This is a genomic window from Cupriavidus sp. FW305-26 (assembly GCF_058787975.1).
On record NZ_JBYTAH010000048.1, the window covers coordinates 1 to 55353 of the forward strand.

Annotated in this window: 51 protein-coding genes (1 of these 51 only partly in view); 29 read left to right on the forward strand and 22 right to left on the reverse strand. The window is 67.4% G+C overall.

Features of this window, described 5'->3' with window-relative positions:
- The 3 genes from AC3WQZ_RS23430 to AC3WQZ_RS23440 form a co-directional block, all read right to left on the reverse strand.
- A partial coding sequence (locus AC3WQZ_RS23430; RefSeq protein WP_492301357.1) for a GDYXXLXY domain-containing protein occupies positions 1-457 on the reverse strand: 457 nt, incomplete at its 3' end.
- The gene (locus tag AC3WQZ_RS23435) at positions 454-1569 is read right to left on the reverse strand and encodes a DUF4401 domain-containing protein (RefSeq protein WP_492301358.1); all 1116 of its coding nucleotides are present in this window, start codon (positions 1567-1569) and stop codon (positions 454-456) included. The genes AC3WQZ_RS23430 and AC3WQZ_RS23435, both read right to left, overlap by 4 nt.
- Positions 1566-2591 carry a DUF2157 domain-containing protein gene (locus AC3WQZ_RS23440; protein ID WP_492301360.1) on the reverse strand — a complete coding sequence of 342 codons (1026 nt, stop codon included), beginning with the start codon at positions 2589-2591 and terminating at the stop codon, positions 1566-1568. Before AC3WQZ_RS23440 ends, AC3WQZ_RS23435 begins: the two co-directional genes overlap by 4 nt.
- A 155-nt stretch (positions 2592-2746) precedes the next feature.
- Between AC3WQZ_RS23440 and AC3WQZ_RS23445 the strand changes: the two genes are divergently transcribed.
- Positions 2747-3547, forward strand: a complete 801-nt coding sequence (locus AC3WQZ_RS23445) for a 5'-methylthioadenosine/adenosylhomocysteine nucleosidase (RefSeq protein WP_010809884.1) — start codon at positions 2747-2749, stop codon at positions 3545-3547.
- A gap of 49 nt (positions 3548-3596) precedes the next feature.
- On the opposite strand, the gene AC3WQZ_RS23450 is transcribed toward AC3WQZ_RS23445, so the two are convergent.
- Positions 3597-3842, reverse strand: a complete 246-nt coding sequence (locus tag AC3WQZ_RS23450; protein WP_010809883.1) for a hypothetical protein — start codon at positions 3840-3842, stop codon at positions 3597-3599.
- A gap of 180 nt (positions 3843-4022) precedes the next feature.
- Between AC3WQZ_RS23450 and hemA the strand changes: the two genes are divergently transcribed.
- The 6 genes from hemA (at position 4023) to AC3WQZ_RS23480 (ending at position 9138) form a co-directional block, all read left to right on the forward strand.
- Positions 4023-5327, forward strand: coding sequence for a glutamyl-tRNA reductase (hemA, locus tag AC3WQZ_RS23455; protein WP_439668304.1), 1305 nt, complete (start codon positions 4023-4025; stop codon positions 5325-5327).
- 100 nt (positions 5328-5427) lie between these two features.
- On the forward strand, positions 5428-6510 hold the full coding sequence (prfA, locus tag AC3WQZ_RS23460; RefSeq protein ID WP_010809881.1) for a peptide chain release factor 1: 1083 nt from the start codon (positions 5428-5430) through the stop codon (positions 6508-6510).
- A gap of 190 nt (positions 6511-6700) precedes the next feature.
- Positions 6701-7030: a hypothetical protein gene (locus AC3WQZ_RS23465; RefSeq protein ID WP_010809880.1), complete on the forward strand. Its 330-nt coding sequence runs from the start codon at positions 6701-6703 to the stop codon at positions 7028-7030.
- A 144-nt stretch (positions 7031-7174) separates the two neighbouring features.
- Positions 7175-8068, forward strand: coding sequence for a peptide chain release factor N(5)-glutamine methyltransferase (prmC, locus tag AC3WQZ_RS23470; RefSeq protein WP_041687544.1), 894 nt, complete (start codon positions 7175-7177; stop codon positions 8066-8068).
- Between the two features lie 126 nt (positions 8069-8194).
- Positions 8195-8506 carry a Grx4 family monothiol glutaredoxin gene (grxD, locus tag AC3WQZ_RS23475; RefSeq protein ID WP_010809878.1) on the forward strand — a complete coding sequence of 104 codons (312 nt, stop codon included), beginning with the start codon at positions 8195-8197 and terminating at the stop codon, positions 8504-8506.
- Between the two features lie 8 nt (positions 8507-8514).
- On the forward strand, positions 8515-9138 hold the full coding sequence (locus AC3WQZ_RS23480; RefSeq protein WP_010809877.1) for a UbiX family flavin prenyltransferase: 624 nt from the start codon (positions 8515-8517) through the stop codon (positions 9136-9138).
- Positions 9139-9207: 69 nt separating this feature from the next.
- On the opposite strand, the gene AC3WQZ_RS23485 is transcribed toward AC3WQZ_RS23480, so the two are convergent.
- The 3 genes from AC3WQZ_RS23485 to AC3WQZ_RS23495 form a co-directional block, all read right to left on the reverse strand.
- Positions 9208-9420 carry a hypothetical protein gene (locus AC3WQZ_RS23485; protein WP_010809876.1) on the reverse strand — a complete coding sequence of 71 codons (213 nt, stop codon included), beginning with the start codon at positions 9418-9420 and terminating at the stop codon, positions 9208-9210.
- A 142-nt stretch (positions 9421-9562) separates the two neighbouring features.
- The gene (gene amaB / locus AC3WQZ_RS23490; protein WP_011616119.1) at positions 9563-11080 is read right to left on the reverse strand and encodes an L-piperidine-6-carboxylate dehydrogenase; all 1518 of its coding nucleotides are present in this window, start codon (positions 11078-11080) and stop codon (positions 9563-9565) included.
- Positions 11077-12258, reverse strand: a complete 1182-nt coding sequence (locus AC3WQZ_RS23495; protein WP_010809874.1) for a saccharopine dehydrogenase family protein — start codon at positions 12256-12258, stop codon at positions 11077-11079. Before AC3WQZ_RS23495 ends, amaB begins: the two co-directional genes overlap by 4 nt.
- Positions 12259-12386: 128 nt before the next feature.
- Here AC3WQZ_RS23495 and AC3WQZ_RS23500 point away from each other — a divergent pair, with 128 nt between their 5' ends.
- Both AC3WQZ_RS23500 and dapB read left to right on the forward strand, forming a co-directional pair.
- Positions 12387-12836, forward strand: coding sequence for an Lrp/AsnC family transcriptional regulator (locus AC3WQZ_RS23500; RefSeq protein WP_010809873.1), 450 nt, complete (start codon positions 12387-12389; stop codon positions 12834-12836).
- A gap of 44 nt (positions 12837-12880) precedes the next feature.
- A complete protein-coding gene (gene dapB / locus AC3WQZ_RS23505; RefSeq protein ID WP_010809872.1) occupies positions 12881-13690 on the forward strand; it encodes a 4-hydroxy-tetrahydrodipicolinate reductase in 810 nt (269 codons plus the stop codon).
- Positions 13691-13730: 40 nt separating this feature from the next.
- Here dapB and AC3WQZ_RS23510 read toward each other — a convergent pair whose 3' ends face one another.
- From AC3WQZ_RS23510 to AC3WQZ_RS23520, 3 genes are all read right to left on the reverse strand, one after another.
- Positions 13731-14465, reverse strand: a complete 735-nt coding sequence (locus AC3WQZ_RS23510; protein WP_492301362.1) for a hypothetical protein — start codon at positions 14463-14465, stop codon at positions 13731-13733.
- A gap of 153 nt (positions 14466-14618) precedes the next feature.
- Positions 14619-15617: a Bug family tripartite tricarboxylate transporter substrate binding protein gene (locus tag AC3WQZ_RS23515; RefSeq protein ID WP_010809870.1), complete on the reverse strand. Its 999-nt coding sequence runs from the start codon at positions 15615-15617 to the stop codon at positions 14619-14621.
- A 52-nt stretch (positions 15618-15669) separates the two neighbouring features.
- Complete coding sequence (locus AC3WQZ_RS23520; protein WP_010809869.1) at positions 15670-17163, reverse strand: acyl-CoA synthetase; 1494 nt, start codon at positions 17161-17163, stop codon at positions 15670-15672.
- Between the two features lie 127 nt (positions 17164-17290).
- Between AC3WQZ_RS23520 and AC3WQZ_RS23525 the strand changes: the two genes are divergently transcribed.
- The 3 genes from AC3WQZ_RS23525 to AC3WQZ_RS23535 all read left to right on the forward strand — a co-directional run bounded on the left by AC3WQZ_RS23525 (position 17291) and on the right by AC3WQZ_RS23535 (position 20209).
- Positions 17291-18205 carry a LysR family transcriptional regulator gene (locus AC3WQZ_RS23525; RefSeq protein WP_010809868.1) on the forward strand — a complete coding sequence of 305 codons (915 nt, stop codon included), beginning with the start codon at positions 17291-17293 and terminating at the stop codon, positions 18203-18205.
- Positions 18206-18342: 137 nt separating this feature from the next.
- Entirely contained in the window at positions 18343-18858 is a 516-nt protein-coding gene (locus tag AC3WQZ_RS23530; protein ID WP_010809867.1) for a winged helix-turn-helix transcriptional regulator, read from the forward strand.
- Positions 18851-20209, forward strand: a complete 1359-nt coding sequence (locus AC3WQZ_RS23535; protein WP_010809866.1) for an MATE family efflux transporter — start codon at positions 18851-18853, stop codon at positions 20207-20209. Before AC3WQZ_RS23530 ends, AC3WQZ_RS23535 begins: the two co-directional genes overlap by 8 nt.
- Before the next feature lie 143 nt (positions 20210-20352).
- Here the strand turns inward: AC3WQZ_RS23535 and AC3WQZ_RS23540 are convergent, their stop codons facing one another.
- The 4 genes from AC3WQZ_RS23540 to AC3WQZ_RS23555 all read right to left on the reverse strand — a co-directional run bounded on the left by AC3WQZ_RS23540 (position 20353) and on the right by AC3WQZ_RS23555 (position 28792).
- A complete protein-coding gene (locus tag AC3WQZ_RS23540) occupies positions 20353-21801 on the reverse strand; it encodes an efflux transporter outer membrane subunit (RefSeq protein WP_439668310.1) in 1449 nt (482 codons plus the stop codon).
- Complete coding sequence (locus AC3WQZ_RS23545; protein WP_010812265.1) at positions 21798-24956, reverse strand: efflux RND transporter permease subunit; 3159 nt, start codon at positions 24954-24956, stop codon at positions 21798-21800. The genes AC3WQZ_RS23540 and AC3WQZ_RS23545 overlap by 4 nt, the downstream gene beginning before the upstream one ends.
- Positions 24953-26188, reverse strand: a complete 1236-nt coding sequence (locus AC3WQZ_RS23550) for an efflux RND transporter periplasmic adaptor subunit (protein ID WP_011616123.1) — start codon at positions 26186-26188, stop codon at positions 24953-24955. Before AC3WQZ_RS23550 ends, AC3WQZ_RS23545 begins: the two co-directional genes overlap by 4 nt.
- Positions 26189-26395: 207 nt before the next feature.
- A complete protein-coding gene (locus AC3WQZ_RS23555; RefSeq protein ID WP_492301365.1) occupies positions 26396-28792 on the reverse strand; it encodes a carbohydrate-binding family V/XII in 2397 nt (798 codons plus the stop codon).
- Between the two features lie 372 nt (positions 28793-29164).
- Between AC3WQZ_RS23555 and AC3WQZ_RS23560 the strand changes: the two genes are divergently transcribed.
- Complete coding sequence (locus AC3WQZ_RS23560; RefSeq protein WP_010812268.1) at positions 29165-30313, forward strand: metallophosphoesterase; 1149 nt, start codon at positions 29165-29167, stop codon at positions 30311-30313.
- Between the two features lie 369 nt (positions 30314-30682).
- On the opposite strand, the gene ettA is transcribed toward AC3WQZ_RS23560, so the two are convergent.
- Positions 30683-32350 carry an energy-dependent translational throttle protein EttA gene (gene ettA / locus AC3WQZ_RS23565; RefSeq protein ID WP_010812269.1) on the reverse strand — a complete coding sequence of 556 codons (1668 nt, stop codon included), beginning with the start codon at positions 32348-32350 and terminating at the stop codon, positions 30683-30685.
- Positions 32351-32488: 138 nt separating this feature from the next.
- Here ettA and AC3WQZ_RS23570 point away from each other — a divergent pair, with 138 nt between their 5' ends.
- The gene (locus AC3WQZ_RS23570; protein WP_011616125.1) at positions 32489-32710 is read left to right on the forward strand and encodes a hypothetical protein; all 222 of its coding nucleotides are present in this window, start codon (positions 32489-32491) and stop codon (positions 32708-32710) included.
- Positions 32711-32759: 49 nt separating this feature from the next.
- Complete coding sequence (locus AC3WQZ_RS23575) at positions 32760-33284, forward strand: M48 family metallopeptidase (protein WP_011616126.1); 525 nt, start codon at positions 32760-32762, stop codon at positions 33282-33284.
- On the opposite strand, the gene AC3WQZ_RS23580 is transcribed toward AC3WQZ_RS23575, so the two are convergent.
- A complete protein-coding gene (locus AC3WQZ_RS23580; protein ID WP_010812272.1) occupies positions 33266-34165 on the reverse strand; it encodes an endo alpha-1,4 polygalactosaminidase in 900 nt (299 codons plus the stop codon). The genes AC3WQZ_RS23575 and AC3WQZ_RS23580 overlap by 19 nt on opposite strands.
- 416 nt (positions 34166-34581) lie before the next feature.
- Between AC3WQZ_RS23580 and AC3WQZ_RS23585 the strand changes: the two genes are divergently transcribed.
- From AC3WQZ_RS23585 to AC3WQZ_RS23600, 4 genes are all read left to right on the forward strand, one after another.
- Positions 34582-35484 carry an amidohydrolase family protein gene (locus AC3WQZ_RS23585; RefSeq protein WP_011616127.1) on the forward strand — a complete coding sequence of 301 codons (903 nt, stop codon included), beginning with the start codon at positions 34582-34584 and terminating at the stop codon, positions 35482-35484.
- A gap of 45 nt (positions 35485-35529) precedes the next feature.
- Entirely contained in the window at positions 35530-36444 is a 915-nt protein-coding gene (locus AC3WQZ_RS23590; RefSeq protein WP_010812274.1) for an amidohydrolase family protein, read from the forward strand.
- Between the two features lie 109 nt (positions 36445-36553).
- A complete protein-coding gene (locus AC3WQZ_RS23595) occupies positions 36554-37996 on the forward strand; it encodes a UbiD family decarboxylase (protein WP_010812275.1) in 1443 nt (480 codons plus the stop codon).
- A gap of 230 nt (positions 37997-38226) precedes the next feature.
- Complete coding sequence (locus AC3WQZ_RS23600; RefSeq protein ID WP_011616128.1) at positions 38227-39618, forward strand: nucleobase:cation symporter-2 family protein; 1392 nt, start codon at positions 38227-38229, stop codon at positions 39616-39618.
- A 5-nt stretch (positions 39619-39623) separates the two neighbouring features.
- Here the strand turns inward: AC3WQZ_RS23600 and AC3WQZ_RS23605 are convergent, their stop codons facing one another.
- On the reverse strand, positions 39624-40547 hold the full coding sequence (locus AC3WQZ_RS23605; protein WP_010812277.1) for a LysR family transcriptional regulator: 924 nt from the start codon (positions 40545-40547) through the stop codon (positions 39624-39626).
- 192 nt (positions 40548-40739) lie between these two features.
- Between AC3WQZ_RS23605 and AC3WQZ_RS23610 the strand changes: the two genes are divergently transcribed.
- The 5 genes from AC3WQZ_RS23610 to AC3WQZ_RS23630 all read left to right on the forward strand — a co-directional run bounded on the left by AC3WQZ_RS23610 (position 40740) and on the right by AC3WQZ_RS23630 (position 46138).
- On the forward strand, positions 40740-41612 hold the full coding sequence (locus AC3WQZ_RS23610; protein WP_011616130.1) for an FAD binding domain-containing protein: 873 nt from the start codon (positions 40740-40742) through the stop codon (positions 41610-41612).
- Positions 41600-42106 carry a (2Fe-2S)-binding protein gene (locus AC3WQZ_RS23615; RefSeq protein WP_010812279.1) on the forward strand — a complete coding sequence of 169 codons (507 nt, stop codon included), beginning with the start codon at positions 41600-41602 and terminating at the stop codon, positions 42104-42106. Before AC3WQZ_RS23610 ends, AC3WQZ_RS23615 begins: the two co-directional genes overlap by 13 nt.
- A complete protein-coding gene (locus AC3WQZ_RS23620; protein WP_010812280.1) occupies positions 42106-44394 on the forward strand; it encodes a xanthine dehydrogenase family protein molybdopterin-binding subunit in 2289 nt (762 codons plus the stop codon). The genes AC3WQZ_RS23615 and AC3WQZ_RS23620 overlap by 1 nt, the downstream gene beginning before the upstream one ends.
- Complete coding sequence (locus AC3WQZ_RS23625) at positions 44391-44987, forward strand: UbiX family flavin prenyltransferase (protein WP_010812281.1); 597 nt, start codon at positions 44391-44393, stop codon at positions 44985-44987. The genes AC3WQZ_RS23620 and AC3WQZ_RS23625 overlap by 4 nt, the downstream gene beginning before the upstream one ends.
- A gap of 62 nt (positions 44988-45049) precedes the next feature.
- The gene (locus tag AC3WQZ_RS23630) at positions 45050-46138 is read left to right on the forward strand and encodes a CobW family GTP-binding protein (RefSeq protein WP_010812282.1); all 1089 of its coding nucleotides are present in this window, start codon (positions 45050-45052) and stop codon (positions 46136-46138) included.
- 33 nt (positions 46139-46171) lie between these two features.
- On the opposite strand, the gene AC3WQZ_RS23635 is transcribed toward AC3WQZ_RS23630, so the two are convergent.
- Positions 46172-46648, reverse strand: coding sequence for a MaoC family dehydratase (locus AC3WQZ_RS23635; protein WP_010812283.1), 477 nt, complete (start codon positions 46646-46648; stop codon positions 46172-46174).
- A 54-nt stretch (positions 46649-46702) separates the two neighbouring features.
- Complete coding sequence (locus tag AC3WQZ_RS23640) at positions 46703-47686, reverse strand: tripartite tricarboxylate transporter substrate binding protein (protein ID WP_010812284.1); 984 nt, start codon at positions 47684-47686, stop codon at positions 46703-46705.
- Between the two features lie 157 nt (positions 47687-47843).
- Here AC3WQZ_RS23640 and AC3WQZ_RS23645 point away from each other — a divergent pair, with 157 nt between their 5' ends.
- Both AC3WQZ_RS23645 and AC3WQZ_RS23650 read left to right on the forward strand, forming a co-directional pair.
- Positions 47844-48746, forward strand: coding sequence for a LysR family transcriptional regulator (locus tag AC3WQZ_RS23645; protein WP_439671031.1), 903 nt, complete (start codon positions 47844-47846; stop codon positions 48744-48746).
- Positions 48747-48876: 130 nt separating this feature from the next.
- Entirely contained in the window at positions 48877-50067 is a 1191-nt protein-coding gene (locus tag AC3WQZ_RS23650) for a CaiB/BaiF CoA transferase family protein (protein WP_492301372.1), read from the forward strand.
- A gap of 38 nt (positions 50068-50105) precedes the next feature.
- Here the strand turns inward: AC3WQZ_RS23650 and AC3WQZ_RS23655 are convergent, their stop codons facing one another.
- On the reverse strand, positions 50106-51113 hold the full coding sequence (locus tag AC3WQZ_RS23655) for an AraC family transcriptional regulator (RefSeq protein ID WP_037023832.1): 1008 nt from the start codon (positions 51111-51113) through the stop codon (positions 50106-50108).
- A gap of 345 nt (positions 51114-51458) precedes the next feature.
- Between AC3WQZ_RS23655 and AC3WQZ_RS23660 the strand changes: the two genes are divergently transcribed.
- From AC3WQZ_RS23660 to AC3WQZ_RS23670, 3 genes are all read left to right on the forward strand, one after another.
- The gene (locus AC3WQZ_RS23660) at positions 51459-52808 is read left to right on the forward strand and encodes a nucleobase:cation symporter-2 family protein (RefSeq protein ID WP_492301367.1); all 1350 of its coding nucleotides are present in this window, start codon (positions 51459-51461) and stop codon (positions 52806-52808) included.
- A gap of 3 nt (positions 52809-52811) precedes the next feature.
- Positions 52812-54218 carry an amidohydrolase family protein gene (locus AC3WQZ_RS23665; protein WP_058698054.1) on the forward strand — a complete coding sequence of 469 codons (1407 nt, stop codon included), beginning with the start codon at positions 52812-52814 and terminating at the stop codon, positions 54216-54218.
- 359 nt (positions 54219-54577) lie between these two features.
- The gene (locus AC3WQZ_RS23670; RefSeq protein ID WP_037023834.1) at positions 54578-54757 is read left to right on the forward strand and encodes a DUF1484 family protein; all 180 of its coding nucleotides are present in this window, start codon (positions 54578-54580) and stop codon (positions 54755-54757) included.
- A gap of 69 nt (positions 54758-54826) precedes the next feature.
- Here AC3WQZ_RS23670 and AC3WQZ_RS23675 read toward each other — a convergent pair whose 3' ends face one another.
- Positions 54827-55249, reverse strand: coding sequence for a type II toxin-antitoxin system VapC family toxin (locus AC3WQZ_RS23675; RefSeq protein WP_010812291.1), 423 nt, complete (start codon positions 55247-55249; stop codon positions 54827-54829).
- Positions 55246-55353, reverse strand: partial view of a type II toxin-antitoxin system Phd/YefM family antitoxin gene (locus AC3WQZ_RS23680; RefSeq protein ID WP_010812292.1) — the 3' end only. 147 nt of this gene lie beyond the right edge of the window; only the last 108 of its 255 coding nucleotides appear in the window; the start codon falls outside the window, past its right edge — the gene reads right to left on this strand; it ends in the stop codon at positions 55246-55248. Before AC3WQZ_RS23680 ends, AC3WQZ_RS23675 begins: the two co-directional genes overlap by 4 nt.

Genomic DNA, 55353 nt, shown 5'->3' on the forward strand with positions numbered 1-55353 from the left:
GCGCCTGCCCGTCCGCCCCCACGCGGAATTCCCCATACTGCGCCTGCGCAAACCGCTCGCCCTGCCCTTCCTGGAAGAAATACGCATCGGTCGACACCTGCACCTGCGTGCCGCCCCAGCGCGAGCGGGCGACCTGGTAGCGCAGCAACTGCTCCCCTGCCGCCAGCGGCTCGCCGCCGTGTACGCGCACAAAGCCGGCCACGCCCTGTTCATCGCGGCGGATCACGGCCACGCCGTCGCGGGGTGGCCGGTCGTCCTGCGTCTGAGCGGTGCGGATCTGGTTGCCGATGTCAAAGTTCAGCGCCATGTAGTCGCCCTGCATCAGCGAGCGCGGGTCGACCGGGGCGAGCTTGAGGTAGACGGTATCGCCGCGCGCCAGCAGGCGCTCCTTGCCGGCGATGCCGGCGGCGGCGAGTGCCAGCGTCAGGGCCCAGGCAATCAGGATCCAGCGTTTCATGCGGCCTCCATCTTGGTGCGGCCCAGCAGCCAGTAACGGCCTGCCAGCAGCAGTACGCCGGCCGCGGCAAGCGTGGCGGACTTGGCCAGCAGGGTCCAGTGCAGCGCGCTGTAATACCAGATAAAGCCGACAGCGATGCTGGCGATGCCCAGGCCCAGCCACGGCATCGACGCGCGGCGCAACGCCAGGCCGAGCGCGAGAACTCCTGCCACGACCGCGGGCGCGGCCGCCATCAGCGCACCGAAGGCCGCCACGCCGGCAAGGACGGCGCCCTGCAGGGCGGGGCTGAGCGCCAGCCGGCGGCATTCGGCGAGCGCGAAGCCGGCCAGCACCAGCGTGGCCAGCCCGCCCGCGACCCAGTGCGCGAGCGGGATGCGTCCGGCTTCCGGGCCGCCCAACCAGGCCAGCGGATGGCTCATGCCGGTGACGACCAGTGCGACGGCCAGCGTGAACAGCAGCGTCGCGTCAGCCAGCGGTTCCAGCAGCGTGTGGCGGCCGGCCGCGCACAGCCGTGCTTCGGCCAGCGTGAAACCCGTCACCAGTGCGCAGCCGAGCGGCACCAGCCAGCCGAGGGACCACGTCAGCAACAGCCAGTCCTTCGGCTCGCTGCCGGCCAGGACGAGATGCACGGCGCCTGCCAGCCCGATCCATGCGCCCACCGCGCACAGCAGCCGGTGCAGCCGGTTCGGGATCAGCAAGGCGAGCGCGGCCTCGAACAGCGCCAGTCCGGCCCAGAAGCCTGCGCTCTCGGTGACGCGCGTGAAGCCCAGGGCCTCGACCAGCCCGAACACGGCCATGCCCTGCCCGCTCAGGCTCACGGCCAGCGCGAATTGCCCCGCGGCAATGCCGCCGCCGCGCCAGTACAGCAGCGCGGCCAGTGCAATCATGGCCAGGCCGGTCACCGCCATGGCAATGCCGTTCTCGCGCGCGGCGACGAAGACCGTGCCGACCAGGAAGAGCTGGAAGAACAAGGCACCGAGCCAGCCCGCCGCGCCCATCAGGCAGCGCACGGCCCAGGGGGTGTGGGTATGGTCGGGCCGCTCGCCCTGTACCTCGCCGCGTGCGGCGAGGTCCTGCCAGAGCCGTTGCCCGGTCTGCAGTTCGGTCGTCATGCCTGCTCCAGTTGGCCGCGCCAGGCACGCATCAGCCAGGCGGCCGCGCCGGCGGCAAGGCCGATGGTCACCAGCCCGAGCAGCAGGAAGGCGCCGAAATCGTCCTTGCCCTCGAACAGCACCTTGGCGATGCCGGCCACCGCCAGCACGATGCCGGTCAGGCAGGCCAGGCTCAGCACCACGATGTCGAAGGCGCGCTGGCGGAACCACCAGACCAGGGCGGCCAGTACCACCAAGGCCAGCGCGAATGCAGCACCGTCGAAGTGGCTGTCCAGCAGGCTGGCCAGCCCGAGCGAGCCGGCGTGCACGCAAGCCAGCGCGGCCAGCATGCGGCTGCCGGCCTGCCCACGGAAGCCCAGCGCCGGCGCCCGGGCGCACAGCAGCTGCCACAGCACCAGTTGCAGCACCACCGCGCCCAGCAGCGCCAGCGTGGCGGTGCGCATATGGCGCGTATCGAACAAAAGCGCGAACACGCCTTCGACACCGAAGCGGATGCTGAAGTAGCGCAGCAACGCCACGTTGCCGACCACGATCACCAGCCACCAGTGCGGTGCGGCGCGCGCCGCCAGCGCCCAGGGCACTGCCAGCAATGCCCATAACGCAAACAGCTGCCAGGCGTCGGCGCCGGTCTGGTAGGTCTGCCCGATCACCGCGAGCAGCACGCCGGCGACGACCTGCGCGCCGCCCAGCGCGGCCCGGCCCGCGGTGTCGCCAGCCGGGCGCAGCCAGGCAAAGGCGGCGAGCAGCGTGAGCGCGCCGGCCAGCAGGCCGAACTTGGAAAACTTGTGGAGATCCTGCCAGTTGAAGGCGAAGAACACGATCACGCCCGCGCACAGCAGCGCGGTGCCCAGCGCCATCAGCGCCGTGTCCAGCCAGCGGCGCCAGTCGGTGGCGACGGGCTCGGTGCGCGCCCACGGCGCAGTGACGCCGGCCGCGTCCAGGCGCCCCAGTGCGCGCCAGTCGGCCAGTGCCCGGCGGATGGCGCGCCGTTCGCCGGTGGCTACGGTGGGTGTGCCTTGCATGTAAGTGTCCTTACGTGCTGAGATGACGGGGACTTTAGCAAAGCGGCGCGGGGGCCGCACCTGTTCCGTGGGAGGGGGCGGTGCGGTCGCGCTCTGATCTATGCCCGGCCTGCGCGGGCCGGTATGCTGTGGTTTTTTCGTCCTGCGCCCGCTCCATGACTCTCGGAATCCTTGCCGCCATCCATGATGAAGTCGATGGCCTGGTGGCCGCCATGCGCCATGACGACAGCCGCGCCACGGTGCGCACTATCGGCATGCGCGACTACTATGCCGGCCAGCTGCTCGGGCAGCCGTGCGTGCTGGTGCTGGCGCGCATGGGCAAGGTGGCGGCGTCGGCGACCACGGTCACGCTGATCCGCGAGTTCGGCGCGACGCAGATCGTCTTCACCGGGCTGGCCGGGGGCATTGGCGCCGGCACCAATGTCGGCGACATCGTCATCGCCGACCGCACCATCCAGCATGACCTCGACGCACGTCCGTTCTTCGGCCGCCATGAAGTGCCGCTGCTGGACCGTGCCGAGTTCCCGGCCGACCCGGCGCTGACCGCCGAGCTGGAAGCCGCCGCGCGCGAATTTCTGCAGCTGGACCTGCCTGCCGAAGTGCCGCGCGAGGTGCTGGAACGATTCGGCGTAGCCGCGCCGGCGCTGCACCACGGAATGATCGCCAGCGGCGACCAGTTCATCGGCTCACCGGCGGCGGTGACGGAGTTGCGTGAGCGGCTGCCCGGATTGCTGGCGGTGGAAATGGAAGGCGCCGCGGTGGCGCAGGTCTGCCATGAATACGGCGTGCCGTATGCCGTGATGCGGACCATTTCGGACCGGGCCGACGATAGCGCCCATGTGGACTTCGCGGCATTCCTGAAGGATGTGGCCAGTCACTATTCCAGCGGCGTGCTGCGCCGGCTGCTGGCCGGAAGAGCCAAGGCCGACACTGTTCAAACGCCGGTCCGCTTCTGATCGCGATCAAGCGGCGAGCGGATTCCCGCCGCCGCGGTCAGTTCTGTTCTTACCGCCCGCGCGGCCGCAGCGCGCCCCAGGCCCCCACCAGCAGCGCCGAGCCGGCGATCACCGCCAGCCAGCTGCTGAGCTGCCCGTCGATAAACAGGTGCAAGGCCCGGCCGCCATAGAAAGCGCCCGCCGCACCCGCCGCACCCAGCACCAGCGCGGCCGGCAGGGTCACCACGCGCCCTGCCGGATGCAGCCGGCGCGCCGCCAGCCCCACCAGCAAACCCACGATCAAGGTGCCCAGCATCCGCTTCTCCTGTGTTGTCAGCATCACAGCCGCAAGGGCTGCGGCGTAACGATACTGCAATCCGGGGCCGCTGCCATGCCCCCGCCCGGCCCCGAATGGCCCAGCGCCTGCAATTAGCGATCCCGGCGGTATAATGGCATCCGGTCCGGCCACGCGCCGGACCGTACCCGTCCCCTACAAATGCAACTGCTCGCGATCGGCATCAATCACACAACGGCACCTGTCTCGCTGCGCGAGCGGGTGGCGTTTCCGCTCGAGCAGATCAAGCCCGCGCTGGGTGCGCTGCGCTCCCACCTGTCGGGGCGCAGCGGCACCGAAGCCGCCATCCTGTCCACCTGCAACCGCACCGAGATCTACTGCGCGACCGACGTCCTGACGCCGGGCACGGATGGTTTCGAGCACACCCTGCGCTGGCTGTCGCAGCACCACAACGTGCCCGCCGGCGAACTGGCGCCGCACCTGTACGCGCTGCCGCAGTCCGAAGCCGTGCGCCATGCCTTCCGCGTGGCCAGCGGGCTGGATTCGATGGTGCTGGGCGAGACCCAGATCCTGGGCCAGCTCAAGGACGCCGTGCGCACCGCCGGCGAGGCCGGCTCGCTGGGCACGTACCTGAACCAGCTGTTCCAGCGCACCTTCGCGGTGGCCAAGGAAGTGCGCGGCCAGACCGAGATCGGCGCGCATTCGGTATCGATGGCCGCAGCCGCGGTGCGGCTGGCGCAGCGGATCTTTGAAAGCGTCTCGACCCAGCGCGTGCTGTTTATCGGCGCGGGCGAGATGATCGAACTGTGCGCCACGCACTTCGCCGCGCAGCAGCCGCGCCAGATCGTGGTGGCCAACCGCACCGTGGAACGCGGCGAAAAGCTCGCCGAGCAGCTCTCCGGCCAGGGCCTGACCGCCAACGCGATCCGCCTGACCGACCTGGGCGAGCGCCTGCATGAGTTCGATATCGTGGTGTCCTGCACCGCCAGCTCGCTGCCGATCATCGGGCTGGGCGCGGTGGAGCGCGCGGTCAAGCGCCGCAAGCACCGCCCCATCATGATGGTCGACCTGGCCGTGCCGCGCGACGTCGAGCCCGAAGTCGCGCGCCTGGACGACGTCTTCCTGTACACCGTCGACGATCTCGGCGCGATCGTGCGTGAAGGCAATGCGATGCGCCAGGCCGCGGTGGCGCAGGCCGAGGCCATCATCGAAAGCCGGGTGCAGAACTTCATGCACTGGCTGGAAACCCGCAGCGTGGTGCCGGTCATCCGCGAACTGCAGACCAACGGCGAAGCCATCCGCCAGGCCGAGCTGGAACGCGCGCGCCGCATGCTGGCACGCGGCGACGACCCCGAAGCCGTGTTGGAGGCCCTCTCCGGTGCGCTGACCCGCAAGTTCCTGCATGGCCCCACCCACGCACTGAACCACACCCAGGGCGAGGACCGCGAGGCGCTGCTGCGCCTGGTGCCGGGCCTGTTCCGCCACAGCAGCCACTCCGAGCGCTAGCCGCTCTGCCCTTGCGCCGCGCGCGCCCTGCCGCGCCGGCACGCCGCCACCCGCCCGCGGGTAGTCCCGGCCCCTGGCCCACCTCTTCCCCCCGCACCCGATGAAAGCCAGCATGCTTGCCAAGCTCGACCAACTGGCCGAGCGACTCGATGAAGTCAACGCCCTGCTCGCGCGCGAAGACGCGACCGCGAAGATCGACCAGTACCGCAAGCTCAGCCGCGAACATGCCGAGTTGTCGCCGGTGGCCGAGCAGTACGGCCAGTACCGCCAGGCGCAGGACGACCTGGCCACCGCGCAGGCGCTGCTGGACGATCCGGAGATGAAGGACTTTGCCGCCGACGAGATCGCCAGCGCGCGCGCGCGGCTGGAAGCCCTGGAAGCGAGCCTGCAGCGCCTGCTGCTGCCCAAGGACCCGAACGACGACCGCAACCTGCTGCTGGAAATCCGCGCCGGCACCGGCGGCGAGGAAAGCGCGCTGTTCGCCGGCGACCTGCTGCGCATGTACACGCGCTATGCCGAACGCCAGCGCTGGCAGGTCGAAGTGATGAGCGAATCGGAATCGGACCTTGGCGGCTACAAGGAAGTGATCGTGCGCATCGCCGGCGATGCGGCATTCTCCAGGCTGAAGTTCGAATCCGGCGGCCACCGCGTGCAGCGCGTCCCGGCGACCGAGGCACAGGGGCGCATCCACACCTCGGCCTGCACGGTCGCGGTGATGCCCGAAGCCGATGAAGTGGGCGAGGTCGAGATCAACCCGGCTGACCTGCGCATCGACACCTTCCGCGCCTCGGGCGCTGGCGGGCAGCACGTCAACAAGACCGATTCCGCGGTGCGCCTGACCCACCTGCCGACCGGCATCGTGGTCGAGTGCCAGGACGACCGCAGCCAGCACCGCAACAAGGACAAGGCGATGAAGGTGCTGGCGGCCCGCATCAAGGACATGCAGACGCGCGCCGCCCAGGCGAAGGAGGCCAGCACGCGGCGCAACCTGATCGGCTCGGGCGACCGCAGCGACCGCATCCGCACCTACAACTTCCCGCAGGGGCGCGTGACCGACCACCGCATCAACCTGACGCTGTACAAGATCGACATGATCATGGACGGCGACATGGATGAACTGCTGTCGGCACTGGCTTCGGAACACCAGGCTGATCAGCTTGCTGCACTTGGCGAAGAGTCGTAAGCACCACTAAATGTCGTGCAACCGGCCTTCCGCCCCGAACACCGCGTAAAGTCGCCGATATCTTTGTATTTCTTGTAAATGCTTGAAACAGCACTGGTAGGGGTAAGGCGGCTGTCTATAATCGATTTCGACCGGCAAACGGAGAATGGTGCCGGGTAGTCACTCCCGAGAACATACCTAGGACGAAATCATGAAAAAACTGCTCGCGCTGTTGATGATCACCGCGGCCATGGCCGCTTGCAGCAAGAAGGAAGAAGCTCCGCCTGCCGCCTCGAACGCCGAGAGCGCCATGCAAAGCGCCGCTGAATCCGCCAAGGCCGCCGCCAGCGATGCCGCCGCTGCCGCCAGCAACGCCGCAGACGCCGCCAAGGCCGCCGCCAGCGGTGCCGCAGCCGACCTCTCGGCCGCCGCCGACAAGGCCAAGGCAGAAGCCGGCAGCGCCATGGCAGACGCCAAGCAGGCCGCCAAGGATGCCGTCAACACGGGTGCCGACAAGGCCAAGGACGCCGTCAATAAGTAATCGTCCCGGCGGGGGCATTGCGCCGCCCGCCGTCGATGAGCGGTACACTGGCGGCAAGCTGGAAGTCCCGCCCCAAAGCCCCGCCAGGCCTTTGCGCCGGTGGGGTTTTTTGTAGCCGGCAAAAGAACCGTCCCCTCCCTTTCGATGTCTTCCCCAAACTCTGCCGCGCTGCCGGCGACCCCCACGCTGCGCGAAGCCCAGACCCTCGCCGCCATGGCCGGGCTGCCTGCCCTGGAAGTGCGCATGCTGCTGACGCATGTCACCGGCCTGAGCCGCACCCAGCTGATCACCCGCGACACCGACACCCTCACCATCGCCCAGCGCGACGCCTTTGCCACGCTGCTGGCGCGGCGGCTGGCGGGCGAGCCGATGGCCTACCTGATCGGCGAGCGCGAGTTCTTCGGCCGGAAGTTCCGGGTCACGCCTGACGTGCTGATCCCGCGGCCCGATACCGAAGTCGCCGCCGAAGCCTCGCTGGCGCGGCTGGCTGAGGTGCCGCAGCCGACCGTGCTGGACCTGGGCACAGGCTCGGGCATCCTGGCCGTGACGCTGGCGCGCGAGCGCCGGGATGCGCAAGTCTGGGCCACCGACATCTCGCCCGGCGCGCTGATGGTGGCGCAGGACAACGCCAGCGCGCTCGGCGCCGACCGCATCCACTTCCTGGTGTCTGACTGGTACGCGGCGCTGCCGCCAGGCCTGCGCTTTCACCTGATCGTCAGCAATCCGCCCTACATCGCCGCGGGCGACCCGCACCTGGTCGAAGGCGACCTGCGCTTCGAACCGATCGACGCGCTGACCGACCACGACGACGGCCTGTCCGACCTGCGGGCCATTGTCAGCGGTGCCGGCGCCCGGCTGCTGCCTGACGGCTGGCTGCTGATGGAGCATGGCTACGACCAGGCGCAGGCCACCCGCCAGCTGCTGGAGGACACCGGTTTCACCGAGATCTTCACCGCCCGCGACCTGGCCGGCCTGGAACGCTGCACCGGCGGGCGCTGGCAAGGCGCCCGGCCCGGCGGCACCACTGCCGGTCACTGAAGCCCGGCGGCGATTCCGGTAAAATCGCCGTCAGATCCCCGCCCCCCCGCCCGGCCAGGCCGCGTGGCGTCCCATTCTCCCCAGGCGGCGCCCGCGACACGGCATCGCCCCACTGAAAAGCAAACCATGAGCGACGTGCAGCAAAAGATCGATCAGATCGTCAAGGGCAACCCGGTAGTCCTGTTCATGAAGGGCACCGCGCAATTCCCGATGTGCGGCTTCTCGGGCCGCGCCATCCAGATTCTGAAGGCCTGTGGCGTGGACGCGCCGACCACGGTCAACGTGCTGGATGACGAAGGCATCCGCCAGGGCATCAAGGAATACGCCAACTGGCCGACCATTCCGCAGCTCTACGTGAACGGCGAGTTCATCGGCGGCTCGGACATCATGATGGAGATGTACCAGAACGGCGAACTGCAAACCCTGCTGAAGGGCTGAGTTCCTTTATGTCCGTGACTGGCGGCACACCCAAACGGCTGATCGTCGCCATCACGGGCGCCACCGGTGCCATCTACGGCGTGCGCCTGCTGCAGGTGCTGCGCGCGGCGCCCTCGGTGGAAACCCATCTGCTGATTTCGCCGGCCGGCGTGATGAACCTGCAGCACGAGCTGGACATCAGCCGTGCCGAGGTGGAGGCGCTGGCCAGCGTCGTGCACAACGTGCGCGACATCGGCGCGACCATCGCCAGCGGCTCGTTCCGCGCACAGGCGATGGTGGTCGCCCCCTGCTCCATGCGCACGCTGGCGGCGATTGCGCACGGCCTGTCCGACAACCTGATCACGCGCGCCGCCGACGTCACGCTCAAGGAGCGGCGCAAGCTGGTGCTGATGGTGCGGGAAACGCCGCTGAACCTTGCGCACCTGCGCAATATGACGGCGGTGACGGAAATGGGCGGGATCGTATTCCCGCCGGTGCCGGGCTTCTACCAGAAGCCGCAAAGCATTGCCGAACTGGTCGACCATACGGTCGGGCGCGTGCTCGACCTGGTGGATTTGCCGGAGATCGGCCAGACGCTCGCGCCCAGCTGGGGCGGGCTGAACGCCCGGGCCGGCGACGCGGCCGGCAACTGAACTGCGGCCGGCGCGCAGCCTCTCTCTACGCGCCGGCATCCTCGCGCATTGTCGTGCCAACCGCGCTCATTACCAGCGGCGGTAGCCCCGGCCATAGTAGCCATGGCCATAGTAGCCGCCATAGCCGCCGTAGTAGTACGGCCGCGGTGCCACCACCACCGGCGCGGGCGCCACGTACACCGGCGCAGGGCCGACCGCGGGGCCGGCAGGCGTGGGATAGACGGCGCAGCCGCCCAGCAGGGTGACGGATGCCGCAGCGGCAGCCAGTCCAATCGTCAGCATTCTCATCATTCGTCCTTGGGGTCGGAACGGGCATGTGCCTGCCCTGCTGACGTTATACGGGCAGAAAGCGTAATACGGCGTCAAAGGCGTGTAAGGCTTGTTACAGTTCCCTACGCGCCCTGTAACACGCCCAGGGATGCCGTCAGATCTCGAACCGTATCCCCTGCGCCAGCGGCAGCGAATCGCCATAGTTGATCGTGTTGGTGGCGCGGCGCATATAGCCCTTCCACGCATCCGATCCCGACTCGCGGCCCCCGCCGGTTGCCTTTTCCCCGCCGAAGGCGCCGCCGATCTCTGCGCCGCTGGTGCCGATGTTGACGTTGGCGATGCCGCAGTCGCTGCCTGCCGACGACAGGAAGCGCTCGGCCTCGCGCATCGATTCCGTGAAGATGCACGACGATAGCCCGTGCGGCGAGGCGTTGTTCAGCGCGATGGCCTCATCCAGCGTGGTGTATGGCATCAGGTACAGGATCGGCGCGAAGGTTTCGGTCAGCATGGTGTCGTGCTGGGCGTCGGTCATCACCAGCGCGGGCCGCACGTAACAGGCATGCGGGTAGCGGTCGGCCAGCAGCCGTTCGCCGCCGGTGACGATATTGCCCTGCGCGCGGCAGGCGGCCAGCGCATTGGCCATGGCATCGCCCGCGGCGGTGTCGATCAGCGGGCCGACCAGGGTGCCGTCAGCGAGCGGGTCGCCGACGGGCAGGCGGTCGAACACGGTGATCAGCCGGCTCGCCATGGTGTCCATCAGGTCGGCGTGGATAAAGCAGCGACGCAGCGTGGTGCAACGCTGGCCCGCGGTGCCGGCCGCGGCGAAGGTGATGGCCCGCACCGCCAGCTCGATGTCGGCCGAAGGCGCGACGATGGCGGCATTGTTGCCGCCCAGCTCCAGGATGCTGCGCTTGAAGTGCCCGGCGCAGGCAACGCCGACCTCGCGGCCCATGCGGGTCGAGCCGGTGGCGCTGACCAGCCGCACCGCCGGGTGCGACACCAGGTGGGTGCCCAGCATGCGCCCGCCCGGCAGCACCGCCGAGATGCCGGCGTGCTGCGGCGCCGCCGCGGCGAGCACGCGCTCCAGCAGGCCATGCGCGGCCAGCGCGCACAGGGTGACTTTTTCCGAGGGTTTCCAGATCACGCCGTTGCCGCACACCAGCGCCAGCGCCGCATTCCACGCCCACACCGCCACCGGAAAGTTGAAGGCCGAGATCACGCCGCACAGCCCATACGGATGCCAGGTCTCGCGCATCGCATGCTGCGGGCGCTCGGAGGCAATGGTCAGCCCGTGCAACTGGCGCGACAGCCCGACCGCGAAGTCGCAGATGTCGATCATCTCCTGCACCTCGCCCAGGCCTTCCTGCAGGATCTTGCCGGACTCGAGCGAGACCAGCCGGCCCAGCGCCGGCTTGTGTTCGCGCAGCACCTCGCCGAAGCGCCGCACGATCTCGCCGCGCGCAGGCGCAGGCAGCAGCGCCCAGGTGGTCTGCGCCGCGTGGGCGCGGGCGATCAGCGCATCGGCCTGCGCCGGCGTGCAGGCCGGGACATGGCCGATGGCCTCGCCATCGACCGGCGAGCGGACCGTCACGGCGCCGGCCGGCGTGCCCTCCCGCCACGGCCGCGGCAGGCCCAGCGAATCCCAGCAGGCAGCGAACTCTTGCGCTTTCATATGACGGTCTCCTGGAGCGGATGCTGCGTGTAATGGCGGCCGAAGCGATTGGCAAGGAAGGCGTCCAGCGGCATCGACTCCTGCCGCACGAAGCCGGATTGCGGCAGCGCGCCGGTGGCCACCATGTCCAGCGCGGTGCAGATGCCCGCGGCAGTGGTCAGCTGGATCGCGTTGACATGGCCCCCCTTGCCATCCACCCCGCCGATGCGCGCCGAGAACGAAGCCTGCGTCAGCGGCCCGCGCCCGCGTTCGCCCCCGGCCGGGTAGCCGGTGGCGGTGGCGAACACGATCACCACGTCCTGGTCGGTCACCGGGATGGCGCGATCGAAGATATCGCGCAGCCATTCGCGGCGTTCGCGCAGGCGCAGGTCGTTGAGCAGCAGTTTCATCAGCGCGCAATGGCCGGGATAGCGGATGGACTTGTAGTCGACATGGCGCGCGCGGCCGGCCAGCGTCTCGGGCAGTGTGCCCAGGCCGCCAGATGTATTAAAGGCTTCGTACTCGATGCCGTCCAGCGCAAAGCTCTCCAGCCCTTCCAGCGCCGTCAGTTCCACGCGACGGCCGTCGACGATGGCCTCGCACGGGTTGCAGTACTCGTTGATCAGTCCCTCGGTGCTCCAGGTCAGGTTGTACTTGAGCGCATTGCTGGGGTAGCGCGGCAGCGCGCCAACCCGCATCTGCAGGTCCAGCAGTTCCCCCCCGCCGCGCAGGAAGCGCTGCGCCAGGTCATGCCCGACCACGCCGATAAAGCCCGGCGCCAGCCCACACTGCGGCATCAGCACCGAGCGCGCGCTTTGCGCCAGCTGGCGGATGGCCTGGGTCGCGGCCACGTCCTCGGTCAGGTCGAAGTAATGCACGCCCAGGCGCGCCGCCACCGAAGCCACGCTGATCGCGGCGTGGAACGGCAGCGCGTTGAGCACGGCATCGGCGCCGGCCAGCAGCGCGGCGCAGGTGCCAGGCTCGGTGGGGTCGCCGGCGCGCGCCAGCACGCCGCGCGGCAGGCCGTCGAGGCGCCGTGCGTCATGGTCGACCACGCTGACGCGGTAGTCGCCACTGTCATGCAGCATGGTGGCAATGGTGCGCCCGATCTTGCCCGCGCCCAGCACCGCCACGTGCAGCGGGCGGGTCGCCTTGGGCAGGTCGCGCGGGGCCTGCCGGCCCAGGTTCGAGGCTTGCATGGTGTCTCCGTCCACAAGAAAAGGTTGTCCTGTTGACTGGAGTATGGATAGCCAGCGCGACACAATGAAGCCACAAGAACGACGAAAACCCGCCATAATCGAACGAAACGACGAACCATCCCGACGTAATGACCGAGCTCGACACCACCGACCGGCACCTGCTGTCGCTGCTGCAGGCCAATGCCCGCGAAAGCGCCGCCAACCTCGCCCGGCACCTGGGTATCGCCCGCACCACCGTGGTCGCGCGCATCGCGCGGCTGGAGCGCAGCGGGGTGATTGCCGGCTACGGCGTGCGGCTGGGGCAGCGCATGGAAGACAACGCCATCCTGGCCTATTGCGGCCTGTCGGTGCAGCCCAAGGCCGCGCCCGCGATCCTGCGCGCGCTGCAGCGCCTGCCCGAGATCGAAGAGGTCAATTCGGTCAGCGGCCCGGTCGACTACCTGGTGGCGATCCGCTGCGACACGCACGACCGCCTGGACCGGCTGCTCGACGAGATCGGCATGCTCGACGGCGTCAACCACACCACCACCTCGATCGTGCTCGCGCGCAAGCTCGACCGCCGGCGCGCTGCCGGCTGACGCGGTATGCTGCCAACCCGATCAAGCGTTTGCGGAGCAACAATATGAACAACCCGATCCGTGTCGCCGTGGGCGGCGTGACCGGCTGGGCCGGCGGCGAACTGGCGCGCGGCGTGGCCCATGCGGCCGACATGACCCTGGTGGCCGGCCTGTCGCGCGGCGCCGCCGGGCAGCCTCTGGCGCAGCTGACCGGCCATGCCGATACGCCGGGCGTGGCGGCCGCCAGCATCGAGGCCCTGGGGGAAACGCCCTACGACGTCTATGTCGAATACACCAAGCCGGGCATCGCCAAGCACAACATCCTGCAGGCGCTGGCGCACGGCGCGCACGTGGTGGTGGGCACCTCGGGGCTGACCGACGAGGACTATGCCGAGATCGACGCGGCCGCGCGCCAGGCCGACCGCGGCGTGCTCGCCTGCGGCAATTTCGCCATCACGGTGGTGCTGCTGCAGAAGTTTGCCGAGATGGCCGCGCGTCACCTGGAGCACTGGGAGATCATCGACTACGCCAAGGCCGGCAAGATCGACGTGCCCTCCGGCACCGTGCGCGAGCTGGCCTACCGGCTCGGCCAGGTCAAGGCCGCCGCGCAGGCGGTGCCGGTCGACCAGGTCAAGGGCCCGAAGGAAACCCGCGGCGCCACCATGTCGGGCACGCAGGTGCACGCGGTGCGGCTGCCGGGCTACCAGCTTGGCGTGGAAGTGATCTTCGGCGCCGACGGCCAGCGCCTGCACCTGAAGCACGAGGCCGGCGACGGCTCCACGCCCTATGTCGCCGGCGCGCTGCTGGCGATCCGCAAGGTCCACACCGTGCGCGGCGTGGTGCGGGGGCTGGACAAGGTGATGGAAGGGCTCTGAGGCCAGGTCAGCAGGCGGGCAGGCCGCCTGCTGCGGAGTGTTACCAGCTGCCAGGCTTCTCCGGCTTGGCGGCTGGCTTTGGCGCGGGCTTAGCGGCGGCTGCCTTGCCGCCCTTGGCCGCGGGCGCCGAGGCCGGATTGAGCTGCTTGTCCACCTCGGCATCCTTGTCCGCCATCAGCACGCGCGCCTGCGGCAGCAGCATTTCGATGGTGCCGGTGTTGGGGTCTTCCGGCATGGCGTAGAGCTCAACCGTCAGCGGCTTGTGCATCCAGCCGGCATGCAGCGTCTTGATGCTCTTGCCAGCCTTGTCGGGCATGTCGACCTGCTCCTGCCGGAACGGCTTGCCGTACAGCGCGCTGACGCTGTCGGCCGCGGCCTGCTGCGAGTTGGCGCCGGCGGTCGGGACCACCAGGCCGACCAGCGCGTTGCGGTCGACAAAGGCCAGCACAAAGGGGCCGTCCATGAAGGACGGGCGCTGCGCGCGCGGCACGCCGACCTGGCGCATCAGGCCATCGCCCTTCAGTTCGACACAGAATCCGGTGACATCGCGGCCATCGGGCGTGCGCTTGTCGGCGCAATCCGGCAAGGCCGGCAGCGGATTGCCGATTTCCAGCATGGCCAGCAGCGGCGACAGCGCGCTGTTCTCGGCCTTGGCCTGGGCCTTGGCCGGTGCGGGGGCTGCTTTGGCGGCAGGGGCGGAAGCGGGGGCGGCAATGGCGCCGGCAGCGGCGCCCAGCAGGCCGGCAAGCGCCAGCCCGGCAACGGGGAATTTCAAATCGGACTCCTGATGTACGGCTCCGGGTTGGAGCCCGCCCCGGCCGGGTTGTTCCTGCTGGCGCGGGCGGTGACGGGAAAGTCACCGGCGGCCTGCCGGGCCAGGGGCGAGCAGTAGCTTACCCCATGGCCCTGGCGGCTCCCGCACTTCCAGTCAGTCCAACGAAATGTTATTGGCCTTGATCACCTTGCCCCAGTGCTCGCGGTCGGCTTCGATATAGCGGTCGATCTCGGCCTGCGTGCGCGGCGCCTGCACGACCAGTCCCAGCGCGCTGAAGGTGGAACGGAACTGCGCGTCCTTGAGCACGTGGGCAGCGGCGGCCTGCAGCCTGGCCACCGCATCGGGCGGCGTCTGCGCGGGCACGGCCAGGCCGAACCAGGTGGCGGCCTGGAAGTTGGGATAGCCGCCTTCCGCCACGGTCGGCACGTCGGGCAGCACGTCCAGCCGGGTGCGGCCGGTGACCGCCAGCGCCTTGAGCTTGCCTGCCTTGATATGCGGCAGCGAGGTGCTGACCACATCCACCATCAGTTGCACGTCGTTGGCCAGCAGCGCCGACAGCGCCGGGGCGCTGCCGTTGTAGGGCACGTGGGTGACGCTGATGCCCAGCTCGGTCTTGAGCATTTCGGTGGCCAGCTGGAGCGCGTTGCCCAGGCCGACCGAGCCATAGTTGAGCTTGCCGCCCGCGGCCTTGGCGTAGGCCGCGAACTCGCGGATATTGCTGGCCGGCACCTTGCTGTTGGTCACCACCACCAGCGGCACCTCGGCGCCGATGCTGAAGATCTTGAAATCCTTGGGCGGATCGTAGTTGATCTTCTTGTACAGCATCGGGTTGAGCACCATGCTGCCGTTGGTGGCCAGCACCATGGTGTAACCGTCTGCCGGCGCACGCGCCACGCTGGTGGTGCCGATCATGGTGGCCGCGCCCGGGCGGTTTTCCACCACCACGGTCTGGCCCAGCTGGCGCGACATGCCGTCGGCCAGCGCGCGGCCGAACTGGTCGGTCGAGCCGCCGGGGGTGTAGGGCACCACCAGCTTGATCGGGCGATCGGGATAGGCGGCCTGCGCGGCTCCGCCCCACATGGCCAGCGCGCACCCCGCGCCGGCTGCCATCGCGGCGAGCCAGGCGCGCCGTCCGCTTGGTTTGTTCTGCATCGCGTCTCCTCCTGTTGTTATCGGTCGTGATCGATCCAGGCCGGGCACGCGCTCAGACGCGGCGCTGGCGGCCTTCCCAGTATCGGTCACGCAGCCGGCGCTTGGCGAGCTTGCCGGTTTCATCGCGCGGCAGCTGCGTCTCGACCACGATGCTGCGCGGCACCTTGAAGCCGGACAGCCGCTGGCGCAGCCAGTCGATCACCTCGGCCTCGCGGATCTCCACGCCTGGCATCGGCTGCACCATGCCCAGCAGGCGCTCGCCGTACTCGTCGTCGGGGATGCCGAACACCACGCAGTCGGCCACGCCGGGGTAGCGCACCAGCTCATGCTCGATCTCGGCCGGGTAGATGTTCACGCCGCCGGAGATCACCATGTCCGAGGCGCGGTCGCAGATAAACAGGTAGCCGTCGGCATCGACATAGCCCATGTCACCCAGCGTCACCAGCCCGTCTCGGTCGATGGCGGCGCGCGCGGCATCATTGTTGCGGTAGCTGAAGTCGGGGTAAGCCGGCTGGCGCACGTAGACCAGGCCGATCTCGCCCGGCGCGCACTGGCGGCCGTTCTCGTCGAGGATGCGCAGCTGCGCGTCATCGACCGGTTTGCCGGCGGTCCCCGGGCGCGCGGCGGCATCGGCCGGCGTGGCCACGGTGATCATGCCGGCTTCGCTGGAGGCGTAGGTTTCGTGGATGACCGGGCCCAGCCATTCCAGCATCGCGCGCTTTACTTCGGGCGAGCACGGCGAGCCGGTGGAGGCGACGAAGCGGATCGAAGACAGGTCGTACCTGGCGCGCACCTCGGGCGGCAGCTTGAGCAGGCGCACGTACATGATCGGCACCAGGTAGAGCACGTCGATGCGGTGCTTTTCCACCAGCGCCAGCACCTGCTCGGCATCAAAGCGCGACGTGAGCACCAGGCGTTCGGCCATCTGCAGCGCGTTCTGGATAAACGAGCCCGGCGCGCTGTGGTACAGCGGCGCCGACATCAGCGTGCGGCAGCCCGGCTCGATGCCGTAGGTCTGCCTCACCACCGAGCGCATGCGCGCGAGCTGTTCCTCCAGCCGGTCCAGCGGCAGCGGCTGGCGCACCACGCCCTTGGGCCGGCCGGTGGTGCCGGAGGTGTAGGCCATATGGCCGCGCGGCGCCACGCGCGGGCCGTCGTAGGCCGGCTGCTGCGCCAGCCAGCTTTCATAGTCGATGGCGCCTTGGGCGGGGCCGCCCACCGACAGCACCGTCATGCCGGCCGGAACGGCGTCGCGCACGGCGGGCAGCAGGTCGGCCTGCACCAGCAGCACCCTGGCGCCGCTGTCGGTCAGCAGGAAGCGCACTTCCTCGGCGGTGAAGTGCCAGTTGATCGGGCAGTAGTAGCAGCCCGCGGTACGGCAGGCATGGACCACGTCGGCATAGGCCGGATCGTTACGCAGCAGCACGGCGACCACGTCGCCCTCCTGCACGCCCAGCGCGCGCAGGCCGCCGGCCAGGCGGGCGCCGCGCGCCAGCAATTCTTCGCCGCTGCGGTGCATGTCTTCAAACCAGAGGTCCGTGGCCATCCGTCGTCTCCTGTATGCGATCCGTTCTGTCAGCCGACCACTGTATCGGCGTAGTCGTGGATCGACAATCAGGTGCATCGGAATCACAATGTTGCACCAGACGCGACAATCCTGCAGGCAATCCCCGATGGACCTCAACCTGATCCAGGCCTTCGTCGACATCGTCGATGCGGGCAACCTGGCCGAAGCCGGCCGGCGCCGCGGCGTGACGCGCTCGCAGGTCAGCCGCCAGCTGCGTGAGCTGGAGCACCAGGCCGGCGCCCAGCTGCTGCGCCGGACCACGCGCCGGCTGGAGCTGACCGGGCCCGGCCATGCGCTGTACCAGCATGGCGTGCGCATCCTGCAGGAAGTGGCCTCGGCGCAGGCCGAGATCGACAGCCTGGGCCGGACCCTGCGCGGCCATGTGCGCGTGAGCGTGCCCACCGGGCTGGGCGATGCCTATATCGCGCCGCTGCTGCTGCAGTTTGCGCGGAAGCACCCCGGCATCACGCTGCGCGTGTTCTTCGCCAACCGCGTCAACGACCTGATCGCGGCCGAGATCGATGTCGCGCTGAAGGTCACCTCGGCGCCGCCGCTGGATCACGTGGCGCGTGAAATCTGCGACATCCGGTGGCAACTGTATGCATCGCCGGAGTACCTCGCAGACATCCCGCCGGTACAAGCGCCGCCCGACCTGACCGGCTGCAACTTCCTGTGCCCGCCATACCCGCCGCGCCAGTTCCCGCTGTCGCTGTACCGCGACAGCCAGCGCGTGGACGTGGCGCTGACGCCAAAGCTTCAGTCGGAAAACTTCCTGTTCCTGGCGCGCGCCGTGCGCGAGGGCCTCGGCATCGGCATGCTGCCGGTCTACATCGGTTGGGAGGAAGTGCGCGCCGGCCGGCTAGTGCCGGTGCTGCCCGACTGGCGCCCGGAGGGGCTGGGCAACAAGCTCTTCATCATCACCACGCCTAACCTGCACCCGTCGATGGCCACCCGCGCGCTGATCGGGTTCCTGCGAGAGGAACTGGACAAGCTTGAAGTGTTCCGCGACGCGGTGGCGTAGCCGGCACCGCTGGCCGGTGAACGAACGCTTTCCGGACTCAGGGTCGCAACCAGCCCTGCAAACTTTCGTTTTGCAAGCTATGCTCCAGAAAACTTGCACTTTGCAAGCAAGTCGACAGGACCAGAACGGCGGAGACCATGCCCCCTACCGATTTCACCTCGATGCCCTGCCCCGTGGCCCGCTCCATGGCCGTGCTGGGCGAACGCTGGGCCATCCTTGTGCTGCGCGAGGCCTTCTACGGCAGCACGCGCTTCGACGAGTTCGAACGCAACCTGGGCATCGCCCCCAACATCCTCAGCGCGCGCCTGAAGACGCTGGTGGCGCACGGGCTGCTGGCCCGCGTAACGCCCGAGGGCGGCGCTCGCCACGTCTACCAGCTGACCGACAAGGGCCGCGACTTCTTCCCGGCCTATGTCGCGCTCAAGGCCTGGGCCGACCGCTGGATGACCGACGAAAAGGGTCCGCTGACGCTGCTGCAGGACCGCCGCACCGGCGCCGAGATTGCCGAGCCGGCGCTGGCGCGCGCCGACGGCAGCGCGATCACGCTGGACGATTTGCGTGTCCTGCCCGGCCCCGGTGCCGGCCGCTTCCTGCGGCAGCGCTTTGGCGAGGCCGGGACCGTTGGCGAGCCAGGGGAGGCCCGCCATGACTGACACGCGCACATTGCCCGCGGGCGCCCTGCCCGCCGAGGCGGTACCGGCCACTGAAATTGCGCGCCGCATCGGCAAGCTGGCCGGACCGACCGCGCTGATCGCCGTGCTGCAGGCCGTGGCCCAGTTGATCGAAACCTGGCTGGCCGCGCGCCAGGGCACGGCGGCGCTGGCCGGCTGGGCGGTGGTGCTGCCGTTTGCGCTGCTACTGCAGCAGATGTCGACCGGAGCGATGGGCGGCGGCGTGGTCGCGGCCATCGCCCGCGCGCTTGGCGCCAACAAGCGCGAGGAAGCGTCTTCGCTGGTCATGCACGCGCTGCTGATCGCAGTGACCGCCGGGCTGGCCTTTGCGGTGGTGCTGGCGGGCTTCCCGCGCGGCGTGCTGGGCGCGGTGGCCGGCGCCACGGCGGCGGAGGCCGCTGCCAGCTATGCGATCTGGCTGTTCGGTGTCGGCGCCATTCCGGCGTGGCTGGCCAATACGCTGGCCTCGGTGCTGCGCGGCGGCGGCCGCCATGCGCTGGCCGCACGCGTGCTGGCGCTGATGTGGGTCGCTTTCCCCGCACTGTCGTGGCTGCTGGCCGAGCCTGCCGGCATGGGGCTGGCCGGCATCGGCGCCGCGCTGGCGGCGGTGTCGTGGGCCGCGGCGCTGGCGATGGCGATCGTGGTGGCGCGCGGCGGCGCGGGCTTCGTGCCGGTGCTGCGGGTGCGGCCGTCGTGGGAGCTGTTCGCGCGCATCCTGTCGGTGGGCCTGGTGGCGTGCGCGCTGGCCTCGGTGGCCAACCTGACCACCATCCTGGTCACCGCGCAGCTGCGCCACCATGGCACCGCGGCGGTGGCGGCCTATGGCATCTCGGCGCGGCTGGAATTCCTGATGATCCCGCTGGCCTTTGGCGTGGGCTCGGCGCTGACCGCACTGGTCGGCCGCGCCGTGGGCGCCGGCGACTGGCATACCGCGCGCCGCACGGCATGGGTCGGCGCGTTCCTGGCGCTGGCCATCGCCGGCACCGCCGGCATTGCCGTGGGCCTGGCGCCGGTGCGCTTTGCCAGCCTGTTCACCCATGACCCCGAAGTGATCGCCATCGCCGCGCGCGCGCTGTCATGGGTAGGGCCGGCCTTCGGCAGCTTCGGCCTGGGCATGGCGCTGTACTTTGCCTCGATGGGCGCGGGCCGCATGCGCTGGCCGGTGGCCGCGGGGCTGTGCCGGATCGCGCTGGCGGTGGGCGGCGGCTGGCTGCTGGCCAATGTGTTCGGGATGGGGCTGGACGGACACTTCCTGGGGGTGGCGCTGGGGATTACGGCCTATGGGGTGGTCACGGCGCTGGGGGTCAGGCAGGGGGAGTGGTCGGCGCGGTGAGGTCAGTGGCGTGAGCGCATTTCAACGCCTGCGGTTTGCTCCCCTCTCCCACTTCGCGGGAGAGGGGAGCGTCCGCGAGAGGTGGCAGTGAATTCCGGCGCACGCGGTGCGCTAGCGCCTGGCAATTGCGCCAGCACTTCGTCCTACCGCCTCAACACCTTCGCATCCCCCTGCATCCCCGCCTCCCTGACGTCCTGCGGCACCGACGGCCAGCCGCCGCCGAGCGACTTGTACAACGCCGCGGTGCCGGTCAGCACGTCCACCTGCCCCTGCACCGCCGACAGCTGCGCGGCGAACAGCTTCTCCTGTGCCGTGGTCACCTCCAGGTAGCTGGAATAGCCGCCCTCGTAGCGCGCGCTCGACTGGTCGGCATAGACCACCAGGCTCTTCTCCTGCTGGCGCAGGCTGACCAGGCGGTTGCGGGTCTCGATGCCGTTGGACAGTGCACTGTTGACGTCGGCCAGGGCCGACAGCACGGTGCCCTGGTAGGCCAGCATGGCCTGCTCGCGCTGTGCCGAGGCGGCCTGCACCTGGCCGCGGATGGCGCCGCCCTGGAAGATCGGCTGGGTCAGGCCGGCACCGATGCCCCACACCTGCGAGGCACTATGCCACAACCCGGCCGGCGAACTGGCAATGGCGCCGAACAGCCCGCTCAGGTTGACGGCCGGCAGGTACAACGCTTGCGCGGCGCCCAGCTGCGCATTGGCGGCAATGGCGGACTGCTCGGCCTGCAGCACGTCCGGCCGGCGCGACAGCAGCGCGGCTGGCAGGTCCGCACCCACCGGCGGCGGCTGCAGTTCATTGACCGGCTTGCCGCGCTCGATCGGCCCGGGCTCGCGGCCCAGCAGCACCGACAGCGCGTTCTCGGTCTGCGCGATGCCGCTGCGCAGCACCGGGATCGTCGCCTCGGTCACGTAGAAATCGTTCTCGGCCTGCGACAGCTCAACCTGCGAGATCACCCCGCCCTCATAGCGCTGCCGGAAGATATCCAGTCCAGCCCCGCGCGCCTTCAGCGTCTGCTGCGCGATCTCCAGCTGCGCGTCCAGCCCGCGCAGCGTGGCGTAGCCCTGCACCACCGATGCCGCCAGTGACAGCACCACGCCACGGCGCGCGTACTCGGCGTTCCACAGGCTGGCCTCGGCGGACTCCGCCTGGCGCCGGATGCGGCCCCACAGGTCGATCTCCCAGCTGGCATTGGCGAGCAGCTGGTACGAGTTGCGCGGGCCATCGAGCGACGCGAACGGCGTGCCGTTGAAGGTGCCGGCGCGCTGGCGCGTTGCCGCCGCGGACAGGTTCACCTGCGGGAAGAATCCCGAGCGCACCACCATCAGCTGGCCGCGGAACTCATCGATGCGGGCCGCGGCGATGCGCACGTCGTAGCTGTTGCGCAGCGCCGTCTCGACCAGCGTGTTCAGCACCGGGTCGCCGAAGCTGTCCCACCAGGCGCTGTCCGCGGCCACCGACAGCACGCCGGTATCGATGCGGTACTGCGCCGGCTCGGGCGTGGCCGGGCGCTCATAGTTGGGGCCGATGGCACAGCCGCCCAGCGCTGCGGCCAGGCAGGCACCGGCCAGCCGGTGGCGCGCGCTCATGACGGTTCTCCGGCCGGTGGCGTGGTGGCTGCGGCCCCGACCTTGGGCTTAGGCTTGCGCTCGGACATCACCTCCAGCCCCCAGAAGAACATCGGGATGAAGAACAGCGCAATCACCGTGGCGCCGAGCATCCCGCCGATCACGCCGGTGCCCAGCGACTGTCGGCTGGCCGCCGACGCGCCACTGGCGATCGCCAGCGGCACGCAGCCGAGGATAAAGGCGAGCGAGGTCATGATGATCGGGCGCAGGCGCAGCCTGGCCGCATGCAAGGCCGCGTCGTAGGCACTGAGGCCTTCCTTGTGCCGGATTTCCACCGCGAACTCGAAGATCAGGATGGCATTCTTCGCCGCCAACGCAATCAGCACCGTCAGCCCGATCTGGAAGTAGACGTCGTTCTGCATGCCACGCAACAGGATGGCAACCAGTGCACCGAACAGCGCGAACGGTACCGCCAGCAGCACACCGAACGGCAGCGTCCATTTTTCGTACTGCGCAGCAAGGATCAGGAACACCATCAGCAAGGCAAAGGCAAAGACCATTGCTGCCGTCGACCCGGCAGTCTTCTCCTCGTACGCCTGTCCGCTCCAGGCAAAGCTGTAGCCCTGGCCAAGCACCTCCCGCGCCACGTCCTCCATGGCCGCAAGCGCCTGGCCGGAGCTGTAGCCCGGCGCGGCATCGCCCATGATCTTGGCGGCCGGGAAATTGTTGAAGCGGGTCATGATATCGGCGCCCGGGACATACCGGGATGTCGTCACCGCCTTGATCGGCACCATTTCGCCAGTGCGGTTGCGCACGTAGACCTTGTCGAGATCCTCCGGACGCGAGCGGTAGTCGGCCTCGGCCTGCAGGATCACCTGGAACAGCCGGCTGTTCTTCGGGAACTGGCTGACGAAGAGCGAACCGAACATGGTCTGCAGCGCGGAATAGACCTGCTCGACGGGCACGCCCTGGGTTTCGGAGCGTTCGCGATCCACCTCCACCAGCAACTGGCGCGAGCGCGTGTTGATAGTGGAATTGATCCCGGTCAGCTCCGGCCGCTGCCGCGCCTTGGCGATAAAGGCATGCACCCGCTCCTCCAGCTGCTGGTAGGTGCCGTCCGCCGTGCTCTGGAGCCAGAACTCAAAACCACCGGTCGTTCCCAGGCCCGGGATCGAGGGCGGGTTGATCGGAATGGTCACACCGTCCTGGTAGCTCGCAAACTCCTTCTTCGCCTTGGCGATCAGATCCGCCGCGCTCTCGCCTTCCTTGCGGTCATGGAAGCCCTTCAGCGTGATGAACAAGGTGGAAGCATTGGCCTTGTTCTGCGAATCGATCAGGCTGTACCCGTCCACGGACGCCACCGAGCTGACGCCGGGCTGCTTGGCATACCAGGCCTCGGCACGGGAGGAGAGGTTGCCGGTGCGGTCCAGGCTGGCCGCATCCGGCATCACCACGGCACCGAACAGATAGCCCTGGTCCTCCACCGGCAGGAACGACGACGGTATCCGCACGAACATCAGCACGCTCACCCCGATCATGACAAGGATGATGACGATGGAGATCACCGTCCGCCTGATCACGACCTGCAGCGACTTGTCGTACCCCTGGATCAGGCGATCGAACGAATTGTTGAACCACTGGAAAAACCGGTTCTTCTTGTGCTCGCCGGGCTTGAGCAGGATTGCCGCAAGCGCCGGCGACAGGGTCAGCGCCACCACCCCGGACAACACCACCGACACCGCGATGGTGACGGCAAACTGCTTGTAGAGCTGGCCGGTAATGCCGGACAGGAACGCCACCGGGATGAACACCGCCAGCAGCACCAGCACGATCGCAACCACGGGGCCGCTCACCTCGTCCATGGCACGCTTGGCCGCCTCCTTTGGTGGCAGTTTGAACTCCACCATGTTGCGCTCGACGTTCTCGATCACCACGATCGCGTCGTCGACCACGATGCCGATGGCCAGCACCATCCCGAACAAGGTCAGCATGTTGACCGAAAAGCCGAACATGCTCATGCCGACGAAGGCGCCAATGATCGACACCGGCACGGCAAGGATCGGCACGATGGTTGCGCGCAGGCTCTGCAGGAACAGGTAGACGACCAGGATCACGAGGATCACCGCATCGCGCAGCGTGTGCACCACCTCGTTGATCGATTCGTTCACGAACTCGGTGGTGTCGAGCGCAACCTCATATTCCAGCCCGGGCGGGAACGACTTCTTCAGCTCCGCCAGCGTGCCGCGCACCTGCTTGGCCACGTCCAGCGCATTGGCGCCCGGCTGCTGGTAGACCGCCAGCAGCGTGGCGGTCTTGCCCTTGTAGCGGCTGCGCAGCGAATAATCCTTGACGCCGAGCTCAGCCCTGCCGATGTCCTTGAGCCGCACCAGCGCGGCGTCGCCCGACTGCGCGCGCAGGATCATGTTCTCGAACTCGGCGGGCTCGGTCATCTGGCCCTTGGTCGCAATCGGGAACGTCTGCAGGACGGGATCGGTGGTCGGCGACTGTCCGATACGGCCGGCGGAGAACTGCTGGTTCTGCGCGCTGACAGCGTTCTTGACGTCTTCCGTGGTAATGCCCAGCGACGCCATCCGGTCCGGCCGCAGCCAGAGCCGCATGGCGTAGTCCGGATTGCCGAAGATCGCTGACTGGTTGGCGCCGGGAATGCGCTTGAGCGCATCCAGCACATAGATGTTGGCGTAGTTGCCGACAAAGGTCTGGTCGTAGCTGTTGTCCGGCGAAAAGATGGCAATCACCATCATGAACGCGGAAGAACGCTTCTGCACGGAAACGCCCTGGGCCGTGACCGCTTCAGGCAGGGTTGGCAGCGCCAGGTTGACCCGGTTCTGCACGTCTACCTGCGCCAGTTGCGGATCGGTCCCGATCTCGAAATACACCGTCAAGGTCAGGTCACCCGTCGAGGAGCTCGTCGAGTTCATGTACATCATCCGGTCCGCGCCGTTGACCTGCTGCTCGATCGGCGCCGCTACGTTTTGGGCGACCACCTCCGCGCTGGCTCCGGGGTATCGAGTCGTCACCGTGATCGACGGCGGCGTGACGTCCGGGAACTGGGCAATCGGCAGTTTGGTCAGCGCGACCAGGCCGCCCACCACGATGATGATGGACAGGACCGACGCAAAGATGGGTCGGTCGATGAAGAAGTGGGCAAGCTTCATGGCTTGCTCCCCGCGCTCTGCGTGCTCTTGGCCTGGGCGGGGGATGACGCGCCTGGCGCACCCGGTGCGCTGGCGGGCGCCGCACCCGCCGGGGGCTTCTGGCCGGACGCGACCTCGGTGGCCTTGACCGGCGCGTCGGGCGCCAGCCGCAGCCCGCCGCTGACGACCACGCGCTCGCCCGGCTTCAGGCCGGAGCGGATCACCCAGTTGTCGCCGGTCCACTGGCCCACGTCGACCACGCGCTGGTGGGCCTTGTTGTCCGCGCCGACCACCCACACCATCTGCCCGCGCGGGCCCTGGATGACGGCTTCCTGCGGCACCGCCACGGCCTTGGTGCGCTCGGCGCCATGCAGCTTCACACGCACGAACTGGCCGGGGCGCAGCGTGCCGTCAGGGTTGGCAACCTCGGCGCGGATCATGTAGGTGCCGGTCTCGGCGCTGAACGAGGCATCGGCAAAGGTGATCTTGCCGTGATGCGGGAACTGGCTGCCATCGGCCATCACGATCACCACGTCAAAGGCGCCCTTGGGCGGGAACTTGAGCGCGCCGGACTCCTGCTCCGAGCGTGACGACAGCACCTCGTTCTCGGACAGGCTGAAATTGACCCACATCGGGTCGAGCTTGGCCACGTAGGTCAGCAGGCTGTTCGACGGATCGATATAGCTGCCGGCCTGCTTCTTGGCAAAGCTCGACACGCCGGTGACCGGTGACTTGATCGTGGTATAGCCCAGGTTCAGCCTGGCATTGGTGACATTGGCCCGGGCCGCCTCGACCGCGGCCGCGGCGGCCTGCTGCTTGCCCACGGCGTCGTCCAGGTCGCGCTGGCTCAGCGCGTTGCGCTCGGCCAGCGGGCGCACCCGCGCCAGGTCGGCATTGGCGGTCTTGAGCCGCGCCACCTGCTGCGCCATTTCGGCATTGGCCGCATCCAGCGCCGCGGCGAAAGGCTTGGGATCCATCAGGAACATGGTCTCGCCGGCCTTGACCACCGCGCCCTCGGTATAGACGCGCCGGTCCAGGAAGCCATTGACGCGCGCGCGGATCTCCACCTGCTGCGAGCTCTGGGTCTGGCCGACGAAGTCATAGACGATCGGCACATCGCGCGGCGCCACCGTCATCGTGCCGACCTCGGCCGCGGGCGGTGCGCTGGGCGCCGGTTTGTCCTTGCCGCAGGCGGCCAGCGTCATCACGCAGACCAGCCAGAGCGCGCCGCGCCAATGGAAAGCAGTGTTCACGGATCCCTCTCCCGCCATGGTTATGCACGCGATCGCCGCGCGCGCACGCTGGCGACCTTCCGTCGCGCCGGACCGGTGGCCGCACTCGCCTCTTTACCGGCAGGGTAAGGCTCGGCCCTGCGGGCGCCAATTCAATTCTTTTGTAGGCGTCTTTACTGCTTTCGACTTGCTTTTGCCCGCACCCGCGCGGGCTGCCAGGGCCCTGTCTCAGCGGCGGAACCCGCCATGGAAACCGCCGCCGCGGAAACCCCCGGCACGGCCGCCAAAACCGCCCCCACCGCCGCGCCCCTGCCACTGCTGGGCCGTGCCCTGGAAACGCTGCTGGCCGATCTCACGCGCCTGGCGCTGCTGCTCTAGCCGCGCAGTGGCGTCGTTGCCGGGCTGCACCTGTTCCCAGCCGCTGGGGGTGTGCTTCTGCCAGCCGTTGTCGGTGTGCTGGTACACCGAGCCGTCGTGGCCGGCATACACGTTGCCGTTGTTCCACACCACCGCATTGTTCTTGTCCGGATTGGCGACAAAGCCACGGCTGCCGGCAGTGTGCTGGCCGGTCTGCGTATTGCCGGCAATACCCGCTTCGGCCGCGCCGACGCGGCCGGTCTGCGCGTTGTAGCCCGCCGCCTGGCGGCCGGCGGCATAGTTGCCGGTGTAGGTGTTGCCGGCCACGCCGCCGCGCGCGGCGCCCTCGCGCCCGGTCGACGGATTGGCGAACGAGCCCTGGCGGCCCGCCGCATAGTTGCCGGAATAGGGATTGAACGCCCCACCGCGGCTGCCCTGGTAGCGCGCCCCGGTGGCCGGGTCGTAGCCGGCGCCGGCGGTGCCGCGCCATTCGGTGCCGGTCCAGGCGTTCCAGCCCTGAGCGTGGGTCACGGTGCCCTGGCCCCAGCGGCCGTAGAAATTGGCCTGGTTCACGTTGACGTAGTTCCAGTTGTACGCGCCGCCCCACCAATGAGGGCCCCAGTACGGCGACGCCGCGCCCCAGAACGCACCGGCGGCGAAGCCGAAGGCAAAGCCCTCGGCCATGCCGATGCCAAAGCCGGCGCCGTAGCCATAGGTGGCCGGGTAGCCGTAGTAGACCGCGCCCACATAGGGCGGATAGACATAGCCGGTGCCGTACACCACCGTGCCGTCGGCGCTGACCACCACGCCCATGTAGCCGGGGGTGTAGCCCACCACCACGGTCTCCGGCGTGACCGAATAGATGCGCACATAGGTCACGTAGTACACCGGCGAAGTCGGCGGGATGGTGTAGATCGCCGACGGCACTTCGGTGGCCACACGCCACGGGCCGGACGGTGCCGGCGCCGTGAACCAGACGCCGTTGGCGACCGCGTAGTAGTGGCTGCTGTCGACCTCGATCACCGGCGTGCCGCTGTTGACCGCGTAGCTGAGCGAGGTGCCGGTGACCGGCGTGAAGCGCGGCGCGCCGTCATACGCCACCGCCAGGCTGGCCTTGCTGCGCGACACCGTGGCGGTCTGCGGAATGGTCGCCGCGATCTCGGCCTCGCGTGCCTGCGGCGTGCCGGGCACCGAGACCAGCACATTGGCCTTGGGGTCGGTCGCCGGGATCCTGGCGAAGTCTGCCGGCAGCTGGGCGCCGGGCACGTACTCCCACGGCCCGGTCAGCATCGGCGCGCGGAACCAGCGGCCCGAGACCAGCACGTAATACTGGTTGGCACCCGGATCGACAAAGACCGCGTGGTCGGCATTGGACATCGTCAGCAGGCTGACGCCGCTGACCGGCGTCATCTGCGGCGCGCCGCTGGTCATGACCAGCTCGGTCGGCTGCGTGGCAAAGAGGATCGCCGGCGCCCTCGCCGGCCGCTTGCCGTCGGCCGGCAGCATCGTGTCGGGCTTCATGCCGGCCGCCGCCTTGGTGGCCGCGCTCTCCAGCGCCTTGGGCACGGTCGTCATCACTTCCCAGGCGCCGCCGGCCGATTCGGAGCGATACCAGTAGCCGGCCGCCTTCAGGTGCAGCTCGCCGCCGGATTCGCGCAGCAGCAGCGCTCGGCTGTTCAGCGCCCGTTCGTACTGCGTGCCCGGCACGGCGCGCCAGGCCGGCTCGCCGTCGACCAGCACCAGCAGCGTCGGCGTGGTGGCAAAAAGGATCTGGGGCACGTCATTGCGCACCGCCACGCGGCCAGCCTTGGCCAGTTGCTGCGATACCGCGTAGCTGGCCTGCAACTGGTCCAGCGGCACCGTCAGCCCGTTGGCCGGCAGGCGCGACACCAGCGCCTGGCGCACCCGGTCGGCGGCGTCGGGCCGGGTCGGCACTTCGACGCTGTCCACCGTGATTCGGGTCAGTTGCACCAGCCCTGAGGACTTGTCGATATCGCCGGTTGCCGAGAAATGCACCACGCCGTAGGTCGGAGAACCCGACTTCTCGCCCACCGCCACCGCCGCGCGCCCGGACAGCCGGTTGCCGTCCCAGGTCTCGATCTGGGGCTGGTACAGCTCCACGTGATCGGTGGCGGCGTCAAAATTGCGGGGCCAGCTCAGGGCAGCCGCGGTTGGCGTGGGCGGCGTGGCGGCCTGCGGGCTGAGCGGGGCGAATGCAAGCCACGCCGCGGCGATCAGGGCGCTGGTCTGCTTCAGGCGAAAAGACATGGGTTTCTCCGGGAGGAAGCCGCCTGCGCCGGCGGGCCGGCACCGCGGGCACGATGCTGCACAACAGGCGGCCCATCCCGCGAATCTAAATTAGGCCGCAAAGGCGAACAATCTGATTCGAAAACATTCAGGATCCGTCCCCAAAAAAGACAGATCAGCCGGTGGCATGGGGCATGCGCGGCGGCCATCGACAGCGGCCTTCATACAAAGAAGTAGTCGGGGCGGCAGGCGGCCATGTCAAGCCGCAATGCGCCGTTGCGACGCGCGCAGGCAAGGCGGGTGTGCATCTTGCTTGGCCTGATGCCACCACAACGGCCCTTGAAGCCGCCCCGCACGGCCTCATCTTTGAAGACTCCGCCCAGGCCCGCCCCCATGCCTCCACGCACCACCATCCTGACCGCCGCCCTCGTGACAGCCCTGCTGCACGGCTATATCGGGCTGCGCCTGCTGCCGGCGATGCCGGTGCCGATGGCGGTCAAGGCATTGGCCGTCGCCTGGCTGGCCCTCTCCTGCGCCCTGCTGCCGGCCGGGCTGCTGGCGCGGCGCGTCAGCCAGCCCTGGTCGGACCTGGTTTCCTGGATCGGCATGCTGGCAATGGGATTCTTCTCATCCCTGCTGGTGCTGACGCTGGTACGCGACGTGGCGCTGGCGGCGGCCTGGCTGGCCGGGCAACTGCTCGGCTGGCACGCGCCCGGCCTGTCCGCGGGCAGTGCGGTGGCGGTGCCGCTGCTGGCGCTGCTGGTCACGCTGGCCGGCTATATCAATGCCCGCCGGCTGGCGCGCGTGGTCGAAGTCGACGTGCCCGTGGCCGGCCTGCCCGACGCCCTGCATGGTTTCACCATCGCCCAGATCAGCGACATCCATGTCGGGCCCACCATCAAGCGGCCCTACCTCGACCGCATCGTCGACCGCGTCAACAGCCTGCAGGCCGACGCCGTCGCCATCACCGGCGACCTGGTCGACGGCACCGTGCGCGAACTATCCGCCCACACCGCGCCGCTGGCCCGGCTGCAGGCGCGCCACGGCACCTACTTCGTCACCGGCAACCATGAGTACTACTCCGGCGCGGAGCCGTGGATTATTGAGCTGCGCCGCCTGGGCGTGCGCGTGCTGATGAACGAACATGTGGTGCTGCAGCACGACGGCGACGCGCTGGTACTTGGCGGCGTCACCGACTACTCCGCCGGCCGCTTCCACGAAAGCCACCGCAGCGACCCGCACCGCGCCATCGCCGGCGCCCCGGCACACGCCGGCGCGCGCGTGCTGCTGGCCCACCAGCCACGCACCGCTGCCGCCGCGGCGGAAGCCGGTTTCGACCTGCAGTTGTCCGGCCATACCCACGGCGGCCAGTTCTGGCCGTGGAACCTGTTCGTGCCGATGCAGCAGCCATACACCGCCGGACTGGTGCGGCATGGTTCACTGTGGATCTATATCAGCCGTGGCACCGGGTATTGGGGGCCGCCGAAGCGGTTTGGGGCGCCGTCGGAGATTACGCGGGTTAGGCTGGTGAAAGCGGGCTAGGAGAATGCCGTAGAAGGCCGAAGAATGGTCGCAGGGATTACTCAGCAGAAAGCCCCGCTCATTTGAGTCGGGGCTTTTGCTTATGGCACGAGCGCTGTCTGCTCACCGCTGGCGCCGCTCGGGCCCAAGGGGCTTTATTTGCCCTTCAGGTTCATCGAGCTGAATGCCTTTCGAGCCAAGTCTGAGATGCGTTTCTTGTTCCGCCTTAGCTCGGCGATTTCGGATTTCGTCAGATATAGGGAAACTGGAGACCTGCCAGATTTCATCATCACTCCTCCCGTCCTGCAGGACTTGCGACAACACTGCGTCATTCGCCATTCGCCATTCGCGCGAAAACGCGAACGGCGAATTAACTCCCCTCCACAACGCTCACCGCACAATCGGCTTATACCGAATCCGCTTGGGCTTGGCCCCTTCCTCACCCAGCCGCCGCTTCTTGTCCGCCTCATATTCCTGGTAGTTGCCGGGGAAGAACTCCACATGCGAGTCCCCCTCGAACGCCAGGATGTGCGTAGCAATCCGGTCCAGGAACCAGCGATCGTGCGAGATCACCATCACGCAGCCCGCGAATTCCAGCAGCGCATCTTCCAGCGCCCGCAGCGTTTCCACGTCAAGGTCGTTGGACGGTTCGTCCAGCAGCAGCACGTTGCCGCCCGCAATCAGCGTCTTGGCCATGTGCAAGCGGCCGCGTTCGCCGCCCGACAGCGTGCCGACCTGCTTCTGCTGGTCGCCGCCCTTGAAGTTGAAGCGGCCGATATAGGCGCGCGACGGCGTTTCGTACCTGCCCACCGTCAGGATGTCGGAGCCGCCCGAGATCTCTTCGAACACGGTCTTGGTGCCATCAAGCGCGTCGCGGCTCTGGTCGACAAAGGCCATCTTCACGGTCGGCCCGATCTTGATCTCGCCGCTGTCGGGCTGTTCCTTGCCGGTCAGCATGCGGAAGAAGGTCGACTTGCCGGCACCGTTCGGGCCGATGATGCCGACGATGGCGCCCGGCGGCACCTTGAAGCTGAGGTTGTCGATCAGCAGACGGTCGCCGTAGCCCTTGCTCACGCCGTCGAACTCGATCACCTCGTTGCCCAGGCGCTCACCCACCGGGATGAAGATTTCCTGGGTTTCGTTGCGCTTCTGGTAGTCCTGGCTGTTCAGTTCGTCAAAGCGGGCCAGACGCGCCTTGGACTTGGCCTGGCGGCCCTTCGGGTTCTGGCGCACCCACTCCAGCTCCTTGTGCAGCGCCTTCTGGCGGGCCGATTCGCTGGCCTCTTCCTGCTTCAGGCGCGCTTCCTTCTGGTCCAGCCACGAGCTGTAGTTGCCCTTCCAGGGGATGCCCTGGCCGCGGTCCAGTTCCAGGATCCACTCGGCGGCGTTGTCGAGGAAGTAGCGGTCGTGGGTCACGGCCACCACGGTGCCCGGGAAGCGCGTCAGGAACTGTTCCAGCCATTCCACCGATTCCGCATCCAGGTGGTTGGTCGGCTCGTCCAGCAGCAGCATGTCGGGGCGCGACAGCAGCAGGCGGCACAGCGCCACGCGGCGCTTTTCACCGCCGGAGAGATGCTCGATCCTGGCGTCCCACGGCGGCAGGCGCAGCGCGTCGGCGGCGATTTCCAGCTGCAGTTCGACATTGTTGCCGTCGCTGGCGGCCAGGATGGCTTCGTACTTGGCCTGGTCGGCGGCCAGTGCATCGAAGTCGGCGTCCGGTTCGGCATAGGCCGCGTAGATCTCGTCGAGCTTCTTGCGCGCCTCGAACACGCCGCCCAGCGCCTCTTCCACCGATTCGCGCACGGTCTGCTCGGGATTGAGTTGCGGTTCCTGCGGCAGGTAGCCGATGTTCAGGTTCGGCATCGGCGTGGCTTCGCCCTCGATTTCCTTGTCGAGGCCGGCCATGATCTTGAGCACCGTGGACTTGCCCGAGCCGTTCAGGCCCAGCACGCCGATCTTGGCGCCGGGGAAGAACGACAGCGAGATGTCCTTCAGGATGTGACGCTTGGGCGGGACGATCTTGCCCACGCGGTTCATGGTGAAAACGTACTGTGCCATGGGTGCGTGTTGGAGGGTTGTTCGGGAATGGCGGGAGTGTATCAGGCAGGCGCGGCGCGCTGAGGCAGCGCTGCTCGATTCCGCCCTGGCCGGTACAATGACAGGTTCGATTTTTCGCCGATTTCCCGAGCCATCGCCATGAGCAAACCCGCCCTGACCCTGAAGTTCAAGTGCAAGAAGTGCACCAAACCCGTCACGCTGTACCTGCAGAAGACGTCGGCCTGCTCGCACATCACCCCGTACCAGGGCTTCTGCAAGTGCGGCGAGATGATGCGTCACGCCACCGGCGACAAGGACGCGGTCGAGTCCTTCGTCAACTCGCTGGACAACAGCTGGATGCACCACCATCACCACCACTGAGCAGGCCACTGCCGTGAGTGAAACCTGGCGCCCCGCCGGCAAGGACCCGATGCGCTTCCTGGGCGGCTACCCACCCGGCGTGCTGGAGCAGGTGCGCGAGCTGATCGCCGCCGGCCGGCTCGGGGACCATATCGCCCGCCGTTACCCCGGGCGCCATACCGTGCAGACCGACCGCGCGCTGTACGAGTACACCACGGACATCAAGCAGGAATATCTGCGCAGCGCGCCGCCGCTGCACAAGGTCGGCTTCGATGCGCGCCTCGATTCGGCCCAGCGTGCGCTGGGCCTGCACACCGCGATCTCGCGCGTGCAGGGCAGCAAGCTCAAGGCCAAGAAGGAAATCCGCGTGGCGTCGCTGTTCAAGGAAGCGCCGCCGGAATTCCTGCGCATGATCGTCGTGCACGAGCTCGCCCACCTGAAGGAGAGCGATCACGACAAGGCCTTCTACCGGCTCTGTGAACACATGGAGCCGCGCTACCACCAGCTGGAATTCGATACCCGGCTCTACCTGGCCTGGCGGGAGCTGGAACGCGCCGCCCCCGCCGGCGCAGGCACTCAGGCGTCGCAGGCGTAGCGGAACGAGCCGTTCAGGGTCTTGGGCAACACCAGCGTGCGCAGGTTGGCGGCCTGCGCCTTGGCGCACAGCCCGGCGCGCGTGGCCGCGTCCTTGTACTTGGTGGCGTACTCGATCTGGAACACCGGCTTGCCCTGCCCCGTGAACGCCGTATAGGCGCCGCACTCCCGGTACTGGAAGCACTGCTCGTTGATGGCGAAATCGAAGCTCGCCGCCAGGTCCGCCACCTGCTCCACATCGTTCTTCAGCCCCACCGCCAGCCCGCGCGCATGCGCCTCGGCCGCCAGGAAGCGGTTGTAGTCGAGCTGGGTCTCGGCCGTCAGCGGCAGGCCGGTGCTGTTGGTATAGCCATCGACGTTGTCCGGATCGACCGCGTCGCAGCCCTTGCTGACCGCCAGGTCCATGCGCGCCTGCATGATGCGGCGCACGTTGGCCGAGCGCGTATCGAGCCAGCGCTCGCCCGCCCAGCCCGACAGCGGCGCGCCCATGTCCGCGGCGGCAAACTGGTTGTAGTCGGGGCGCCAGTCCTCGGAGCTGCCCGCGGAGAAATAGCAGATCACGCGCCGGCCCTGGGCCTTGAGCGCAGCGATAGTGGCCTGCGGCGTATCGAACAGGTCGAAGTCATAGGCAGTCACCGCATAGCTGGTGTTGAGCTTGCCGGTCAGCTGGATCTGCCAGGTATCGGTCAGCGCCGGTGCCCAGCGCGTGGTGGCGCTGGTGGTGGTTTCCGTGACCCCGTATTTTGTTGTCGTGGCCGCCGTGGTCGTCGCAGTCGGCGACACCATCTCCGTCTGGCCCCCATCCCCGCCGCAGCCGCCCAGCGCCATCGACAGCGCAACAGACAGCATGGCCCCCGCCATCACCGCATAGTTGCCGTGCATGTTTTTCACCCTTCCCCGTGATAAACCCCGTTCAAAGCAATCGGCCCGAGTTCTCCCTGCCCCGCGCCGGCGGGCCTGCCACCACGGTTTATGCAATGTAGCGGATTCGTACCATGGTTGGAATGCACGTGCGCCCGCTGTTCGTGCGGCGCAACACATGATGCGCTTGACGCAACGCTTGCGCGCTAGGTATAAAGAGCGCGTGGGTAGAAGCGGTCGATTGGACAGCAGCGGCGCAATGCCGCGAGGTTCAACTGGAGATTGCTCACTGACGGAGGGTTTCGTCGGTGGCGCAGTGGTCCAACAGCTCCCCTGACAAAGACTCCCGATAGCAGCATGCAAGGCCGGCCCCGCGGCGTTGTTCGCGCACGCCCGCCGCATGCGTGTCCAACCTAGTCATTGTTAGGGGATCTCCCATGATCATCGACACCAGCTGTTATCCGACCAACCTGGTGGACCTGGCCTGGCGCCACGACGGCGACCCGTTCACCGGCGAGCGCCTGATCCAGATGATGGACGGCCCGTTCACCATCAACGGCAAGCCGCGCCGCATCGACAAAGCCTTTATCCAGCCCCCGCAGGGCAACACCATCTACACCTACACCGACGGCGTGAAGTCAGGCAGCGAGTCCATCGACGCGTACATGGCCTACACCGCGGAGATGGTGAAGAAGTATCCGGAACGCTTTATCGGCTGCTTCGTCTACAACCCGCGCTGCGGCGTCGAGAACGGCGTCAACGCCATGGAGCACTACGTGAGGAAGCTGGGCTTCAAGATGGTCCAGTTCCAGGCCAACATGCATGCCTACCGCCCGGACCGCGCCCTCGACTGGCTGCGCCCGGCACTGCAGAAGTGCGCCGAGCTGGGCGTGCTGGTCAAGCTGCATACCGGCGACGGCCCCTACAGCATCCCGACCGAATGGGTGCCGATGATGAAGGAGTTCCCGACGGTGAACTTCATCATGGCCCACTTCGGCGTGCAGACCGGCGGCGTGTATTGCTTCGAGCCGTTCCAGATGGCCATGGACATGCCCAACGTGTACTGCGAATCGGGCTGGTGCCTGCAGTCGCGCATCGTCGAGTTCGCCAAGGTGCTGCCCAAGCACAAGATCCTGTTCGGCTCCGACACCCCGCCCAACGAGCCCGGCATGTGGCTGCGCCTGCTGGAAGTGCTGTGCTTCGAGCCGCCGCAGGGCCTGAACCTGGATGAAGACACGCTGGAAGACTACCTCGGCAACAACGTCGCCCGGATGATCGGCCTGGAACCGACGCCGGTCCCGCGCACGCTCGAAGAAGCGAAAGCACGCCTGGCCGCGTAAGCGCACAGGCCCGCGCCACCGACAACGGACTCCGGAGCACACAACATGATTATCGATACCCATCTGCACCCGACCAATCTCGTCGACGAGGCCTGGCGCCACACCGGCGAGCCCTTCAACGGCGAGCGCATGCTCAAGATGATGGACGGCCCCTACATGATCAACGGCAAGCCGCGCCGCATCGACATGGGCTTTATCCAGCCGCCGCCGGGCAACACCGGCTACCGCGACGGCAACCGCCGCGGGCGCGAAGGCATCCGCGACTACATGGCCTACATCGCGGAGCTCTGCCAGAAGTACCCCGACCGCTTTATCGGCAACTTCACCTTCAACCCGCGCTGGGGCCCGGAAGAAGGCGCGCAGGAGCTGGAATTCCACGTCAAGGAATACGGCTTCAAGATGCTCAAGCTGCATGCCAACATGCACGGCTACCGCCCCGACCGCGCGCTGGACTGGCTGCGCCCGGCGATGAAGGTCTGCGCCAAGTACAACGTGGTGGTGCTGATCCACACCGGCGACGGCCCGTACACCATCCCGACGATGTTCTACCCGATCATCCGCGAATTCCCGATGGTCAATTTCATCATCGGCCACTTCGGCATCCAGACCGGCGGCAACTACTCGTTCGAGGCCTTCTGGATGGCAATGGACACGCCCAACGTGTATTGCGAATCGGGCTGGTGCTTCCAGTCGCGCATCGTCGAGTTCGCGCGCCAGCTGCCGCGCGACAAGATCGTGTTCGGCACCGACACCCCGCCCAACGAGCCCGGCATGTGGCTGCGCGAGCTGGAGATGCTGTGCGGTCCCGCGCCGCAGGGCATGGACCTGGACGAGGACGGGCTGGAGGACTACATGGGCAACAACATCGCCCGGCTGGTCGGCATCGAGACCACGGCGCCGCCCAGGACGCAGCAAGAGGCATTGGCGCGGCTGAAGGATACGTACGCCAGCACGCGCTGACATGTAGTCGCTAGCTGTTCGGCAGGCAGGCACGGCACGGCGGCCGGGAGCACTCCCGGCCCCCGGGGCAGCCTTCGCCCTGGCCAACCCTGACCACAGGAGCCGATCCATGAACTCACCCTCAGCGCCCTTCGCCTCAGCGGCATCGGCGCGCAAGCCCTTTCACGACACCTCGCAGGACTTCCACCAGTTCCTGGCCGCCTACCGCGAGGCCTTTCCCGAAGACGTGCTGCATATCCGCGAGCCGGTCGGCGCGGACCAGGACCCGACCGCACTGGTGTGGGCGCTGGCCGCGCAGGGCCGCCATCCGGCCTTGCTGTTCGACCATGTCGAAGGGCTGGGCACGTCGCTGGCGACCAACCTCTTCGCCTCGCGCGAGCGCGTGGGGCGCATGCTGGGCGGCGTGGCGCCCGCCGGCATCCATGGCGAATACCAGACCCGCAGCCGCCGCATGGTGGCGCCGCGCGTGCTGGACAGCGGCGCCGTCACCGGCCATGTCGAGACTGAACACATCGACCTGCGCACGATCCCGGCGATCAAGCACTTCGCCACCGACCGCGGCCCATACATCACCAACGCGATCCTGATCGCGGAAGACCCCGACACCGGCATCGGCAACGCCAGCTACCACCGCTCGATGCTGCACTCGCCGACCGAGATCGCCACCAGCCTGCATTCGCGCGGGCACCTGTGGCGCATGCAGCAGCGCGCCACCGAACTGGGCCGGCCGCTGCCGGTGGCCATGGTGATCGGCGCGCATCCGCTGTTCATGCTGGCCGGCGCTGCGCGGCTGCCCTACGGCGTGGACGAGCGCCACGTTGCCGGCGGCCTGTTCGGCGCGCCGCTGGAAGCGGTACGCACGCCGCGCCACGGCATCCTGGTGCCGGCGCATGCGGAGATCGTGCTTGAAGGCGTGATTGATCCCGACGCGCGCGTCGACGAAGGCCCCTTCGGTGAATTCACCGGCTATTCGTCGGACCGCTCGACCAACAACCTGCTGCGCGTGGAAAGCGTGATGCGCCGCACCGATGCATGGCTGGTCGACGTGGTCGGCGGCAACTCGGCCGAACACCTGAACCTGGGCCGCATCCCGCGCGAATCGGAGATGGTCGACAAGCTCAGGGAGCGCTTCCCCGGCGTCACCGCCGTGCACTACCCCAGCTCCGGTACGCACTTCCACGCCTACGTGGCGCTGCGCCAGAGCCGCCCAGGCGAGGCGCGCCAGGTGATGCTGGGCCTGCTCGGCTGGGATCCGTACCTGAAGACGGTGGTCGCGGTGGACGAGGACGTCGACATCACCCGCGATGAAGAAGTGCTGTGGGCGATGGCCACGCACCTGCAACCGCACCTGGACGTGGTGGTGGTCGACGGCCTGCCTGGCAGCGCACTCGACCCCTCGGCCTCGGGTGTGGGCACCACATCACGCATGGGATTGGACGCCACGCGCGGACCTGCCTTCGACGGTATCCGCGCTCGCATCGACCCTGCCGCGATGGAGCGCGCGGCAGCACTGCTGAAGCGGCTGGAACGCGCGGGCTCCCACGTGCCGTAAGGGATAACCCGCTGAAACGGGCGGACTCATCGTTTCACCCGATCGATAAATCCGCCGCGAACGTTGTACCTTCCCGCCGCCGCTGTCATGCTGGACTGACAAGACAGGACAGGCGCGGGCATCGCACGAGAAGGATGGCCACTGACCATCCCGGAAAGGAAACTGCCGGCGACCTTGGCGACACGTGAGCGCAATGCGCGACCGGCGTGGTACCGACCAAAGGAGACAGTATGAATTCCACCCTGCCTACGCAAGGGAATGCCCCCGTGCATCCCGTCGACGAGGTCCTGCCCCCGACCCGCCTGCTGGCCCTTGGCCTGCAGCACGTGCTGGTGATGTATGCCGGCGCCATTGCCGTGCCGATGATCATCGGCGGCGCCCTCAAGCTGCCCAAGGACCAGGTGGCCTTCCTGATCGCCGCGGACCTGTTCTGCTGCGGCCTGGTGACGATGATCCAGAGCATCGGCATCTGGAAGGTCGGCATCCGCCTGCCGGTGATGATGGGCGTCACCTTCACCGCCATCGCACCGATCATCGCCACCGGCTCCAATCCGTCGCTGGGCCTGCCGGCCGTGTTCGGCGCGGTGATGGTGGCGGGCATCTTCACCTACATTGCCGCGCCCTATGTCGGCAAGATGGTGCGCTGGTTCCCGCCGGTAGTGACCGGCACGGTGGTGCTGGTGATCGGCGTCTCGCTGATGCGCGTCGGCATCAACTGGGCGGCGGGCGGCAACCCGACCATCAACACGGCGGCCGGCCCCGTGCCCAATCCCAACTTCGGCCTGCCGGTGAACATCGCCATCGCCACCGCTGTGCTGTGCACGGTGCTGGCGCTGGTGGCCTTTGCCAGGGGTTTCCTGTGCAACGTGGCGGTGCTGATCGGCATCGCGGTGGGCTTCGTGATCGCGCTGTCGCTGGGCAAGGTCAACTTCGACGGCCTGCACAACGCGCACTGGGTGGAGTTCATCACGCCCTTCCACTTCGGCTGGCCCACCTTCGATGCCATGACCGCGGTCACGCTGTGCGTGGTGATGATCGTGATCATGATCGAGGGCGTGGGCCAGTTCCTGGCGCTAGGCGAGATCGTGGGCCGCCCGGTGGGCTGCGACGACCTCGCGCGCGGCCTGCGTGCCGACGGCGTGGGCGCGCTGGTGGGAGCGGTGTTCAACACCTTCACCTACACCTCGTACGCGCAGAACGTGGGGCTGGTGCAGGTCACCGGCGTGCGCAGCCGCTGGGTCTGCGCCACCGCCGGCGGCATCCTCATCGTGCTGGGCTGCCTGCCCAAGCTGGCCTTCTTTGCCGCCTCGATCCCGCAATACGTGCTGGGCGGCGCCGCGCTGGTGATGTTCGGCATGGTGGCCGCCACCGGCGTGCGCATCCTCGGCCATGTGGACTTTGTCGAGAACAAGAAGAACGCCTATATCGTCGCCGTCAGCGTAGCGCTGGGCATGATCCCGCTGGTGTCGGACAAGTTCTTCGCGCAGATGCCGGAGCTGCTGGCCAAGTTCTGCCAGAACGGCATCCTGCTCGGCACGCTGACCGCGGTGCTGCTGAACCTGCTGTTCAACGCCCGCTCGCCGGCCCCCCAGGCCCACGGGCTGGCGAAGGAGCCGGCATGACGTAGTCAGGCTGCGTCGGCCAGCTTGGCGCGATAGCGCATGAGCAGGTCGCGGAAAGCCTGGGCCGGCGGTGACAGCGACCGGTCCGCGTGCACCAGCAGCGAGATCTCGCGGTGGATCACCGGATCGGTCGGCATCACCGTGGCCAGCCCCAGCGCGGAAGTCAGCCGCGTGACCGCCGCGCTCATCACCGCGATGCCCAGCCCGGCATCCACCATGCCCACCATGGTCAGCGGCAGGAACACCTCGTGCACCCGCTGCAGCGAAATGCCGCGCGCGGCCAGCGCGGTATCCAGGCAGTCGCGGATCGGGTTGCCCTTGTGCGGCCCGATCACGGGCAGGCCCGCCACGTCTTCCCAGCGCAGCGTCTTGCGCCGCCGCAGCGGATGATGCGCCGGCATCACGATCACGAAGGGATCGGACATCAGCCGGTGGGCGCTCAGGTCGGGCTGGCCCTCGGGAATGGTGCCGATGCCGAAATCCACCTCGCCCGAGCTGACCATCTTGGTCACCTCATGCTCGGACACGTCGTGCAGTTCCACCTTCACGCCGGGATGGCTCACGCAGAACTCGCGGATCACGCGCGGCAGCATCAGCGCGGCCTGGATCGACGACGCCGAGATCGACACGCGCCCGCGCCCCAGCGTGCGCAGCTCGCTGGAGTTCTCGATCACGCTGTCGATATCGGCCACCGCCTTCTTCACCAGCGGCAGCAGCTCCGCGCCCGCCTGCGTGATGTGCAGCTGGCGCGTGTGGCGGTCGAACAGCTTCAGGCCGAGGTTGCCTTCCAGCTCGTGGATCAGCGCGCTGACCGACGACTGCGACAGGTCCAGCTTCTCGGCCGCGCGGGTGAAGTGGCGCTCCTGCGCCACGGCGATGAACGCGCGCAGCTGGCGCAGCGACACGTTCATGTTGCTGATGTTTGGCACGTTGTCTACCTCCGGGATGTCGGGGTGCGCACTTGTCTTGCCAGATTGGCCGGCGCGTCTGATTCAGAGGGTAACACGATCAATTAATCCGTTTCCGGGTCTTTACCGATGAAGCCCATCCGCCCATGATGACTTCAACGGTGCGCGCCCCACACGACAGGCAGACGCCGATGGCACAGACCAGGAGGAGCAATGAGAGCGTTTGAATATTTCGAACCGGCAACGCTGGCGGAAGCCTCGGCCATGCTGCACCGGTGCGGCGGCAAGGCCAGCGTGCTGGCCGGCGGCACGGACCTGCTGGTCCAGATCAAGGAGTCCGTGCGCAAGCCCGAGCAGGTGATCAATATCAAGAAGATCCCGGGCATGGACGTGCTGACGTTCGACCCCGTCAACGGCCTGCGCATCGGCGCGCTGGTGACCACGCGCGCGGTGGAGACCTCGGGCTTCGTGCAGCGCCATTACGCCAGCCTGGCGAAAGCCGTGACGGACTTCGCCTCGATCCAGGTGCGCCATCGCGCCACCGTGGTGGGCAACGTCTGCCGCGCGTCACCGTCGGCCGATTCGATCGCGCCGCTGGTGGCGGACGGTGCTTCGGTACACCTGTATGGCCTGTCAGGCTCGCGCGAGCTGCGCGTCGAGGACTTCGTCACCGGCGTCGGCAAGACCGCCATCGCGCCGGACGAGATCGTCACCCGCATCACCGTGCCGGCGCCGCGCCCCCACACCGGCAAGGTCTACCTCAAGCATGGCCGCCGCGTGCAGATGGAACTGGCCACCGTCGGCGTGGCGGTATCACTGACAGTCGAGAACGGCCACTGCGCCGAGGTCGGCATCGTGCTGGCAGCGGTCGGCCCGACCCCGGTACGCGCCGTGCGTGCCGAGCAGGTGCTGCGCGGCCAGCGCGTGACGGACGCCCTGGTCCTGCAGGCCGCGCACGCCGCCATGGGCGAAGCGCGCCCCATCAGCGACGTGCGCGCCAGCGAAGCCTACCGGCGGCAGATGGTCAGCGTGCTGACCCGCCGCGCCCTGGAACAAGCCCTGGAGGCCGCAACATGCGAAAGATAATCGAACTCGTCATCAACGGCGAACCGCGCGAACTGGCGGTGGAACCGCACGGCACGCTGCTCGACGCCCTGCGCAACGACGCCTGCCTGACCGGCACCAAGAAGGGCTGCGACGTGGGCGAATGCGGTTCATGCACCGTCATCATCGACGGCCAGCCGATGAATTCCTGCCTGGTGCTGGCGCCCGAAGCGCACGGCTGCCACATCACCACCATCGAAGGCGTGCAGCCCGCGCCCGACACCGTGCACCCGATCCAGGAGCAGTTCATGCAGTGCGGCGCCGCGCAGTGCGGCTTCTGCACGCCGGGCTTCGTGGTGATGGCCAAGGCGCTGCTGGACGAGAACCCGCGTCCCACGCGCGACGAAATCCGCTTTGCCATTGCCGGCAATATCTGCCGCTGCACCGGCTACACCAAGATCATCGAGGCCATCGAGAGGACCGCCGAGGCCATGGAATTCGCGGGCTGCAAGGCCCGCGCCAGCGAGGAGGCATGATGACCCACGCCGTGATCGGACACAGCGTCAAGCGCACCGACCTGCTCGACAAGGTCACCGGCAACGCCAGATACGTTGCCGACATGCCCTTCCCCGGCCTGCTGTTCGGCAAGATGAAGCGCTGCAACCTCGCGCACGCGAAAATCCACCGCATCGACACCTCGCGTGCGCTGGCATTGCCAGGCGTCAAAGCCGTGCTGACCCATGAGAACGTGCCGCGCGTGCTGCACGCCGGCTCGCCCCACCCGCGCTCCGCCTCGGTGACCTGCGACCAGTACATCCTGGACGACAAGGTGCGCTACTGGGGCGAAGGCGTCGCCGCGGTGGCCGCCATCAGCGAAGAGATCGCCGAGCGCGCGGTCGAGCTGATCGAAGTCGAGTACGAAACGCTGCCCGCCGTCTTCACCACCGAGGACGCCGAGCGCTCTGACGCCCCGCGCATCCACGACCGCGAACCCGGCGGCAACCTGGTGCTGCCGCCGGTGATCATCAAGCGCGGCGACGTCGAAGCGGGCTTTGCCGAGGCGGACTTCATCCTCGAAGGCATCTACGAAGGCGGCCGCCCCACCCCCGCCTACATGGAGCCCAACGTCTGCACCACCAGCTGGGACGGCAACGGCAACCTGACGGTGTGGATCTCCACCCAGACCGCCTTCATGGTGCGCGGCATCATGGCCGAGGTGCTGGGCCTGCCGCTGCACAAGGTGCGCGTGCTGGTCGACCACATGGGCGGCGGCTTCGGCGCCAAGCAGGACCTATTCCAGCAGGAGTTCCTGTGCGCGCTGCTGGCGCGCGAGACGCGCCGCCCGGTGCGCATGGAATACACGCGCGAGGAAACCTTCCTCGGCGGGCGCACGCGCCATCCGGCGAAGATCTGGCTCAAGCAAGGCTTCCGCAACGACGGCACCATCACCGCGCGCCAGGCCAAAGTGGTGTTCAACTCCGGCGCCTATGGCTCGCATGGCCCGGGTGTGACCAATGTCGGCACCGCCGCCATGGTCTCGCTGTACCGCTGCGACAACGTGTTGCTCGAAGGCCGCTGCGTCTACACCAACAGCCCCATCGCCGGCGCCTTCCGCGGCTATGGCGTGGTCCAGACCTATTACGCGCTCGACGTGCAGATGGACGAGGCCGCCGAGCACCTGGGCCTGGACCCCGCCGGGCTGAAGCTGAAGAACGCCGTGCGCGAAGGCGACATTGCGCCGTCCAACCATCCGCTGATCGGGCACGGCCTGGAGGCCTGCATCGAGAAAGGCATGGAACTGGTCGACTGGCCCGCGCTGCGCCGGCGCCCGCGCGACACCAACGGCCCGATCCGCACCGGCTGGGGCCTGGGCTGCGAAATGCACGGCAGCAGCGCCTATCCCGGCATCAAGGAGCAGGGCAACGCCATCATCAAGATGAATGAGGATGGCACCGTGGTGCTGCTGACCGGCGCGGCCGGGCTGGGTACCGGTGCGCATACCGCCCTCGCCCAGATCGTTGCAGAAGAACTGACCCTGCCGTTCGAAGCGGTGGCGGTCGTGCACGGCGATACCGACGTGGTGCCCTGGGACATCGGCGCCTTTGCCAGCCACACCACCTATATGGTCGGCAAGGCCGCGCAGATGGCGGCGGGCGAGATCAAGCGCCAGCTGTTCGATCGCGCGGCCAAGCTGATGGAATGCGAGCCCGAGGCCCTGACACTGACCGCCGGCGTGATCGCCGTGCGCGACCGCGACGGCCCGACCCTGACCGTGCGCGAGGCCGTGATGCCGCGCAAGGGCATCCCCGCCGCGCAGCTGGTGGGCACCGCCACCTATCACCCGACCAAGTCGTATTCATTCGCCGCGCATTTTGTCGAGGTGGCGGTCGATACCGAAACCGGCTTCATCACCGTGCAGCAGGTGTTGCCTGTGCATGACGTCGGCAAGGTGATCCACCCGGTGGCTGCCGCAGGGCAGATCGAAGGCGGCATCCAGCAAGGCATCGGCCATACGCTGTATGAGGACTACCAGATCGATATGCGCACCGGGCGCTCGCTCAACGCCAACTTCGTCGACTACAAGATGCCGCTGGCGATGGACATGCCACCCATCCACACGGTGATCCTGGAAGCGGCCCCCGACCCCGGCGGCCCGTTCGGCGCCAAGGGGGTGGGCGAGGACCCGATCGTCGCGATCGGGCCGGCGATTGCCAATGCGGTGTTCGATGCCATCGGCGTGCGCTTCCGGCACTACCCGATCAAGCCGGAGCAAGTGCTGCAGGCACTGGCTGAGAAGGCAGCGAAGGAAGGCGCCACCCCATGACCCGCAAGCAACGCCTGGTGGTGGCCATTACCGGCGCCAGCGGCGCGGTGTACGGCGTGCGCGTGCTGCAGGCACTGTCGGCACTGGACGGCTGGGAGACCCACCTGGTCTGCTCGCCGTCCGGCCTGCTGACCGCGCACCATGAACTGGGATTGCAGCGCCCGCAGCTCGAAGCCATGGCCGACGTGGTGCACAACGTGCGCGACATCGGCGCCACCATCGCCAGCGGCTCGTTCCGCTGCGACGGCATGGTAGTGGCGCCGTGCTCCATGCGCACGCTGGCCGCCATCGCCACCGGGCTTGCCGACAACCTCGTCACCCGCGCCGCCGACGTGATGCTCAAGGAGCGCCGCCGGCTGGTGCTGCTGGCGCGCGAGACGCCCTTCCACCTGGTGCACCTGCGCAACATGACCACGGTGACCGAGATGGGCGCCATCGTGGTGCCGCCGGTGCCGGCCTTCTACACACATCCGCAGTCAGTGGACGACATCGTCAACCACACCGTGGGGCGCGTGCTGGACCTGTTCGACGTGCCGCACGACGGGCTGGTGGAACGCTGGCAAGGCTTGCGCCCCAACGTGGCTACCGCCTGAAGAGAACTAGAGAACTTTCGCCCCGCGATAGCGGGGAACGCAGTACCCAATCAGGAGACAACATGAACGCACCTGCCGTCGCACAACAACCGCCCGTCCCGGTCACCATCCTTACCGGCTTCCTCGGCTCGGGCAAGACGACGCTGCTCAACCACATCCTGACGCAGAAGCACGGCCACCGCATCGCCGTGATCGAGAACGAGTTCGGCGAGGTCGATGTCGATTCCGACCTGGTGATGACCTCCGACGAAGAGATCTACCAGATGACCAACGGCTGCATCTGCTGCGTGGTCGATGTGCGCACCGACCTCGTGCGCATCCTGCAGAAGCTGCTGGAGCAGCCCGAGCGCTTCGACCATATCCTGGTCGAGACCAGCGGCCTGGCCGATCCCACGCCGGTGGCGGCCACCTTCTTCATGGACAACGAAGTCGCCAAGCAGGTCACGCTCGACGGCATCCTGACGCTGGTGGACGCGGTGCATATCGAGAGCCACCTCGATGATCCCCAACTGACCGGCTTCGACAACCAGGCCGTCGACCAGATCGTGGCGGCCGACCGCGTGATCCTCAACAAGACCGACCTGGTGAACGCCGCGCAGCTAGACAGGCTGGAGGCACGCATCCACCGCCTGAATGAGGGTGCGCAGATCCTGCGCTCAAACTTTGCGCAGGTGGACCTCGGCAAGATCCTCGGCATCGGCGGCTTTACCACGGGGACGATCCAGGCGGACGCGCACGCTGACCACCACGAACATGCGCACGACCACGACCATCACGACCACGTATGCGACGAGCATTGCGACCACGTGCACGATGACGACGCGCACGGCCACCGCCACGATCCGTCGGTGACGTCCGTATCGCTGGTGTTCGACCAGCCGTTCGACCGCCAGCGCCTGGAGCACGGCCTGAAGGCACTGCTCGCGGCGCAAGGGGACGATGTGTTCCGGATGAAGGGGATCGTGGCCGTGGAGGGCGATGACCGCCGCTACGTGCTGCAAGCCGTGCACCGGCTGATGGATTTTCATCCCGCCGATGCGTGGGGCGCGGAGGCCGCGCAAAGCAAGTTCGTATTTATCGGCCGGCACCTCGACAAGCTGCGCTTGCAGACGCTGCTGAGGGTCTGCCTGCCCGTGGCCCAGGCAGCCTGACGGTCCTGACCGGCAGCGGAGGCTGACCTCCCGTCAGTCCCCGCTGCTGCCCGGCACACGCTTGCGCAGCAAGTACCTTTGCGTACCCTCCATGACGCAGACGTCGTTCTGGTTTCGCACCTCCGACCGCATCGCCAGCACGCCGGTCGTACGACCGGGAACCAGCTCGGTGACGGTGAGGCGGCAGTACAACGTATCGCCGACATAGACAGGCGCGAGGAAGCGGCTGCTCTGCTCGATAAAGCCCTTCAGGGACTCCTCGACCATATGGGGAAACAGGCCCGCCCCCGCGGCAGTCTGGATCACGACCTGGAAGCCGTGCGCCAGCATGTGCGGCATGCCGAGAGCACGGCAGTACTCGACGTCGTAGTGAACCGGATGGTTGTCCCCGCTTGCCAGCTGGAACGCCGCGAACAGCGCGTCGGTCATGGTGCGGGACGGCAGGTTGAAGTGCTCTCCGAGTTCGAAATCCTCAAAGTAGCGTTGCGGACAAAGTTGATAGGCGTTCATGGCTTCTCCGTATTCCTGATGGTTGGTTCCGGCGCTGGCCTGCGCGGGTTTCGCTCAGTCGGCTTTCATATTCGTGGCGACGGCCACCCGCTTCCACTTCTCCAGTTCCGCGCGCAGGAACTGGTCGAGCCCCGCTGGTGTAGGCTGCGTCTCCAGCTGCAATCCGAGTTCGAAGGCTTTGCTTTGCAGGGCGGGATCGCTGAGTGCATCGCCAAGTGTCGAGACCAGCTTCTGGACAACTGCCGACGGTGTTCGGGCTGGCACGAATACCGCGTTCCAGGTGTACGCCTCATAGCCTGACACGGCTTCCGCAATCGCCGGCGTCTCCCTGGTCTGCGGCAGGCGTTTTCCCATCGACGTTCCCAGCAATCGCACCGTTCCCGCGCGCACCTGCGCCAGCCCTGTCGGTGCGCTGTCGATCATGAATTCGACATGGCCACCGATAAGATCGGCCATGGCAGGCGCGCTCCCCCGATATGGGACGTGGACCGCTTTCGTTCCTGCCGTGTAGTTCAGCAGTTCCCCGGCGAGATGCGGGGCACTGCCAACTCCGGCTGAGCCATAGTTGACCTGGCCGGGACGCGACTTCAGATAAGCGAAGAATTCCGGCAGTGTTTTCGCCGGGACGCCCTTGTTCACGACCAGCACCAGCGGCGCACGAGCCGCCAGCCCGACTGGCGCAAAGTCCTCGATCGTGCGATACGGCAGGCTGGCGTGAATGCTTGGGTTCACGGCATGCGCGACAGTGGTCAGCAGCAACGTATAGCCGTCCGGTGCCGCTTTCGCCGCGAGCTCGGTGCCGACTATCGTGCCGGCCCCCGACTTGTTCTCGACAACCACCGAGGTGTTCAGCTTGCGGCCCCAGCTTGCAGCCAGCGATCGGGCGAACGTGTCCGTCGGCCCGCCAGCGGGGTACGGAACGATGAGTCGGACAGGCCGCACCGGGTAGTCTGTCTGCGCCACTGACGGGGACGCCCAGGCCAGGAGTGTCGCGGCGCTGCCCAGCGCGCTGGCGATCCTGCGGAAGAATATAGTCATGTTGGTCTCCGATTATTTCTCGCATAGCACAGCGGTAGCTGCCGTGACGAGCCGAAATATAGAATCGGACCCTGCAAGGACACCAGTCGAAAGCTCCTGGGGTGTCGTTAGAATTCCTCTAAACATCCCCAGGAACTGTCGGGCAACGGAGACAAGCGTGCGTTTCGAACTCACCGATCTGCGAGTATTCCTCGCCATTGCGCAGGCCAAGAGCGTGACGGCAGGAGCGTCAGATATGCATTTGACGGCGCCTTCGGCCAGCTACCGCCTCAAGAACCTCGAACAGGCGATGGGCGTCCCGTTGTTCAACAGGACGCAGAAGGGCATGGCCCTGACGCCGGCGGGCGAGACGGTACAGCACTATGCCGAGGCGATCATGGAGAACGTCGAACGCTTGCAGTCGGAGATGCGGCGCCATACCGACGGCATTGAAGGGCATATCCGTGTCTACGCGAACAGCAGCACCATGGCCAGCCTGCCCGCGGCGCTTAGCCGGTTCCTGGCGGCGTACCCGAACGTCAATGTCGACCTGGAGGAGCACCTCAGCGAGGACAGCGTGCGGGCAGTGATCGAGGACCGGGCGGACGTCGGACTGGTGGCCGGCGCGATCGATATGCGGGGCCTGGAGTTCATTCGATATGGCGTCGATGAGTTGATGTTCGTGGTTCCGGCACGCCACCCGTCCGGGCTGCTCGACAAGATGTCCCTTGCACAGGCATTGGCTTACGACCTGGTATCCGTCGGCAGCAAGAGCAGCAATTTCCTCTTCCTCAATGACATGGCCGCGCGTGCCGGCATCAAGCCACGCGTTCGCGTGCATGCACCCGACTTTGCCGCGGCCATGCGTTGCGTACAGGAAGGCGCCGGCATCTCCCTCGTGCCACGTTCCGTAGCGGGTCCCCTGATTGAGCAAGGGGTGGTGGAAGGGGTCACCCTGGATGAGCCATGGGCCCGGCGCGAGCAGCGGATTGTCGTGCGGAGCCAGAAGGCGCTCCCGGCCTATACGCGGGACTTTATCCGGTATGTCGCCGAATGGGGCGCACCGGACGCTGCGCCCTAAGGGCAGGCATGCGGCCAGTTTCGAAGACTTCGAAGCCGCCTTAGGAATTCTCGACTGTTCGGGGGAAGAGGACCATTCCTATACTTTGTCGTCCGGCCCGTGTGCCGCCAGGTCCCTTCATTCTCCCTCCATGAAACCCAGCCTACGCCCCCTTGATGGCATCACCGTTCTGGCGCTTGAGCACGCTGTAGCGGCGCCCTTCGCCAGCCGCCAGCTCGCCGATCTCGGCGCCCGCGTCATCAAGGTGGAACGCCCGCTCGTTGGCGATTTCGCCCGCGACTATGACCATTCCGTGCACGGCCAGTCGTCGTTCTTTGTCTGGGCAAATCGCGGCAAGGAAAGCCTCACGCTGGATCTCAAGAAGCCCGAGGCCAAGGCGATCGTGCACAAGCTGCTCGCCGAAGCGGACGTGTTCATCCAGAACCTGGCGCCGGGAGCCGCCCAACGCATGGGACTGGACTTCGAGTCATTGCATGCTGACTATCCTGAGCTGATCGTCTGCGATATCTCAGGGTATGGTGACAGCGGGCCATACCGCGACAAGAAGGCCTATGACCTGTTGATCCAGGCCGCTGCGGGCCTGATCTCGGTAAGCGGTACGGAAGCTGCGCCGTCGCGCACCGGCATTTCCATCGCGGACATTGCCGCTGGCATGTACGCCTATACCGGCATCCTGTCCGCCTTGCTGCAACGCGCACGGACTGGCGCCGGCCTCCGGGTTGAAGTCACCATGCTCGAGGCGTTGAGCGAATGGATGTCATATCCCCTGAACTTTGCTCACTATGGCGGCACGCCGCCGGCACGCAACGGCTTTGCGCATCCGGGTATCGCCCCCTATGGCCAGTACCAGACCGGCGATGGGGCCAGCGTCATCTTCGGGCTGCAGAACGAACGGGAATGGCAGCGGTTCTGCTCCGAGGTGCTGGAGGACCCGGCCCTGGCGGCAGATGACCGCTTTAACTCCAATCTCCAACGCGTCGCCAATCGCGCGGCGCTGGACCAGGAGATCGCCAGTCATCTCCGCTCCATGACCGGGGAACAGCTGGTCAAACGTCTCGATCGCGGGGGCATTGCCAACTCGCCCCTGAACGACATGCATGATGTTTGGCAGCACGCGCAATTTGCCGCACGCAATCGCTGGCGGGAAGTCCAGACGCCGGGTGGCGCCATCCAGGCACTTCTGCCGCCGGCTACGCTGTCGGGCGTACCGGCTTCCATGGGGAATGTTCCGGCAGTCGGCGAGCACTCTGCTTCTGTCCTGAAGTCGCTCGGCATGAACGAGGCAGAGATCGAGGCACTGGTGGCGGCGGGCACGATCTGAGTGCTGAAGGTCCTGAGCAACAGGGGGCCGGCTCGCCGTCAGCCCCCCTGCTGCGCTGCCGCCCGCAAGGTCTGCGACGGCAGCTCGCCAAACTCGCGCCGGTACTCGCGCGAGAACAGGCTCAGGTGCGTAAAGCCGTGCCGCAGCGCAATCGCGCTGACCATCCCCTTCTGTTGCCGCGCCCGTTGCAGATCGGCGCGTGCGCCATGCAGGCGCAGCAGACGCAGGTACTCCATCGGCGTGGTGTTCTTGCTCTTGCGAAAACCCAGCTGCAAGGTGCGCGCCGATACGCCGCAATGTGCGGCGATCTGCTCCAGCGTCAGCGGCTGTTCAAGATTGGCGCGCAGGTAGGCGATGGCATTGCGCACATAGTCAGGCAGCACCGCCTCGAACCGGCGCGGCAGCATATTGCCGTCCGCGGCAAAGCGGTCGAGCAGCAGTGTCGACAGCACGATGCGCTCGATGCTGCCGTCCACCGCCGGCACGCCGCTGCCTTCGCGCCGCACCCGCGTTTCCGCGCGCAGGTAGCTCACCAGCGCCTGCCAGCGCGCGGCGCGGCCATCGTCCGCCACCGGCTGCATGTCGAATTCAATCGGCACCGGCGGCTCGAAGCTGAACTGCTGGCGGAACGCCTCGTCGATCAGCTGCCGGCGGATCACCACGCTGAAGCGCTCGCAGCCAGGGTCCAGCGACAACGTGGCCGGCACGGTGGGCGAGAACACAAAGGTCGCACCCGGCGGCATCAGCATCGCACCGCGCGGGGTCTCCACGCGGCACGTACCCGCCAGCACGGTCTGGATCACGAACTCATCCTTGTTCGGCTGCGGCTCGATCTGCACTGCCTGGTTGTAGGCAATGGTGACCAGCGTCAGCCGGCCGATGGTGCTGGTGTCGATACGGGCATCGAGCGCCGCATCGGCCTCCGTCGCGCGCAGCCGCGTGGGACCGAACACGCGGCCGGACAGAGACTGGATGCGGTCGAGGTCACCGCCGCGGCTGACTGGCGAGCGGGAGGCAGCAGCAGACCATCCTGCGGTGGGTGACATGGCGTTGGGAAAATGGTGGAAAGCGCCGGGAATACGTCTTCGCTTCCAGCGCATTCGGATAGCAATGAAGAAGCGCATCCATCCTATGACCACCCCCGCCCTCACGCAACCCAAGGGAAACCCCTGATGCCCCGGGCGCGCATTTTGCAAGCGCGATTGCGGCCCGGTGCCAGGGCCTTCGCAATAGCGCTATGACGGCATGCCGTGCATCACTACTGTGCAAGGCATGCGTCGGCCATGCGCCGCGCATGGCACCGTGACGGACCGAGCCCGGCAACCAACAGACCGGGCCAGCCGCCGCCGGCATGGCGCACTTTCCCCCAGCACGCGGCAGGAGACAACATCATGCAAGCAGCGGTTCACCCCGTCGACCAGGTCCTGCCGGCACGCGCCATGGCGACGCTCGGCTTCCAGCACATGCTGGTCAGTTATCTCGGTGCCATCGCCGTGCCGATGATCGTGGCCGGCGCGCTCAAGATGACGCCGTCGCAGACCACCATGCTGATCAGCACCGCGCTGTTCACCTCCGGCATCGCCACCCTGCTGCAGACCGTCGGCTTCTGGAAGTTCGGCGTGCGCCTGCCGCTGATGCAGGGCGTTGCATTCAGTTCAGTGGGCCCCGTCATCGCCATCGGCACCGATCCGTCGCTGGGCTTCAACGGCGTCTGCGGCGCCATCATCGCCGCGGGCGTAATCGCGATGTTCCTTGCGCCCATCATCGGCAAGCTCAAGCGCTTCTTCCCGCCGGTGGTTAGCGGTTGCACCATCACCGCGGTGGGCCTGTCGCTGTTCCCGGTTTCGTTTCACTGGTTTGGAGGCGGAAGGGGGGCGTCGGATTTCGGCGCCCCCATTTTTTTCATCGTTGCCTTCGGCGTGGTGGCGCTGATCCTGTTCATCAACCGGCACGGCGGCGAGCTGATCCGCAACCTGTCCGTCGTGATCGGCCTGCTGGTCGGCGGCGCGGTGGCGTGGATGCTGGGCATGGGCAGCTTCGACGAAGTTGCGCGCGCACCGTGGTTCACCATGGTGACGCCGTTTGCCTTCGGCATGCCCACCTTCAACGTGGGCGCCATCACCACCATGGTGATCGTGATGGTGGTGCAGATGGTGGAATCGATGGGCCTGTTCATCGCCGTCGGCGATATCGTCAAGCGCCCCCTGACCGAGCGCGATGCCACCCGCGGCCTGCGTGCCAACGGCCTGGCCAGCGCCATCGGCGGCATGTTCGCGGCGTTCCCGTATATCGCCTTCATGGAGAACGTGGGCCTGGTCATCGTCACCGGGGTGCGCAGCCGCTGGGTAGTGGCCACCTGCGGCGCGATGCTGTGCGCCGTGGCGCTGGTGCCCAAGATCGGCGCCCTGTTTGCCTCGATCCCGGCCGCGGCGCTGGGCGGTGCAACCATGGTCATGTTCGGCGTAGTCGTGGCCGCCGGCATCAAGACGCTGGGAGAGGTCGAATACGACCGCAATCCCAACAACCTCTCCATCGTCTCCATCACGCTCGGCTGCGCGATGATGCCCGTGATGCTGCCCGGCATGCTGGAGAAGCTGCCCGGCTTCCTGCAGCCCTTTGTCCACAGCAGCGTGATCATCGCCTGCGTGGTCTCTGTGCTGCTCAACCTGATTCTCAACGGCGTGCCCGCCCGTGAAGCCGACGAGCTGCCCGCCAGTGCCGACAACGTCCAAGGGGTCTGAAACATGGTGCAGAACACCAACGCCACCAGCGCCGCGCCCGCCGGCGGCCTTCTGATCCGCAACGCCGCCGCCGTGATGACCGGCCGCACCGGCAATGCCGCGCGAGCGGGCGCCGCCGACATCCGCATCCGCGACGGCCGCATCGCCGAGATCGGTGCAGTCCTGCCGCGCCACGACGACGAGGCTGTGCTGGACGCCACCGGTTGCGTGGTCTACCCGGGCTGGGTCAACACCCACCACCACCTGTTCCAGAACCTGCTCAAGGCCGTGCCCAGCGGCATGAACGTGGGGCTGGAGCAATGGCTGGCCTCCGTCGCCTACCCGCGCCTGGCGCGCTTCACGCCGGAGATCTTTCGTACCGCCGTGCGACTGGGCATGGCCGAACTGCTGCTGTCCGGCACCACCACCTGCGCCGATCACCACTACCTGTATCACCACGGCCATGGGGCGGAGACCGGGGACGTGCTGTTCGAGGTAGCGGAAGAGCTTGGCATGCGCCTGGTGCTGTGCCGCGGCGGCGCCATCCAGTCAGCCTCCGATCATCCGGGTATGCGCGCCACCGCGCTGGTGCCCGAGACGCTGGACGAGATGCTGGCCGATATCGAGCGACTGAAGGCGCGCTATCACGACGCTTCGGCCGATGGCCTGCGCCGCGTAGTGGTCGCACCAACGACGCCAACCTTTTCGCTGCCCCCCGCACTGCTGCGCGAGCTGGCCGCCTTCGGGCGCGGCATGGACCTGCGGCTGCATTCGCACCTGTCGGAGACCGACAACTACGTGAAGTTCTGCCGCGAGAAGTACCAGTGCACGCCGGTGCAGTTCGTGGCCGACCACGACTGGCTGGGGCCGGACGTCTGGTTCGCGCACCTGGTCACCGTGAATCCCGAAGAGATCCGAATGCTCGCCGTAACCAACACCGGCATGGCGCACTGCCCCGTCAGCAATGCGCGGCTCGGCAGCGGCATTGCGCCAGTGCGCGCGATGGCCGATGCGGGCGTGCCGATTTCACTGGGCGTGGATGGAGTGGCGTCCAATGAATCGGGCAGCATGGTGCATGAGGCCAATTTCGCGTGGCTGGTGCACCGGGCGCTGGGCGGGGCCGCGCAAACCCGCGTGGAGGAAGTCATCCACTGGGGTACCGCAGGCGGTGCGCAGGTGCTGGGGCTGCCGGGTATCGGCACGCTCGCGCCAGGGCAGTCTGCCGACCTGGCGATCTATGACGTCAGCGGGCTGCGGTTCCATGGCTTCCATGACATCGGCACTGCGCCTGTGGCGGCTGGCGAGCCTACGCCGGTGCGGGATGTGCTGGTGCGTGGGCGGCACGTGGTGCGTGATGGCGCGATCGTGGGGCTGGATCTGGAGAAGCTGCGCCGGGAGGCGCGGGAGGCATTGGCGACGCTGGTGGATTGAGGCGAGTGGTTTAGGCGTTTGGCTATTTGCTGGCGGGCGTGGCTCGGGCAGGATGCGGCGTCCGTGTAGGAATGCGAAGTGTCTTATCGAGTTGTTGGCTCTGACGCGGGAGACTGACACGGTCATCGCACACAACGGTGACCGGGTGTGGAAACCCGAATGTCAGCAGCCGAACGGTCGTCCCTGACGACCGTTCTTGCCTATACGGGCAAGCCATCTATGGCGGGCCGGATGAGGCAGCCGCAAGGCTGACCGGCAATGGCTGTGGCACCGGTTTCCACCCTCGTCGTCAGGCCCGCCGCCCTTCCCTAACGTCGTGCGGCGGACCTTCACTCAACGATAGGAGGTCCTAGTCGGAAATCGATCTATCCACGGCGCGGTACAGCCTTCAGTCAGTCTCGGCTGGTATGGATGGTGTGCTTACCCTGCTGGAACAGCAGAGTGTGCAATTCGAGGGCTGCTTTAGTGCATTTTGCTTGTTGGGGCTGGTGAAGGCGCAGCTGGAGAGTGTGTTGGCGGATGAGCTGCCTGCGTCTTAACGGGGATGGCTTCCCGGCTTGATGACTGTGACGTCGGGAAGCTCCTTGGGAAAAGACGGCGGCTCACGATCAGGCGTCCCAAGGGTTCAGGACGCTCACGCCAGTTGCCATGAAGTCGGCGACATTTTGTGTAACGACGGTCATTCCATGCACGATTGCTGTTGCGGCAATCAACGCATCCCGCTCCGATTGCCGGTCTGGTACGTGCAGCCGAGCGCAACGCAGGGCCACGGCGGTATCAATGGGCAAAACGCGGCCTGCGAATTCGGGCAATACATGGTGGTCCAGCCACGCCCGCAGCAGCGCACCTTGGCGGGCATCCCGCCGCTCGATTTGCAAGACACCGGTTTCCAGTTCCATGATGGTGACCGCCGACACAAAGAGCCAAGCTGCATCAACGCTGGCAGACCACGCTGCAACGTTTGCATCAGCCTTACCGGCTCGGACCTTGCGCAGTTCGGAAACGACATTGGTATCGAGCACGAACATCATGTGAGATCAGCGGGCCGGAATTTGATGTTGGCACGTGGGGGATTGAACTCGATGTCCTCAATGCCGGGCATCGCGAGTGCATCTGCAATATTGCGACGCTGCTG

What these genes read in the sequence shown, in the direction of transcription:
- AC3WQZ_RS23650 (WP_492301372.1), top strand. Translation starts at nt 48,877, where the DNA reads ATGAAACCCAGCCTACGCCCCCTTGATGGCATCACCGTTCTGGCGCTT.
- AC3WQZ_RS23575 (WP_011616126.1), top strand. Translation starts at nt 32,760, where the DNA reads ATGCGCTTCCTGGGCGGCTACCCACCCGGCGTGCTGGAGCAGGTGCGC.
- AC3WQZ_RS23465 (WP_010809880.1), top strand. Translation starts at nt 6,701, where the DNA reads ATGAAAAAACTGCTCGCGCTGTTGATGATCACCGCGGCCATGGCCGCT.
- dapB (WP_010809872.1), top strand. Translation starts at nt 12,881, where the DNA reads ATGAACAACCCGATCCGTGTCGCCGTGGGCGGCGTGACCGGCTGGGCC.
- AC3WQZ_RS23440 (WP_492301360.1), bottom strand. Translation starts at nt 2,591, where the DNA reads ATGCAAGGCACACCCACCGTAGCCACCGGCGAACGGCGCGCCATCCGC.
- AC3WQZ_RS23435 (WP_492301358.1), bottom strand. Translation starts at nt 1,569, where the DNA reads ATGACGACCGAACTGCAGACCGGGCAACGGCTCTGGCAGGACCTCGCC.
- AC3WQZ_RS23555 (WP_492301365.1), bottom strand. Translation starts at nt 28,792, where the DNA reads ATGTCTTTTCGCCTGAAGCAGACCAGCGCCCTGATCGCCGCGGCGTGG.
- AC3WQZ_RS23480 (WP_010809877.1), top strand. Translation starts at nt 8,515, where the DNA reads ATGTCCGTGACTGGCGGCACACCCAAACGGCTGATCGTCGCCATCACG.
- AC3WQZ_RS23660 (WP_492301367.1), top strand. Translation starts at nt 51,459, where the DNA reads ATGCAAGCAGCGGTTCACCCCGTCGACCAGGTCCTGCCGGCACGCGCC.
- AC3WQZ_RS23675 (WP_010812291.1), bottom strand. Translation starts at nt 55,249, where the DNA reads ATGATGTTCGTGCTCGATACCAATGTCGTTTCCGAACTGCGCAAGGTC.
- AC3WQZ_RS23495 (WP_010809874.1), bottom strand. Translation starts at nt 12,258, where the DNA reads ATGCAAGCCTCGAACCTGGGCCGGCAGGCCCCGCGCGACCTGCCCAAG.
- AC3WQZ_RS23630 (WP_010812282.1), top strand. Translation starts at nt 45,050, where the DNA reads ATGAACGCACCTGCCGTCGCACAACAACCGCCCGTCCCGGTCACCATC.
- AC3WQZ_RS23585 (WP_011616127.1), top strand. Translation starts at nt 34,582, where the DNA reads ATGATCATCGACACCAGCTGTTATCCGACCAACCTGGTGGACCTGGCC.
- AC3WQZ_RS23595 (WP_010812275.1), top strand. Translation starts at nt 36,554, where the DNA reads ATGAACTCACCCTCAGCGCCCTTCGCCTCAGCGGCATCGGCGCGCAAG.
- AC3WQZ_RS23610 (WP_011616130.1), top strand. Translation starts at nt 40,740, where the DNA reads ATGAGAGCGTTTGAATATTTCGAACCGGCAACGCTGGCGGAAGCCTCG.
- AC3WQZ_RS23525 (WP_010809868.1), top strand. Translation starts at nt 17,291, where the DNA reads ATGGACCTCAACCTGATCCAGGCCTTCGTCGACATCGTCGATGCGGGC.
- AC3WQZ_RS23500 (WP_010809873.1), top strand. Translation starts at nt 12,387, where the DNA reads ATGACCGAGCTCGACACCACCGACCGGCACCTGCTGTCGCTGCTGCAG.
- amaB (WP_011616119.1), bottom strand. Translation starts at nt 11,080, where the DNA reads ATGAAAGCGCAAGAGTTCGCTGCCTGCTGGGATTCGCTGGGCCTGCCG.
- AC3WQZ_RS23545 (WP_010812265.1), bottom strand. Translation starts at nt 24,956, where the DNA reads ATGAAGCTTGCCCACTTCTTCATCGACCGACCCATCTTTGCGTCGGTC.
- AC3WQZ_RS23655 (WP_037023832.1), bottom strand. Translation starts at nt 51,113, where the DNA reads ATGTCACCCACCGCAGGATGGTCTGCTGCTGCCTCCCGCTCGCCAGTC.
- grxD (WP_010809878.1), top strand. Translation starts at nt 8,195, where the DNA reads ATGAGCGACGTGCAGCAAAAGATCGATCAGATCGTCAAGGGCAACCCG.
- AC3WQZ_RS23600 (WP_011616128.1), top strand. Translation starts at nt 38,227, where the DNA reads ATGAATTCCACCCTGCCTACGCAAGGGAATGCCCCCGTGCATCCCGTC.
- AC3WQZ_RS23590 (WP_010812274.1), top strand. Translation starts at nt 35,530, where the DNA reads ATGATTATCGATACCCATCTGCACCCGACCAATCTCGTCGACGAGGCC.
- AC3WQZ_RS23450 (WP_010809883.1), bottom strand. Translation starts at nt 3,842, where the DNA reads ATGCTGGGCACCTTGATCGTGGGTTTGCTGGTGGGGCTGGCGGCGCGC.
- AC3WQZ_RS23530 (WP_010809867.1), top strand. Translation starts at nt 18,343, where the DNA reads ATGCCCCCTACCGATTTCACCTCGATGCCCTGCCCCGTGGCCCGCTCC.
- AC3WQZ_RS23560 (WP_010812268.1), top strand. Translation starts at nt 29,165, where the DNA reads ATGCCTCCACGCACCACCATCCTGACCGCCGCCCTCGTGACAGCCCTG.
- AC3WQZ_RS23570 (WP_011616125.1), top strand. Translation starts at nt 32,489, where the DNA reads ATGAGCAAACCCGCCCTGACCCTGAAGTTCAAGTGCAAGAAGTGCACC.
- AC3WQZ_RS23665 (WP_058698054.1), top strand. Translation starts at nt 52,812, where the DNA reads ATGGTGCAGAACACCAACGCCACCAGCGCCGCGCCCGCCGGCGGCCTT.
- AC3WQZ_RS23640 (WP_010812284.1), bottom strand. Translation starts at nt 47,686, where the DNA reads ATGACTATATTCTTCCGCAGGATCGCCAGCGCGCTGGGCAGCGCCGCG.
- ettA (WP_010812269.1), bottom strand. Translation starts at nt 32,350, where the DNA reads ATGGCACAGTACGTTTTCACCATGAACCGCGTGGGCAAGATCGTCCCG.
- AC3WQZ_RS23635 (WP_010812283.1), bottom strand. Translation starts at nt 46,648, where the DNA reads ATGAACGCCTATCAACTTTGTCCGCAACGCTACTTTGAGGATTTCGAA.
- prfA (WP_010809881.1), top strand. Translation starts at nt 5,428, where the DNA reads ATGAAAGCCAGCATGCTTGCCAAGCTCGACCAACTGGCCGAGCGACTC.
- AC3WQZ_RS23615 (WP_010812279.1), top strand. Translation starts at nt 41,600, where the DNA reads ATGCGAAAGATAATCGAACTCGTCATCAACGGCGAACCGCGCGAACTG.
- AC3WQZ_RS23520 (WP_010809869.1), bottom strand. Translation starts at nt 17,163, where the DNA reads ATGGCCACGGACCTCTGGTTTGAAGACATGCACCGCAGCGGCGAAGAA.
- hemA (WP_439668304.1), top strand. Translation starts at nt 4,023, where the DNA reads ATGCAACTGCTCGCGATCGGCATCAATCACACAACGGCACCTGTCTCG.
- AC3WQZ_RS23580 (WP_010812272.1), bottom strand. Translation starts at nt 34,165, where the DNA reads ATGCACGGCAACTATGCGGTGATGGCGGGGGCCATGCTGTCTGTTGCG.
- AC3WQZ_RS23540 (WP_439668310.1), bottom strand. Translation starts at nt 21,801, where the DNA reads ATGAGCGCGCGCCACCGGCTGGCCGGTGCCTGCCTGGCCGCAGCGCTG.
- AC3WQZ_RS23515 (WP_010809870.1), bottom strand. Translation starts at nt 15,617, where the DNA reads ATGCAGAACAAACCAAGCGGACGGCGCGCCTGGCTCGCCGCGATGGCA.
- AC3WQZ_RS23625 (WP_010812281.1), top strand. Translation starts at nt 44,391, where the DNA reads ATGACCCGCAAGCAACGCCTGGTGGTGGCCATTACCGGCGCCAGCGGC.
- prmC (WP_041687544.1), top strand. Translation starts at nt 7,175, where the DNA reads ATGTCTTCCCCAAACTCTGCCGCGCTGCCGGCGACCCCCACGCTGCGC.
- AC3WQZ_RS23535 (WP_010809866.1), top strand. Translation starts at nt 18,851, where the DNA reads ATGACTGACACGCGCACATTGCCCGCGGGCGCCCTGCCCGCCGAGGCG.
- AC3WQZ_RS23620 (WP_010812280.1), top strand. Translation starts at nt 42,106, where the DNA reads ATGACCCACGCCGTGATCGGACACAGCGTCAAGCGCACCGACCTGCTC.
- AC3WQZ_RS23445 (WP_010809884.1), top strand. Translation starts at nt 2,747, where the DNA reads ATGACTCTCGGAATCCTTGCCGCCATCCATGATGAAGTCGATGGCCTG.
- AC3WQZ_RS23485 (WP_010809876.1), bottom strand. Translation starts at nt 9,420, where the DNA reads ATGCTGACGATTGGACTGGCTGCCGCTGCGGCATCCGTCACCCTGCTG.